44 protein-coding genes (1 of these 44 only partly in view) are annotated in these 57,671 nt (G+C 54.9%); 32 read left to right on the forward strand and 12 right to left on the reverse strand.

Annotated elements, in window-relative coordinates:
* A protein-coding gene (locus tag AC2FAP_RS02225) for a VirK/YbjX family protein (RefSeq protein WP_485452830.1) crosses the window boundary here: on the reverse strand, positions 1-118 show its 5' portion. Its footprint begins 839 nt before the window's first position; only the first 118 of its 957 coding nucleotides appear in the window; the start codon lies at positions 116-118; its stop codon lies beyond the left edge, outside the window.
* 159 nt (positions 119-277) lie between these two features.
* Here AC2FAP_RS02225 and macA point away from each other — a divergent pair, with 159 nt between their 5' ends.
* Entirely contained in the window at positions 278-1,393 is a 1,116-nt protein-coding gene (gene macA / locus AC2FAP_RS02230; RefSeq protein WP_020884838.1) for a macrolide transporter subunit MacA, read from the forward strand.
* The gene (gene macB, locus AC2FAP_RS02235; RefSeq protein WP_020884837.1) at positions 1,390-3,330 is read left to right on the forward strand and encodes a macrolide ABC transporter ATP-binding protein/permease MacB; all 1,941 of its coding nucleotides are present in this window, start codon (positions 1,390-1,392) and stop codon (positions 3,328-3,330) included. The genes macA and macB overlap by 4 nt, the downstream gene beginning before the upstream one ends.
* A gap of 70 nt (positions 3,331-3,400) precedes the next feature.
* Here the strand turns inward: macB and cspD are convergent, their stop codons facing one another.
* Complete coding sequence (cspD, locus tag AC2FAP_RS02240) at positions 3,401-3,622, reverse strand: cold shock-like protein CspD (RefSeq protein ID WP_008499993.1); 222 nt, start codon at positions 3,620-3,622, stop codon at positions 3,401-3,403.
* Between the two features lie 267 nt (positions 3,623-3,889).
* On the opposite strand from cspD, the gene clpS reads away from it, so the two are divergent.
* From clpS to AC2FAP_RS02255, 3 genes are all read left to right on the forward strand, one after another.
* Positions 3,890-4,210 carry an ATP-dependent Clp protease adapter ClpS gene (gene clpS, locus AC2FAP_RS02245; RefSeq protein ID WP_006174393.1) on the forward strand — a complete coding sequence of 107 codons (321 nt, stop codon included), beginning with the start codon at positions 3,890-3,892 and terminating at the stop codon, positions 4,208-4,210.
* A gap of 28 nt (positions 4,211-4,238) precedes the next feature.
* On the forward strand, positions 4,239-6,518 hold the full coding sequence (gene clpA, locus AC2FAP_RS02250; RefSeq protein ID WP_485452831.1) for an ATP-dependent Clp protease ATP-binding subunit ClpA: 2,280 nt from the start codon (positions 4,239-4,241) through the stop codon (positions 6,516-6,518).
* 375 nt (positions 6,519-6,893) lie between these two features.
* Complete coding sequence (locus tag AC2FAP_RS02255; RefSeq protein WP_047955297.1) at positions 6,894-7,340, forward strand: hypothetical protein; 447 nt, start codon at positions 6,894-6,896, stop codon at positions 7,338-7,340.
* Between the two features lie 70 nt (positions 7,341-7,410).
* Here the strand turns inward: AC2FAP_RS02255 and infA are convergent, their stop codons facing one another.
* The 5 genes from infA to trxB all read right to left on the reverse strand — a co-directional run bounded on the left by infA (position 7,411) and on the right by trxB (position 13,235).
* Entirely contained in the window at positions 7,411-7,629 is a 219-nt protein-coding gene (gene infA / locus AC2FAP_RS02260; protein WP_002211347.1) for a translation initiation factor IF-1, read from the reverse strand.
* 284 nt (positions 7,630-7,913) lie between these two features.
* The gene (aat, locus tag AC2FAP_RS02265; RefSeq protein ID WP_014169362.1) at positions 7,914-8,618 is read right to left on the reverse strand and encodes a leucyl/phenylalanyl-tRNA--protein transferase; all 705 of its coding nucleotides are present in this window, start codon (positions 8,616-8,618) and stop codon (positions 7,914-7,916) included.
* A 46-nt stretch (positions 8,619-8,664) separates the two neighbouring features.
* Positions 8,665-10,386: a heme ABC transporter ATP-binding protein/permease CydC gene (cydC, locus tag AC2FAP_RS02270; protein ID WP_050736574.1), complete on the reverse strand. Its 1,722-nt coding sequence runs from the start codon at positions 10,384-10,386 to the stop codon at positions 8,665-8,667.
* Positions 10,386-12,152: a heme ABC transporter permease/ATP-binding protein CydD gene (gene cydD, locus AC2FAP_RS02275; protein WP_020884832.1), complete on the reverse strand. Its 1,767-nt coding sequence runs from the start codon at positions 12,150-12,152 to the stop codon at positions 10,386-10,388. The genes cydC and cydD overlap by 1 nt, the downstream gene beginning before the upstream one ends.
* Before the next feature lie 114 nt (positions 12,153-12,266).
* A complete protein-coding gene (trxB, locus tag AC2FAP_RS02280) occupies positions 12,267-13,235 on the reverse strand; it encodes a thioredoxin-disulfide reductase (protein ID WP_025204565.1) in 969 nt (322 codons plus the stop codon).
* A gap of 544 nt (positions 13,236-13,779) precedes the next feature.
* Here trxB and lrp point away from each other — a divergent pair.
* The 10 genes from lrp to AC2FAP_RS02330 all read left to right on the forward strand — a co-directional run bounded on the left by lrp (position 13,780) and on the right by AC2FAP_RS02330 (position 27,922).
* Entirely contained in the window at positions 13,780-14,274 is a 495-nt protein-coding gene (gene lrp, locus AC2FAP_RS02285; RefSeq protein WP_000228469.1) for a leucine-responsive transcriptional regulator Lrp, read from the forward strand.
* A gap of 135 nt (positions 14,275-14,409) precedes the next feature.
* Positions 14,410-18,228: a DNA translocase FtsK gene (gene ftsK / locus AC2FAP_RS02290; RefSeq protein WP_485452832.1), complete on the forward strand. Its 3,819-nt coding sequence runs from the start codon at positions 14,410-14,412 to the stop codon at positions 18,226-18,228.
* 127 nt (positions 18,229-18,355) lie between these two features.
* Entirely contained in the window at positions 18,356-18,970 is a 615-nt protein-coding gene (gene lolA / locus AC2FAP_RS02295; RefSeq protein WP_014169368.1) for an outer membrane lipoprotein periplasmic chaperone LolA, read from the forward strand.
* Positions 18,971-18,979: 9 nt separating this feature from the next.
* On the forward strand, positions 18,980-20,323 hold the full coding sequence (gene rarA / locus AC2FAP_RS02300) for a replication-associated recombination protein RarA (RefSeq protein ID WP_014169370.1): 1,344 nt from the start codon (positions 18,980-18,982) through the stop codon (positions 20,321-20,323).
* Between the two features lie 92 nt (positions 20,324-20,415).
* Positions 20,416-21,708 (forward strand): serine--tRNA ligase, encoded by a 1,293-nt coding sequence (gene serS, locus AC2FAP_RS02305; RefSeq protein ID WP_008499983.1) that lies wholly within the window; start codon positions 20,416-20,418, stop codon positions 21,706-21,708.
* Positions 21,709-21,919: 211 nt separating this feature from the next.
* Positions 21,920-24,361 carry a dimethylsulfoxide reductase subunit A gene (gene dmsA / locus AC2FAP_RS02310; protein WP_040017048.1) on the forward strand — a complete coding sequence of 814 codons (2,442 nt, stop codon included), beginning with the start codon at positions 21,920-21,922 and terminating at the stop codon, positions 24,359-24,361.
* A gap of 10 nt (positions 24,362-24,371) precedes the next feature.
* Entirely contained in the window at positions 24,372-24,989 is a 618-nt protein-coding gene (locus AC2FAP_RS02315) for a DMSO/selenate family reductase complex B subunit (RefSeq protein ID WP_014169373.1), read from the forward strand.
* A 1-nt stretch (position 24,990) separates the two neighbouring features.
* Positions 24,991-25,854 (forward strand): dimethyl sulfoxide reductase anchor subunit family protein, encoded by an 864-nt coding sequence (locus AC2FAP_RS02320; RefSeq protein WP_014169375.1) that lies wholly within the window; start codon positions 24,991-24,993, stop codon positions 25,852-25,854.
* 274 nt (positions 25,855-26,128) lie between these two features.
* Positions 26,129-27,277: an MFS transporter gene (locus AC2FAP_RS02325; RefSeq protein WP_449541346.1), complete on the forward strand. Its 1,149-nt coding sequence runs from the start codon at positions 26,129-26,131 to the stop codon at positions 27,275-27,277.
* Positions 27,278-27,400: 123 nt separating this feature from the next.
* Complete coding sequence (locus AC2FAP_RS02330) at positions 27,401-27,922, forward strand: anti-virulence regulator CigR family protein (RefSeq protein WP_020884824.1); 522 nt, start codon at positions 27,401-27,403, stop codon at positions 27,920-27,922.
* Positions 27,923-27,956: 34 nt separating this feature from the next.
* Here the strand turns inward: AC2FAP_RS02330 and pflA are convergent, their stop codons facing one another.
* The 4 genes from pflA to ycaO all read right to left on the reverse strand — a co-directional run bounded on the left by pflA (position 27,957) and on the right by ycaO (position 34,261).
* Complete coding sequence (gene pflA, locus AC2FAP_RS02335) at positions 27,957-28,697, reverse strand: pyruvate formate lyase 1-activating protein (RefSeq protein WP_020884823.1); 741 nt, start codon at positions 28,695-28,697, stop codon at positions 27,957-27,959.
* A gap of 204 nt (positions 28,698-28,901) precedes the next feature.
* Positions 28,902-31,184, reverse strand: coding sequence for a formate C-acetyltransferase (gene pflB, locus AC2FAP_RS02340; protein WP_014169380.1), 2,283 nt, complete (start codon positions 31,182-31,184; stop codon positions 28,902-28,904).
* A 51-nt stretch (positions 31,185-31,235) separates the two neighbouring features.
* The gene (gene focA, locus AC2FAP_RS02345) at positions 31,236-32,093 is read right to left on the reverse strand and encodes a formate transporter FocA (RefSeq protein WP_025204555.1); all 858 of its coding nucleotides are present in this window, start codon (positions 32,091-32,093) and stop codon (positions 31,236-31,238) included.
* A gap of 407 nt (positions 32,094-32,500) precedes the next feature.
* On the reverse strand, positions 32,501-34,261 hold the full coding sequence (ycaO, locus tag AC2FAP_RS02350) for a 30S ribosomal protein S12 methylthiotransferase accessory factor YcaO (protein WP_032677795.1): 1,761 nt from the start codon (positions 34,259-34,261) through the stop codon (positions 32,501-32,503).
* Positions 34,262-34,388: 127 nt separating this feature from the next.
* Here ycaO and AC2FAP_RS02355 point away from each other — a divergent pair, with 127 nt between their 5' ends.
* The 13 genes from AC2FAP_RS02355 (at position 34,389) to AC2FAP_RS02415 (ending at position 49,384) form a co-directional block, all read left to right on the forward strand.
* Positions 34,389-35,081, forward strand: coding sequence for a DUF421 domain-containing protein (locus AC2FAP_RS02355; RefSeq protein ID WP_020884820.1), 693 nt, complete (start codon positions 34,389-34,391; stop codon positions 35,079-35,081).
* A 162-nt stretch (positions 35,082-35,243) separates the two neighbouring features.
* Positions 35,244-36,332: a 3-phosphoserine/phosphohydroxythreonine transaminase gene (gene serC / locus AC2FAP_RS02360; RefSeq protein WP_449541345.1), complete on the forward strand. Its 1,089-nt coding sequence runs from the start codon at positions 35,244-35,246 to the stop codon at positions 36,330-36,332.
* Positions 36,333-36,401: 69 nt separating this feature from the next.
* A complete protein-coding gene (aroA, locus tag AC2FAP_RS02365) occupies positions 36,402-37,685 on the forward strand; it encodes a 3-phosphoshikimate 1-carboxyvinyltransferase (protein ID WP_449541344.1) in 1,284 nt (427 codons plus the stop codon).
* Between the two features lie 253 nt (positions 37,686-37,938).
* Positions 37,939-38,622: a (d)CMP kinase gene (gene cmk / locus AC2FAP_RS02370; RefSeq protein WP_014169386.1), complete on the forward strand. Its 684-nt coding sequence runs from the start codon at positions 37,939-37,941 to the stop codon at positions 38,620-38,622.
* A 110-nt stretch (positions 38,623-38,732) separates the two neighbouring features.
* Positions 38,733-40,406 carry a 30S ribosomal protein S1 gene (gene rpsA, locus AC2FAP_RS02375; protein ID WP_014169387.1) on the forward strand — a complete coding sequence of 558 codons (1,674 nt, stop codon included), beginning with the start codon at positions 38,733-38,735 and terminating at the stop codon, positions 40,404-40,406.
* A gap of 171 nt (positions 40,407-40,577) precedes the next feature.
* Positions 40,578-40,865 carry an integration host factor subunit beta gene (ihfB, locus tag AC2FAP_RS02380; RefSeq protein ID WP_008499965.1) on the forward strand — a complete coding sequence of 96 codons (288 nt, stop codon included), beginning with the start codon at positions 40,578-40,580 and terminating at the stop codon, positions 40,863-40,865.
* A 215-nt stretch (positions 40,866-41,080) separates the two neighbouring features.
* A complete protein-coding gene (locus AC2FAP_RS02385) occupies positions 41,081-43,345 on the forward strand; it encodes a ComEC family protein (RefSeq protein WP_485452833.1) in 2,265 nt (754 codons plus the stop codon).
* A 36-nt stretch (positions 43,346-43,381) separates the two neighbouring features.
* Complete coding sequence (gene msbA, locus AC2FAP_RS02390; protein WP_020884816.1) at positions 43,382-45,130, forward strand: lipid A ABC transporter ATP-binding protein/permease MsbA; 1,749 nt, start codon at positions 43,382-43,384, stop codon at positions 45,128-45,130.
* Positions 45,127-46,104, forward strand: coding sequence for a tetraacyldisaccharide 4'-kinase (gene lpxK / locus AC2FAP_RS02395; protein ID WP_182268402.1), 978 nt, complete (start codon positions 45,127-45,129; stop codon positions 46,102-46,104). The genes msbA and lpxK overlap by 4 nt, the downstream gene beginning before the upstream one ends.
* 44 nt (positions 46,105-46,148) lie before the next feature.
* A complete protein-coding gene (locus tag AC2FAP_RS02400) occupies positions 46,149-47,378 on the forward strand; it encodes a winged helix-turn-helix domain-containing protein (protein ID WP_032677802.1) in 1,230 nt (409 codons plus the stop codon).
* Positions 47,379-47,423: 45 nt separating this feature from the next.
* The gene (gene ycaR, locus AC2FAP_RS02405; RefSeq protein WP_006174474.1) at positions 47,424-47,606 is read left to right on the forward strand and encodes a protein YcaR; all 183 of its coding nucleotides are present in this window, start codon (positions 47,424-47,426) and stop codon (positions 47,604-47,606) included.
* Positions 47,603-48,349 (forward strand): 3-deoxy-manno-octulosonate cytidylyltransferase, encoded by a 747-nt coding sequence (gene kdsB, locus AC2FAP_RS02410; RefSeq protein ID WP_014169394.1) that lies wholly within the window; start codon positions 47,603-47,605, stop codon positions 48,347-48,349. The genes ycaR and kdsB overlap by 4 nt, the downstream gene beginning before the upstream one ends.
* Positions 48,350-48,490: 141 nt before the next feature.
* On the forward strand, positions 48,491-49,384 hold the full coding sequence (locus AC2FAP_RS02415) for a YcbJ family phosphotransferase (protein WP_014169395.1): 894 nt from the start codon (positions 48,491-48,493) through the stop codon (positions 49,382-49,384).
* On the opposite strand, the gene elyC is transcribed toward AC2FAP_RS02415, so the two are convergent.
* On the reverse strand, positions 49,361-50,140 hold the full coding sequence (gene elyC, locus AC2FAP_RS02420; RefSeq protein ID WP_020884813.1) for an envelope biogenesis factor ElyC: 780 nt from the start codon (positions 50,138-50,140) through the stop codon (positions 49,361-49,363). The genes AC2FAP_RS02415 and elyC overlap by 24 nt on opposite strands.
* A 124-nt stretch (positions 50,141-50,264) precedes the next feature.
* Here elyC and cmoM point away from each other — a divergent pair, with 124 nt between their 5' ends.
* From cmoM to mukB, 4 genes are read left to right on the forward strand one after another with little or no spacing between them, the layout of a single operon-like run.
* Positions 50,265-51,044: a tRNA uridine 5-oxyacetic acid(34) methyltransferase CmoM gene (gene cmoM, locus AC2FAP_RS02425; RefSeq protein WP_032677804.1), complete on the forward strand. Its 780-nt coding sequence runs from the start codon at positions 50,265-50,267 to the stop codon at positions 51,042-51,044.
* Between the two features lie 3 nt (positions 51,045-51,047).
* Positions 51,048-52,370, forward strand: coding sequence for a chromosome partition protein MukF (gene mukF, locus AC2FAP_RS02430; RefSeq protein WP_014169399.1), 1,323 nt, complete (start codon positions 51,048-51,050; stop codon positions 52,368-52,370).
* Positions 52,351-53,055, forward strand: coding sequence for a chromosome partition protein MukE (mukE, locus tag AC2FAP_RS02435; RefSeq protein ID WP_014169400.1), 705 nt, complete (start codon positions 52,351-52,353; stop codon positions 53,053-53,055). The genes mukF and mukE overlap by 20 nt, the downstream gene beginning before the upstream one ends.
* Positions 53,055-57,506: a chromosome partition protein MukB gene (gene mukB / locus AC2FAP_RS02440; protein ID WP_014169401.1), complete on the forward strand. Its 4,452-nt coding sequence runs from the start codon at positions 53,055-53,057 to the stop codon at positions 57,504-57,506. Before mukE ends, mukB begins: the two co-directional genes overlap by 1 nt.
* The last annotated feature ends 165 nt before the right edge of the window (positions 57,507-57,671 follow it).

The raw sequence follows: 57,671 nt of genomic DNA on the forward strand, positions 1-57,671 counted from the left end.
CGGGGTTTTGCCATGCCAGCCCCGGCGTGATCTTCCCGAAGGCCAGATTATTGAAGAGCTGCCAGCCGGATTTAGGCTGGTGCTGATGAGAAATAAGTGTATCGACGATGGAAGACATGTTAGATCCTGCTTCTGAAGGAAGGGCTCTATTTCAGCAGGCGAAATTTCAATATCTCATCAACAAATTGAGGCGATTTCGGTGCGCGGGGGTTTCGTTGAGGAGTCGTTTAGATAGAATCAACGTTTATAATTGCCAGAACATTTATTTGGAATATTTATGAACCTCAAGGGAAAACGCAGAACGTGGTTTCTGCTGCTGGCGGTAATTGTTATCGGGGGAGGGTTCTGGCTATGGCAGATCCTGAATGCCCCTGTACCACAGTATCAAACACTGATTGTCCGTCCGGGCGAGCTGCAGCAAAACGTGCTGGCGACGGGAAAACTGGATGCCCTGCGCAAGGTTGACGTGGGTGCACAGGTAAGCGGTCAGTTGAAAACGCTGTCGGTTGAGATTGGCGACAAGGTGAAAAAAGGCCAGCTGCTGGGCGTTATCGATCCTGAGCAGGCGCAAAACCAGATCCGTGAGGTGGAAGCCACGCTCATGGAACTGCGTGCCCAGCGTGCACAGGCGCAGGCTGAGCGTAACCTGGCCCAGGTGACGTTAACGCGTCAGCAGGCGCTGGCCAAAACGCAGGCCATCTCGAAACAAGATTTAGACACGGCAGCCACCGAGCTGGCGGTTAAGCAGGCGCAGATCGGGACTATCGATGCGCAGATCAAGCGCAACCAGGCCTCGCTGGATACGGCCAAAACCAACCTCGACTATACGCAGATTGTGGCGCCCATGGCCGGGGAAGTGACTCAAATTACCACGCTGCAGGGGCAAACGGTGATTGCGGCGCAGCAGGCGCCCAACATTCTGACCCTGGCGGACATGAGCACCATGCTGGTGAAAGCCCAGGTCTCAGAGGCGGATGTTATTCATCTGAAGCCGGGGCAGAAAGCCTGGTTTACCGTCCTCGGCGATCCTCAGACGCGCTATGAAGGCGCGCTAAAAGACATTCTGCCGACGCCGGAAAAAGTGAACGATGCCATCTTCTACTATGCGCGCTTCGAGGTACCTAACCCGCAGGGCGTGTTGCGTCTGGATATGACCGCACAGGTGCACATTCAGCTTACCGGCGTGAAAAATGTGCTCACCATTCCTCTCTCTGCGCTGGGTGAATCCACCGGCGAGAGCCGCTATAAAGTGAAAGTGCTGCGCAACGGCGAAACGCGTGAGCGAGAAGTGGTCATTGGTGCGCGTAATGACACCGACGTGGTGGTGGTCAAAGGGCTGGAAGAGGGTGAGGAGGTTGTCACCAGCGAAAGCCTGCCCGGAGCCGCTAAATGACGGCGTTGCTAGAGCTGAATGACATTCGTCGCAGCTATCCGTCGGGTGATGGCCCGGTTGAGGTGCTGAAGGGGATCACCCTGCGCGTCGAAGCGGGCGAGATGGTGGCGATTGTCGGTGCGTCCGGCTCCGGTAAATCGACGCTGATGAATATTCTCGGCTGTCTGGACAGACCCACCAGCGGCACCTATCGGGTGGCCGGAATGGATGTTTCCACGCTGGACGGTGACGCGCTGGCAAAACTGCGGCGGGAACATTTCGGTTTTATCTTCCAGCGTTACCATCTGCTCTCTCACCTGACGGCGGCGCAGAACGTCGAAGTGCCGGCGGTCTATGCCGGCGTCGAGCGGAAAAAACGCCTTGAGCGCGCCCAGATGCTGCTGACGCGTCTGGGGCTGGCGGAGCGGGTGGAGTACCAGCCCTCGCAGCTCTCCGGCGGCCAGCAGCAGCGTGTCAGTATCGCACGCGCGCTGATGAACGGCGGTCAGGTGATCCTCGCAGATGAACCGACCGGGGCGCTCGACAGCCATTCGGGTGAAGAGGTGATGGCGATCCTTCACCAGCTTCGCGATCAGGGGCATACGGTCATCATCGTTACCCACGATCCGCAGGTGGCTGCACAGGCCGAGCGCATCATTGAGATCCGCGACGGAGAGCTGGTCAGCAACCCGCCGGCGCGACACGCCCGGGCGGCGGCGCCGAAAGAAGTCCTGCCGGCGTCAACCGGCTGGGGACAATTTTCCAGCGGGTTTCGTGAGGCGCTGACCATGGCCTGGCTGGCGATGGCCGCCAATAAAATGCGCACCCTGTTGACCATGCTGGGCATCATCATTGGTATCGCCTCGGTGGTGTCGATTGTGGTCGTGGGCGACGCGGCCAAACAGCTGGTGCTGGCGGATATTCGGGCCATCGGGACCAACACCATTGATGTCTATCCCGGCAAAGATTTTGGCGATGACGAGCCGCAGTATCAGCAGGCGCTGAAGTATGACGATCTGGCGGCTATCCAGAAGCAGCCGTGGGTGAATTCGGCCACGCCGGCGGTCTCACAAAACCTCCGTCTGCGGGTAGGCAATGTTGACGTTGCTGCCAGCGCCAACGGCGTCAGCGGCGATTACTTTAACGTCTATGGCATGACCTTCAGCGAAGGTGCCACCTTCAATGCCGAGCAGTTAGCGGGCCGGGCGCAGGTGGTGGTGCTTGACGCCAACTCGCGCCGGCAGCTCTTCCCCAATAAAACCAACGTGGTGGGCGAGGTTATCCTGGTCGGAAACATGCCTGCGACGGTGATTGGCGTGGCGGAAGAGAAACAGTCGATGTTTGGCAGCAGCAAGATCCTGCGCGTCTGGCTGCCCTATACCACTATCTCCGGGCGGATTATGGGGCAGTCCTGGCTGAACTCCATCACCGTTCGCGTGAAGGAGGGCTACGACAGCGCGCAGGCCGAGCAACAGCTGGAACGGCTGCTGACGTTGCGTCACGGGAAGAAAGATTTCTTCACCTGGAATATGGACGGTCTCTTGAAAACGGCGGAAAAGACCACACGTACTCTTCAGCTGTTCCTGACGCTGGTGGCGGTGATCTCACTGGTGGTCGGCGGTATCGGGGTGATGAATATCATGCTGGTATCGGTCACGGAACGTACCCGGGAGATTGGCATCCGCATGGCAGTCGGTGCCAGAGCCAGCGATGTGCTGCAGCAATTTTTGATTGAAGCGGTGCTGGTGTGTCTGGTGGGCGGCGCGATGGGCATTGCGCTGTCGATGATGATCGCGTTTGCTCTGCAGCTTTTTTTACCCGGCTGGGAGATTGGTTTCTCGCCGGTGGCCATTCTTACCGCATTTTTGTGTTCGACTTTTACCGGCATTTTGTTTGGCTGGCTGCCTGCCCGCAATGCGGCGCGTCTGGATCCTGTGGATGCGTTGGCTCGCGAATAGGCTGAAAATAAAAATGCCAGCCGATCGGGCTGGCATTTTGACGGCGGGATGTACACAATAAAACAGAGAGCTATGCGACCGTTTCTGCTTCAATGGGTACGATCAGGCTTGCATGATTGCCTTTTGGTCCCTGGTGTACATCGAACCGGACGGACTGCCCGGCTTTGAGCGTTCTGTAACCATCCATCTGAATGGTGGAATAGTGAGCGAAGATATCCTCGCCGCCGCCTTCGGGGCAGATGAAGCCAAACCCTTTGGCGTTGTTGAACCACTTAACAGTACCCATTTCCATGCTTCGACATCCTTCGTAAATCTTATAAGTTAAGATGGAATGAACCGGTGGTGGAGTGGGGGCTGTTCAAAACCTCGCCATCTCACGCTTGTACAATTTAGAGAAACGAAAGAAGTCGTCAAGCGTTTGGCGCTTGAGATGGGACAATAATCAACCAAAGTTTGAAGCAGTTAACGCTATTGCAACAGTTTGTGACAGACATCGCGGATGACAGTAATAGATGATTGTTATCTAACATCTGAGGTAGATTCAAAGTGGTTATGCAAAATGGGTAAGACCAACGACTGGCTGGATTTTGACCAGCTGGCGGAAGATAAAGTGCGTGACGCGCTAAAACCGCCATCTATGTATAAAGTTATGTTAATGAACGATGATTACACGCCGATGGAATTTGTTATTGACGTGCTACAAAAGTTCTTTTCTTATGATGTAGAACGTGCAACGCAACTGATGCTTACCGTTCATTATCGTGGCAAAGCTATCTGCGGCATCTTTACCGCCGAAGTGGCGGAGACCAAAGTCGCGATGGTGAACGATTATGCGAGGGAGAACGAGCATCCGTTGCTGTGTACGCTGGAAAAGGCCTGATAAGGCATAAAATTTGGGGGAGGTGCCTATGCTCAATCAAGAACTGGAACTCAGTTTAAATATGGCTTTCGCCAGAGCGCGTGAGCACCGACATGAGTTTATGACCGTCGAGCATTTACTGCTCGCACTGCTTAGCAACCCATCTGCCCGCGAAGCGCTGGAAGCCTGCTCCGTGGATCTGGTGGCGCTACGTCAGGAACTCGAAGCCTTCATCGAACAAACCACACCGGTGCTGCCAGCCACTGAAGAAGAGCGCGACACGCAGCCGACGCTCAGCTTCCAGCGCGTGTTGCAGCGTGCGGTATTCCACGTCCAGTCTTCCGGACGTAGCGAAGTGACGGGCGCAAATGTGCTGGTCGCCATCTTCAGCGAGCAGGAGTCACAGGCTGCCTACCTGCTGCGCAAACACGAAGTCAGCCGACTCGACGTGGTTAACTTTATCTCTCACGGAACGCGTAAAGACGAGCCGAACCAGGCATCGGATTCCAGCAATCAGGTCAATAACAATGAAGAGCAAGCAGGCGGGGAGGATCGTATGGAAAACTTCACCACCAATCTCAACCAGCTTGCTCGCGTTGGCGGTATCGACCCGCTGATTGGTCGCGATAAAGAGCTGGAGCGCGCGATCCAGGTATTGTGCCGTCGCCGCAAGAACAACCCGCTGCTGGTGGGTGAATCTGGCGTCGGTAAAACCGCGATTGCCGAGGGTCTCGCCTGGCGTATTGTGCAGGGCGACGTACCGGAAGTGATTGCCGATTGCACCATCTACTCGCTGGATATTGGCTCGCTGCTGGCGGGCACTAAATACCGCGGCGATTTTGAAAAACGCTTTAAGGCGCTTTTGAAACAGCTCGAGCAGGACACCAACAGCATTCTGTTTATCGATGAGATCCATACCATCATCGGTGCCGGTGCGGCCTCGGGTGGCCAGGTGGATGCCGCTAACCTGATCAAACCGCTGCTCTCCAGCGGTAAGATCCGCGTGATTGGTTCCACAACGTATCAGGAGTTCAGCAACATCTTTGAGAAAGATCGTGCCCTGGCGCGTCGCTTCCAGAAAATCGATGTGACTGAACCCTCTGTTGAAGAAACCGTGCAGATCATCAACGGTCTGAAACCGAAGTACGAAGCGCACCACGATGTGCGTTATACCGCCAAAGCGGTGCGTGCGGCGGTGGAGCTGGCGGTGAAATACATCAACGATCGTCATCTGCCGGATAAGGCCATTGACGTGATTGATGAGGCAGGGGCGCGTGCGCGTCTAATGCCAGCCAGCAAGCGTAAGAAAACCGTTAACGTGGCGGATATCGAGACCGTGGTGGCCCGTATCGCGCGTATCCCTGAGAAGAGCGTTTCTCAGAGCGACCGCGACACGCTGCGCACCCTTGGCAATCGCCTGAAAATGCTGGTCTTTGGGCAGGATAAAGCCATTGAGGCGTTAACCGAAGCCATCAAGATGGCCCGTGCTGGACTGGGGCATGAACATAAGCCTGTCGGTTCCTTCCTGTTCGCCGGTCCGACCGGTGTGGGGAAAACCGAGGTAACGGTTCAGCTTTCCAAAGCGCTGGGCATTGAGCTGCTGCGTTTTGATATGTCCGAGTACATGGAGCGTCACACCGTCAGCCGTTTGATTGGTGCGCCTCCGGGCTATGTGGGCTTTGACCAGGGCGGTCTGTTAACCGACGCGGTGATCAAGCATCCGCACGCGGTACTGCTGCTCGATGAAATCGAGAAAGCGCACCCGGACGTGTTCAACATCCTGCTGCAGGTGATGGACAACGGGACGCTGACCGATAACAACGGGCGCAAGGCGGACTTCCGCAACGTAGTGCTGGTAATGACCACCAACGCCGGTGTACGTGAAACGGAGCGTAAATCTATCGGTCTTATCCATCAGGATAACAGCACCGATGCGATGGAAGAGATCAAGAAGATCTTTACGCCGGAGTTCCGTAACCGTCTGGACAACATTATCTGGTTCGATCACCTCTCTACCGAGGTTATCCATCAGGTAGTGGATAAGTTCATCGTCGAGCTGCAGGTTCAGCTGGATCAGAAAGGCGTGTCGCTGGAAGTGAGCCAGGAGGCCCGCAACTGGCTGGCTGAGAAAGGCTACGACCGTGCGATGGGGGCCCGTCCAATGGCGCGTGTGATTCAGGACAACCTGAAGAAACCGCTGGCGAACGAGCTGCTGTTTGGCTTGCTGGTAGACGGCGGTCAGGTGACGGTCGCGCTGGACCAGGAGAAGAATGAGCTGACGTACGATTTCCAGAGTGCGCAGAAGCACAAACCGGAAGCGGCTCACTAATTTCCAGCATTAGTCTTAAAAACCGGGCAATTCACTGCCCGGTTTTTTTATGCCTGCCCGCACCGAAACTTTGCGAGGCGCTTTCCATATTTTCGTCTCACTCATTGCTGTATAAATTCACAGTCCTAGAATGGCGGCGCACCTGCAAAATCAGGTGTCAGGATTGGCGTCCTGAAAGTGTGTGAGCAGCACCATTGCTGCAGGCTTCGTTCGCCCTAAGGAAAAGGGTATAATTCTGCATCTGGCGGGCGAATCGGAAGCTTCTTTTGAAGCGCCAGTAGCACACACACTGGTACGCCAATTCCTTTTCGTCCGCCGCCAGCGAATCTGGCGTTTCCTGCGGTGGTAACTCAACGTGTGTGAAGGTATTACCCAATGAATACAGAAAACTCTTTCTCCCAGCTCTACAGCGAACTCTCCCTCAACCCCGATCTCCCGACCCTGGCCGGGCGCTGCATGCTGCTCACCGAAATTCTGCTGGACTGCAACGCCCACCCGCAAACGCAGCCCGTGTGCCGCTGTTTAGGCGCGTATCTGGAAGAAGTCAAAACCGGACTCACAGAATCAATGCGTGATTTTCAGATAGTGGAATTTGAGGAGGACGCTGAACCACCGCGACAAAAAGCGTGGCTTCTGGAAGATACCGAAACAAAGTGCGACTACTGCCGGGCAGTAAACCACGTGCTGCTGGTGTCCCATTTTGATCGGGATATGCTGCCGCACCTGACGGGATTGCTGCATGAGATGGCGCATTCCATGGCCGGGGATTTAATCACGCCGGCGCAGCCCCGCATGACAATACATCTTCCTGCCCGGCATTAAGCCGTTAAATAAAAAAGGCCGGGGTTAACCCGACCTTTATATATTCATCTGCCATTACAGGCGAAAACAATTAGCGACTACGGAAGACAATGCGGCCTTTGCTCAGGTCGTACGGGGTCAGTTCAACAGTCACTTTGTCGCCCGTTAAAATGCGGATATAGTTTTTGCGCATTTTACCGGAGATGTGCGCAGTTACCACGTGACCGTTTTCCAGCTCTACGCGAAACATGGTGTTAGGCAACGTATCAAGTACGGTACCCTGCATTTCAATATTGTCTTCTTTGGCCATCTAATCCTCTGGGGTATCACTACCAAGTTTTGAACCGGCAAGATAATGCCGAAATTCATCAATTAAGTAAAGAATTGCGCGTTTAAAACGCAGCAAAATAGTTTCGGCGCATTGCCCAAGCGTCACGGTACAACCGAACGGAAAGCGCATTCGTAAAGGGGATACAACAGGATAAACGTCAGGACGTTATCTGAAGCGGAGGACCCAAACGGCGGCGAGGCAACAGGCAGAACCTACTCTGCGGCATAATTATAACACCCTCACAAAAAATATGCGGAAAACATTTAGGCATTGGGCATAAAGAGCGTTCTTGGTACCCAGAAGTCTCGCGGCAGCTTCTCCTGACGGCAAACGTCCAGATGTTCTATGTAGTGACGGCGGGGGATTTCAACCGCGCCGAGCGAGGCAGTATGCTCATTGAGGACCTGGCAATCCATCAGTTTTCCGCCGCGCTGGGCAAACTCCTGGCAGAAGATCAGCAGCGCGGTTTTCGAGGCATTCACGGCACGGGAGAACATCGATTCGCCGCAAAACAGCGTCCCCTGCGCAACGCCATACATCCCGCCGACGAGTTCACCGTCTTGCCAGACTTCAATGGAGTGCGCGAAACCCAGCTCGTGCAGCTGGTGATAGGCGGTAATGATATCGCGGGTGATCCAGGTTCCTTCATGACGGTCTTCGGCACAGCCTTCAATGACCTGACCGAAGGCATGATTCAGGGTGACGCGGTAGGGTGATTTCGCATGGAAACGCTTCATGCTGCGGCTCAGGTGAAACTGCGCCGGCCACAGCACGGCACGGGGATCGGGCGACCACCATAAAATCGGGTCGCCGGGTGAAAACCACGGGAAAATGCCGCGCTGGTAAGCCATCAAAAGCCGCGCAGGACTGAGATCGCCGCCAAGGGCCAGCAGCCCATTAGGTTCACGCAGCGCTCCCTCCGGCGAAGGGAACGCGATGTTATGACGAGAAAGCTGGACCAGGCGCATGACAGCAGAACTCCAATACGCGAGTTAGGATCGGTACAAATATAGTCTACAGACGCTGTTTAAACTGGTAGTAGCGACCCTGTTTCGCCAACAGTTCTGTGTGACTACCTTGCTCAATAATATGTCCGTTGTCCATCACAATTATCTGATCAAAACTCGCCAGCCCGCGCAGGCGGTGGGTGACCATCAGCACGGTTTTTCCGGTCATAACATGGGCCAGTAAATCAAGGATTTGGCTCTCGGTTGTTGCGTCCAGCCCTTCAGTGGGTTCATCAAGCAGCATCAGCGGCGCATCGTGCAGCAACGCGCGTGCAATCGCCAGACGGCGCAACTCGCCGCCGGAGAGCTGACGACCGCCTTCCCCGAGCCAGCCGTTCAGCCCGTCGTTCTCAAGCAGTTTTTGCAGCCCAACCTGCTCCAGCATGGCGCGCAGATCATCGTCGGAGGCCTGAGGTGCCGCGAGCAGCAGGTTATCACGCAGCGTTGCGCTGAAGAGGTGCACGCGCTGCGGAACCACACTCACGGTCTTGCGCAGCGTCTGTTCGCTGAAGTCGGTCAGCGGCGTATCGTTAAACCGAATCTGACCGTGCTGCGGATCCCAGGCGCGGGTCAGCAACTGAAGAAGGGTGGATTTACCGCAACCGGTACGACCGAGGAGCGCAATCCGCTGGCCTGCTTTAACAGACAGCGTGATCCCTTCCAGCGCGTTTTGCGCCTGTTTTTCATAGGCAAAGGTGACGTTATCCAGGGTCAGCGCAACCTGCGTCGGCACGGCGGTCTGAGCGCCGCTGAACGTAACCTCCGGCTCCTGCTCGGCAATCTGAGTGATGCGCAGGGCAGAAGCGATGACCTGCCCAAGATGCTGGAAGGCGCCCGTCACCGGGGCCAGCGCTTCAAACGCGGCCAGGGCGCAGAAAACGAAGAGGGCAATCAGAGGGCCGGGCTGGGTATTCCCGCCTACGCCACCTGAAGCCATCCACAGCATGGCGATGACCGCCACGCCGCCGATTAACATCATCAACGCCTGGGAGAATGCCGTGAGCTCCGACTGGCGGCGCTGGGCTTCATGCCAGTTCAGCTCAGTGCTTTCCATTTGACTGCGATAACGCGTGCTGGCACCAAAAATGGTCAGTTCCGCCTGTCCCTGCAGCCAGGATGTCAGCTGCTGTCGGTAGTCGCCGCGCAGGCGCGTCAGGTTCTCGCCAGTGGATTTACCTGCACGATAAAACAGCGGTGGCAGGATAATCAGCGTCAGCAGCATAATGCCACCCAGCGTGAGCGCAACGGGAACGTCCAGAACCGACAACCCCAGCGTGACCACCACAATCACCACAAACGCCCCCACGATGGGCGAGATGACGCGCAGGTAAAGGTGATCCAGCGTGTCGACATCGGCTACGACACGGTTGAGTAACTCACCCTGACGAAAACGTGCCAGCCCGGCAGGGGAGAGGGGTAGCAGTTTGCTGAAGGTGTAAATGCGCAGGTGCTGTAGCACGCGGAAAGTGGCGTCGTGGCTGACAAGACGCTCAAAATAACGTCCGGCAGTACGCGTGATTGCGGTGCCGCGAACGCCTGCCGCCGGAAGCATATAGTTAAAGCTGTATAAACCCGCGAACCCCGCGACGGCCGAAGCGGACAAGAACCAGCCGGAGAGCGTAAGCAGACCGATGCTGGCAAGCAGGGTAACAATCGCCAGCACAATGCCCAGCAGCAGCATCCATTTATGGCGTTTATAGAGCGCAAGATAGGGAAGCAGAGCACGCATCAGATATCCTCCTGACGGTTTGCCAGCAGGGTGGCAAACGGGCCCTGCGCGGCAACGAGAGAGGCGTAATCGCCTTGCTCAACAATATGACCATTTTCCATGACCCAGATCTGATCCCAGTCAGCAATACCTTCCAGCTGATGGGTGACCATCAGGGTGGTTTGCTGCCGCGAGGCCGCATTCAGGGCATCCATGACGCGTTGCTCACTGTGTGCGTCAAGGCTTGCTGCTGGCTCGTCGAGCAGCATGAGCTGGCATGGGTTAAGCAGCGCGCGGGCAACCGCCACACGCTGGGCCTGACCGACTGACAGGCCGGCAGACTGGTCACCGACAACGGTATCGACACCCTGCGGAAGCTGCGGCAGAAACTCGCTGACCCAGGCGCGGTCGAGCACGGATTGCAGTTCATCGTCACGCGCATCCGGGCGAGCCAGCAGCACATTGTCTCGCAGCGTGGCGGCAGGAAGCTGAGGGTTTTGTCCCACCCAGCTAAGCTGTTTACGCCAGGCAAGCGGATCGAGATCGCGCAGTTCAGTTTGGTTGATCCGCAGCGATCCGGTGTAGGCCATAAAACCCGATAGCGCATTGAGTAGAGAGCTTTTCCCTGAACCGCTGATGCCTACGAGCACCACACGTTTTCCGGCCGGAAGGGTAAAGTTAAGCGGGCCTGCCAGCACGTTGCCTTCAGGCGACAGAATGGAGAAATCACGCGCTTCAAGGGTAACCGGCTCTTTGGCGTTCAGCGTCACGTCACCGCGTTCCGGATGCGCCAGTGGCGTTTCCATAAACGTCTTCAGGCTGTCAGCCGCGCCCACGGCCTGCGCTTTTGCATGATAGAAGGTGCCCAGATCGCGAAGCGGCTGGAAAAATTCGGGGGCCAGTATCAGCGCAAGGAAACCGGCTGAAAGGGTCACCGCCGTGCCGTAGTGGCCAAAATCCAGCGCGCCGAGATACGAGAAGCCAAAGTAGACTGCCACAAGCGCAATCGACAGCGAGGTAAAGAATTCGAGTACGCCGGAGGAGAGAAACGCCAGACGTAACACTTCCATGGTGCGCTGACGGAAATCCTGCGATGCGAGGCGGATATTTTCAGTTTCCGCTTCACCGCGGCCAAAAATGCGCAACGTTTCCATGCCGCGCAGACGGTCAAGGAAATGGCCGCTTAAGCGACCCAGAGCCAGAAAGTTACGTCGGTTAGCATCCGCGGCGCCCATGCCCACCAGCGCCATAAACAGCGGGATCAGCGGGGCTGTGCCCAGCAGGATCAGCGCTGCCATCCAGTTGACCGGGAAAATGGCGATGACAATCAGCAACGGAACGAAGACGGCTAGCGCCATCTGTGGCAGATAGCGCGCATAGTAGTCATGCATATCGTCAATCTGCTCAAGGATCAGCGTCGCCCAGCTTCCCGCGGGTTTACCCTGGATCCACGCCGGACCGGCCTCCTGAAGGCGGTCAAGCACCTGACGGCGGATCTCATAGCGGATATGCTGTCCGGCGTGAAAACCCACGCGCTCACGCAGCCAGACCACCCAGGCACGAAGAACAAAAATCAGGATCAGGACGATAAAGGGTAACAGGAGCGCTTCGCGCGGAATGTTCTCCATGATCATGTGATTAAGAATGCGGGCCAGCAGCCATGCCTGGGCAACAATCAACAGACCACTGACAAACCCCAGAAAACGGGAGATTGTTAGCCAGCGGCGGGAAAGAACGCTTTGCTGTTTCAGCCAGCGTGTTAACTCTTGTTGACGGGTTTTTTCCATTGCGTACTTAGCAGGTGACGTTATTAGAAGTTGGGCAGCGCAATGTTACAACGGAGAGACAATAAAGGCGACTTATCGCCGCCTTTATTTACGTTTGTTACTGACTTGTAAAGATTATTTACCTTGTTCCGCCAGCCCGTCGAGGTAGCGTTCAGCGTCCAGCGCGGCCATACAGCCAGTGCCAGCAGAGGTGATCGCCTGACGGTAGATATGGTCCATCACATCGCCAGCAGCGAATACGCCAGGAATGCTGGTCTGGGTCGCGTTGCCGTGAATACCGGACTGCACTTTGATGTAGCCGTTTTCCAGCTCCAGTTGCCCCTCGAAAATCGCGGTGTTCGGGCTGTGACCGATCGCCACAAACAGACCCGCCACTTCCAGCGTTTCGACGTTATCGGTATTCTGGGTATCACGAATACGCAGACCGGCAACGCCCATCTGATCGCCCGTGACTTCTTCCAGGGTACGGTTGGTGTGCAGCACGATATTGCCACTCGCCACTTTATCCATCAGACGTTTGATCAGGATCTTCTCTGCGCGGAAGGTGTCACGACGGTGGATCAGGTGCACTTCAGAGGCGATGTTCGCCAGATAAAGGGCTTCTTCCACGGCAGTGTTGCCGCCACCGATAACCGCCACTTTCTGGTTGCGATAGAAGAAACCATCGCAGGTTGCGCAGGCGGAGACGCCACGGCCTTTGAATGCTTCTTCAGACGGCAGACCGAGGTAACGGGCAGAAGCGCCGGTCGCGATGATCAGCGCATCACAGGTGTACTCGCCACTGTCGCCCGTCAGACGGAACGGACGGTTCTGCAGGTCAACCTTGTTGATATGATCGAACAGAATTTCGGTTTCGAATTTCGTCGCATGCTCGTGCATACGCTCCATCAGCAGCGGCCCGGTCAGGTCGTTCGGGTCGCCTGGCCAGTTTTCCACTTCCGTGGTGGTGGTCAGCTGACCGCCTTTTTCCATGCCGGTAATCAGAACCGGTTGCAGGTTAGCGCGTGCAGCATAGACCGCCGCGGTATATCCCGCAGGTCCAGAACCAAGAATTAGCAGCTTACTGTGTTTGGCCGTGCCCATGAGATCCCCATTGTTGTTGGCAGACATTTGGCTGGATTGTAGGGAATTTGTTGCCGTAAAAAAAGAGCGCAGCAATTTTGATATCGATATGTGCAATAGCCAGCGACGATGAATTAAGCGCTATAACATCACGCTTTGCGCCGAAATTCGCTCGTTTGTACGGCAATAAAATGAGGATTAATACCCTGCCGTAATGAATATCCGGCATGTTGTACTAAAAATCGATGTTTTGCTTTGACAATCCCCTGCGCTTTTGCGAAAACATTCAAGGAAGAAAAAAAACCGCGTTAACCGCATGCCGCATAGGCATGCACGTAAATGCCATTTTTACCGGGTCAGTGAAATCTACGCATGGCGTGGACAGACGCCATACGTGATATCGGTGACTGCCTTCGGGCAACGGTCTTCTTACCAACAGAACCCGAATCCGCATCGCGTCTAATACATAACCAGGCGATGTGATGACTAACGGGTACAGGCTCTGAACAGTGATGTGCACAGGGTCCAGGCAGGAGTAGGGAAGGAATACAGAGAGACAATAATAATGGTAGATAGCAAGAAGCGCCCTGGCAAAGATCTCGACCGTATCGATCGTAACATTCTTAATGAATTGCAAAAGGATGGGCGTATTTCCAACGTCGAGCTTTCAAAACGTGTGGGACTTTCCCCGACGCCGTGCCTTGAGCGTGTGCGCCGACTGGAAAGACAGGGTTTCATTCAGGGCTATACGGCTCTGTTGAACCCGCATTATCTGGATGCCTCACTTCTGGTATTTGTTGAGATTACTCTGAATCGTGGTGCGCCGGATGTGTTTGAGCAATTTAACGCCGCTGTACAAAAACTTGAAGAAATTCAAGAGTGTCATCTGGTATCCGGTGATTTCGACTACCTGTTGAAAACCCGTGTGCCTGATATGTCCGCCTACCGTAAGCTGCTGGGTGAAACCCTGCTGCGTCTGCCGGGCGTGAATGACACCCGTACCTATGTGGTGATGGAAGAAGTCAAACAGAGCAATCGTCTGGTTATTAAGACGCGCTAACACGGAACAGGTGCAAAATCAGTGTAGTTTGATTACACTCCTGTTAATCCATACAGCAACAGTGCCGGGGATACCCGGCGCTGTTGTCCGTTTTAGCAAACAGGCAGGATATGCCTGATACCTGGAGAGCCTTTCTTGAGCCAGGAATACACTGAAGACAAAGAAGTCACATTATCGAAGCTAAGCAGCGGACGTCGTCTCCTCGAGGCTTTGCTGATTGTTATTGCCCTTTTTGCCGTCTGGCTGATGGCAGCCCTACTCAGTTTCAACCCCTCAGATCCCAGCTGGTCACAAACCGCCTGGCATGAGCCTATCCATAACTTAGGCGGTGTTCCCGGCGCCTGGCTTGCAGATACGCTCTTCTTCATTTTCGGGGTGATGGCCTACACCCTTCCCGTCATTATCATTGGCGGATGCTGGTTTGCCTGGCGCCATCGTCAAAACGATGACTATATCGACTATTTCGCGGTGTCGCTGCGCCTGATTGGCGCACTGGCGCTGATCCTCACCTCGTGTGGGCTGGCGGCTATCAACGCCGATGATATCTGGTATTTCGCCTCTGGCGGGGTGATCGGCAGCCTGTTGAGCTCTGCGCTACAGCCCATGCTTCACAGCAGCGGTGGCACGCTTGCGTTGCTCTGCATCTGGGCGGCAGGACTGACGCTGTTCACCGGCTGGTCGTGGGTGAGCATCGCTGAGAAGATCGGCAGCTTTATCCTCACCCTCCTGACCTTCGCCAGCAACCGTACCCGTCGCGACGATACGTGGGTTGACGAAGATGAATATGAGTACGAAGAGGAAGACGATGCTCCCGTTCAGCGTCGCGAATCTCGTCGTGCCCGCATTATGCGCGGCGCGCTGGCGCGTCGTCAGCGTGTTGCCGAGAAATTTGCCAACCCGCTAGGCCGTAAAACCGATGCGGCGCTCTTCTCCGGCAAACGCATGGATGAAGACGATCAGGTTGAATATCGTGCCGCCGGTGCGGCTGTCGATCCAAACGATGTGCTCTTCTCCGGCAACCGTGCCACGCCGGGAGCGTTTGATGAATACGACCCGCTGTTAAATGGTCACTCCGTGACCGAGCCGGTCGCTGCAGCGGCCGCCGCCACTACGGCTTCACAGGCGTATGCCGCTCCAGCCGATGCGGTGATGCCTTCAGCACCGGTTCCACCGCCCGAATCCGCCATTCAGCAACCTCAGGTGGAATGGCAAACCGCCCCTGGCGTTCATACGCCTGAGCCGGTTATTGCGCCAGAGCCAGAGAGCTATATTCCTGTCCAGCAGGAAGCCTGGCAGCAGCCTTATCAGCCGGAGCCGGCATATGAGCCTCAGGGATATCCGCAGTACGCGCAGCCTGCCGCACAGCCTCATCAGGAGTACGTGCCGCAGCCGGTTGAACCTGAACAGCCATACGTAGCGCCTCAGCCAGAGCCTGACGTGGTGGAAGAGGCGAAACCGTCTCGTCCGCCATTGTACTATTTTGAAGAGGTCGAAGAGCGTCGTGCCCGCGAGCGTGAACAGCTGGCGGCCTGGTATCAGCCTGTGCCTGAACCGGTGCAGGAGCCTGTAACTAAAGCCCCTTCTGTTTCGGTTCCTCCGGTTGATCCAACGCCTGCCGTTGCACCTGTTGCTGAAAGCGTGAAGCAGGCTACAGCGGCAGCCGCTGCCCCGGTCTTTAGCCTCGCCACAGGCGGTGCGCCACGTCCACAGGTGAAAGAGGGCATTGGCCCGCAGTTACCTCGCCCAAACCGTGTTCGCGTGCCAACGCGGCGTGAGCTGGCCTCCTACGGTATCAAGCTCCCTTCTCAGCGTATGGCTGAGGAGAAAGCGCGCGAGAATGAGTATGAAGATGACGTTGATGAAATGCATCAGGATGAACTGGCGCGCCAGTTCGCCGCGCAGCAGCATCAGCGCTATGGCGAAGAATACCAGCATGAAGTGCATCATCCGCAAGACGAAGATGACGCGGCTGAGGCGGAATTAGCGCGCCAGTTCGCGGCCACGCAGCAGCAGCGTTATGCCGGTGAGCAGCCTGCTGGAGCGAATCCGTTCTCGCTGTCGGATTTTGAATTCTCCCCAATAAAAGATCTGGTTGATGATGGCCCGAGCGAGCCGCTGTTCACGCCGAGCGTGATGCCGGACGCTGAACCGACGCGTCCGCAGACTGCGCCAGCGCCGCAGGCGTATGCACAGCCGCAACAACCGGCACCGCAGGCGTATGCACAACCGCAGCAACCGGCACCGCAAGCGTATGCACAGCCGCAGCAACCGGCGCCGCAGGCGTTTGCACAACCGCAACAACCGGCACCGCAGGCGTATGCACAGCCGCAGCAACTGGCGCCGCAGGCTTACGCGCAACCGCAGCAGCCACCACAGCCGCCGCAGTTCCAGCAGCCTCAGGCACAGCCGCAGGAGAGTCTCATTCACCCGCTGCTGATGCGTAACGGCGACAGCCGTCCGTTGCAGCGTCCAAGCACGCCTCTGCCGTCGCTGGATCTGTTAACCCCACCGCCGGCTGAAGTCGAGCCGGTCGATACCTTTGCTCTTGAGCAGATGGCTCGTCTGGTGGAAGCGCGTCTGGCGGACTTCCGTATCAAGGCTGATGTGGTCAACTACTCCCCAGGGCCGGTGATCACTCGCTTCGAACTTAATCTGGCACCAGGCGTAAAAGCCGCGCGTATTTCTAACCTTTCCCGTGACCTGGCGCGGTCTCTGTCGACCGTGGCGGTGCGTGTTGTAGAGGTTATTCCGGGTAAACCTTATGTCGGTCTTGAACTGCCGAATAAGAAACGTCAGACCGTTTACCTGCGCGAAGTCCTGGATAACGCGAAGTTCCGCGATAACCCGTCACCGCTGAGCGTGGTTCTGGGTAAAGATATTGCGGGCGAGCCGGTGGTGGCCGATCTGGCAAAAATGCCTCACCTGCTGGTGGCAGGTACCACCGGCTCCGGTAAATCCGTCGGTGTGAACGCCATGATCCTCAGCATGCTCTATAAAGCGCAGCCGGAAGATGTCCGTTTCATCATGATCGACCCGAAAATGCTGGAACTGTCGGTCTATGAAGGTATCCCGCATCTGCTGACAGAAGTGGTTACCGACATGAAAGACGCGGCCAATGCCCTGCGCTGGAGCGTGAATGAGATGGAGCGTCGCTACAAGCTGATGTCTGCGCTGGGCGTGCGTAACCTTGCCGGTTATAACGAGAAAATCGCCGAAGCGGCACGGATGGGCCGTCCGATTCCGGACCCTTACTGGAAACCGGGCGACAGCATGGATGCCCAACATCCGGTGCTGGAAAAACTGCCTTACATCGTCGTGCTGGTGGATGAATTCGCTGACCTGATGATGACCGTCGGTAAAAAAGTGGAAGAGCTGATTGCACGTCTGGCGCAGAAAGCACGTGCGGCCGGCATCCACCTGGTTCTGGCGACGCAGCGTCCGTCTGTGGACGTCATTACGGGTCTGATCAAAGCGAACATTCCAACCCGTATCGCGTTTACCGTATCGAGCAAAATTGACTCGCGTACTATTCTCGACCAGGGTGGCGCGGAGTCGCTGCTGGGTATGGGGGACATGCTTTACTCTGGCCCGAACTCTACTTCTCCGGTGCGTGTTCACGGCGCATTTGTTCGCGACCAGGAAGTTCACGCCGTGGTGCAGGACTGGAAAGCGCGCGGTCGTCCGCAATATGTTGATGGCATTACCTCCGACAGTGAAAGCGAAGGCGGCGGTGGTGGCCTGGACGGCGGCGAGGAGCTGGATCCGTTATTCGACCAGGCGGTTAACTTCGTCACCGAAAAACGTAAAGCTTCTATCTCGGGTGTGCAGCGTCAGTTCCGCATCGGCTACAACCGCGCAGCGCGCATCATCGAGCAGATGGAAGCGCAGGGCATTGTGAGCGAGCAGGGGCACAACGGTAACCGTGAGGTGCTGGCACCGCCGCCGTTTGATTAACCTTCAGTGATTGCAAAGAAGGGTAAATCAGCCAAAATTAAGCATTTTCTTCTGTCGCCTGCCTTCGGGCAGGTACACAATAGAGGGCAGAACCCCATATCGGGATGACGTATTTTAAGGAATAACAATGAAAAAAATCGCAATCGCCTGTGCATTACTCACCAGTTTTGTCGCCAGCAGCGTCTGGGCTGATGCAGCCAGCGACCTTAAAAGCCGACTGGATAAAGTGAGCAGTTTCCACGCCAGCTTCACGCAAAAAGTGACTGACGGCAGTGGCAATGCGGTGCAGGAAGGTCAGGGGGATTTGTGGGTAAAACGCCCGAATCTGTTTAACTGGCATATGACTCAGCCGGATGAGAGCATCCTGGTTTCTGATGGTAAGACCCTGTGGTTCTACAACCCGTTTGTCGAGCAGGCTACCGCGACCTGGCTGAAAGACGCGACCAGCAATACGCCTTTCATGCTGATTGCGCGTAACCAGTCCAGCGACTGGCAGCAGTACAATATCAAACAGAATGGTGATGAGTTTGTTCTGACGCCGAAAGGCAGCAATGGCAACCTGAAACAGTTCACCATCAACGTGAGCACCAACGGAACCATTAATCAGTTTGGTGCGGTTGAGCAGGACGACCAGCGTAGCAGCTACCAGCTCAAGACCCAGCAAAACGGCGCGGTTGACGCGTCTAAATTCACCTTTACCCCGCCGCAGGGCGTAACGGTGGACGATCAGCGCAACAAGTAAGAGGCATGAGTGAGCAATCTGTCGCTCGATTTTTCTGAGAATGCGTTTCAACCTCTGGCCGCTCGTATGCGGCCAGAAAATTTAGCGCAGTACATCGGCCAGCAACACCTGCTGGCTGCGGGGAAACCCTTGCCGCGTGCCATTGAGGCCGGGCATCTGCACTCCATGATCCTCTGGGGCCCACCCGGTACAGGCAAAACCACGCTCGCGGAGGTTATCGCCCGCTATGCTAACGCGGATGTCGAGCGCATCTCGGCGGTCACGTCCGGCGTGAAGGAGATCCGCGAGGCAATTGAACGTGCGCGGCAAAATCGCAATGCAGGGCGACGTACCATTCTCTTTGTCGACGAAGTTCATCGTTTCAATAAAAGCCAGCAGGATGCTTTCCTGCCGCACATTGAAGACGGCACCATTTTCTTCATCGGTGCCACCACCGAAAACCCGTCGTTTGAACTCAATTCCGCGCTGCTTTCCCGCGCACGTGTTTACCTGCTCAAATCCCTGACCGTGGAGGATATTGAACAGGTTCTCACGCAGGCGATGAACGATAACGCGCGCGGCTACGGCGGGCAGGATATCGTTCTGCCTGACGACACGCGCCGGGCGATCGCTGAACTGGTTAACGGCGACGCCCGCCGGGCACTCAATACGCTGGAAATGATGGCCGATATGGCCGAAGTGGATGCGTCCGGCAAACGGGTACTGAAACCGGCGTTGCTCACCGAAATCGCCGGGGAGCGCAGCGCGCGTTTCGACAATAAAGGCGATCGGTTTTACGATCTGATTTCGGCACTGCATAAGTCGGTGCGCGGCAGCGCGCCCGATGCGGCGCTTTACTGGTATGCCCGCATTATCACCGCCGGTGGCGATCCGCTGTATGTGGCCCGTCGCTGCCTGGCGATTGCCTCTGAAGATGTCGGGAATGCCGACCCGCGCGCCATGCAGGTGGCTATTTCGGCCTGGGACTGCTTTACCCGCGTCGGGCCTGCTGAAGGCGAGCGTGCTATCGCTCAGGCGATTGTTTATCTGGCCTGCGCACCGAAAAGTAACGCTGTCTATACCGCCTTTAAAGCGGCCATGTCCGACGCTCGTGAACGCCCGGATTATGACGTGCCGGTTCATCTGCGCAATGCGCCGACCAAACTGATGAAAGAGATGGGATACGGGCAGGAGTACCGCTACGCCCACGACGAACCCAATGCCTACGCCGCCGGGGAGGAATATTTCCCGCAGGAGATGGCACAAACCCGCTATTATCACCCCACAAACAGAGGTCTTGAAGGCAAGATTGGCGAAAAGCTCGCCTGGCTCGCCGGACAGGATCAAAATAGCCCTATAAAACGCTACCGTTAGTGCGATCGTTGCGGTAATGTTGGCAATGTATCCCTGTGGCCGCAGGCTGTGGTCACATTTTCCTATTTTAATTCGATAAGCACAGGATAAGCATGCTCGATCCCAATCTGCTGCGTAATGAGCCAGACGCAGTCGCTGAAAAACTGGCACGCCGGGGCTTTAAGCTGGATGTAGATAAGCTGCGCGCTCTTGAAGAGCGTCGTAAAGTTCTGCAGGTACAAACTGAAAATCTGCAGGCAGAGCGTAATTCTCGATCGAAATCCATCGGCCAGGCGAAAGCGCGCGGGGAAGACATTGAGCCATTACGCCTGGAAGTGAACAAACTGGGTGAAGAGCTGGATCAGGCGAAAGCGGAGCTGGACGTGCTTCAGGCCGAGATCCGTGATATCGCGCTGGCGATCCCGAACATTCCTGACGATAGCGTACCTGTCGGTAAAGATGAAAACGACAACGTTGAAGTGAAACGCTGGGGCACGCCTCGCGAGTTCGACTTCGAGGTTCGCGATCATGTGACCCTGGGCGAAATGCATGCCGGCCTGGACTTTGCGGCCGCAGTTAAGCTGACCGGTTCTCGCTTCGTTGTGATGAAAGGCCAGATTGCTCATCTGCATCGCGCTCTGGCGCAGTTTATGCTGGATCTGCACACCGAGCAGCACGGCTACAGCGAAACCTACGTCCCGTATCTGGTTAACCACGATACGCTGTACGGTACTGGCCAGCTGCCAAAATTTGCCGGCGATCTGTTCCACACCCGTCCGCTGGACGAGGAAGCTGACAGCAGCAACTACGCGCTGATCCCAACTGCGGAAGTGCCGCTGACTAACCTCGTGCGTGATGAGATCATCGACGAAGACGACCTGCCAATCAAACTGACAGCACACTCTCCGTGCTTCCGTTCTGAAGCGGGTTCTTACGGTCGCGACACCCGTGGTCTGATCCGTATGCACCAGTTCGACAAAGTAGAGATGGTGCAGATTGTCCGCCCGGAAGAGTCGATGGACGCGCTGGAAGAGATGACCGGCCACGCTGAGAAAGTGCTGGAGCTGCTGGGTCTGCCGTACCGTCGTATGGCGCTGTGCACCGGTGATATGGGCTTTGGTGCCTGCAAAACCTTCGACCTGGAAGTCTGGGTTCCTGCGCAGAATACCTACCGTGAAATCTCCTCCTGCTCTAACGTCTGGGATTTCCAGGCGCGTCGTATGCAGGCACGTTGCCGCAGCAAGTCTGACAAGAAAACCCGTCTGGTGCATACCCTGAACGGTTCTGGTCTGGCTGTCGGTCGTACACTGGTTGCCGTGCTGGAAAACTATCAGCAGGCGGACGGTCGTATTGAGATCCCTGAAGTGCTGCGTCCGTACATGAAAGGCCAGCAGTACATCGGTTAATGATTTGACGTGAAACAAAAAAGCGCCTCAGGGCGCTTTTTTTATACCTTAGAATTGATACGACGCAATAACCCCTCCCTCCAAAGTAGTAATACTCCTCCGAATGAAAGTCAGCATAAAAAACCAATAACGAAGTTATTCGTTATATATAAAACTATATAGCGGCTTATGCCGCCTCTCTTTTCTTTGTGAGCAACCAAAGTGAGTCTCTATGAAAATCAAAGCGCCTGAAGCGTTAATGGCTGCCGAGGTCACTCGCCGTGGGTTGATGAAAACCACGGCAATTGGTGGTCTGGCCGTTGCCAGCAGCGCCTTTACGCTCCCTTTTTCTCGTCTGGTGTCGGCGGCGGATGCACTGTCCCCGACCACCCCGGAAAAAGTGGTGTGGAGTGCCTGTACCGTAAACTGCGGTAGCCGTTGTCCACTGCGTATGCATGTGGTGGATGGTGAGATTAAATATGTCGAAACCGATAATACCGGAGACGATAACTACGAGGGGTTACATCAGGTCCGCGCCTGCCTGCGCGGCCGTTCAATGCGTCGTCGCGTTTATAACCCGGACCGCCTGAAGTACCCGATGAAACGCGTTGGCAAGCGTGGAGAAGGGAAGTTCGAGCGCATTAGCTGGGATGAAGCCTACGACATTATCGCGACGAACATGCAGCGTCTGATCAAAGACTACGGCAACGAATCCATCTATCTGAACTATGGCACCGGGACGCTCGGCGGCACGCTGACCCGCTCCTGGCCACCGGGGAAAACGCTGGTGGCCCGTCTGATGAACTGCTGCGGCGGTTATCTGAACCATTATGGCGACTACTCTTCGGCGCAGATTGCCGCCGGTCTGAACTACACCTACGGTGGCTGGGCAGACGGTAACAGCCCGTCTGATATCGAAAACAGTAAGCTGGTGGTGCTGTTCGGCAACAACCCGGGTGAAACGCGCATGAGCGGTGGCGGGGTAACGTACTACCTCGAACAGGCGCGCGCCAAATCGAATGCCCGCATGATTATTATCGACCCGCGCTATACCGACACCGGAGCAGGGCGTGAAGATGAGTGGATCCCGATTCGTCCTGGCACCGATGCTGCGCTGGTCTCCGCGCTGGCGTGGGTGATGATCACTGAAAATCTGGTCGATCAGCCGTTCCTCGATAAATACTGCGTCGGTTATGACGAGAAAACATTGCCAGCCAGCGCGCCGGCTAATGGCCACTATAAGGCCTATATTCTCGGTCAGGGCAGCGACGGTATTGCCAAAACGCCTGAATGGGCGTCCACCATCACGGGAATTCCGGTAGACCGTATTGTTCAACTGGCACGAGAGATTGGCTCGGCTAAACCGGCCTATATTAGTCAGGGCTGGGGTCCACAGCGTCATGCGAACGGTGAAATTGCCACCCGTGCCATTTCGATGCTCGCCATTCTCACGGGTAACGTGGGCATTCATGGCGGTAACACGGGTGCGCGTGAAGGCTCCTATGAAGTGCCGTTTGAACGTATGCCGACGCTGGAAAACCCGGTTCAGACCAGTATCTCCATGTTTATGTGGACTGATGCCATTGAACGCGGCCCGGAAATGACTGCGCTGCGTGACGGCGTGCGGGGTAAGGACAAACTGGATGTCCCGATCAAGATGATCTGGAACTACGCCGGAAACTGTCTCATCAACCAGCACTCTGAAATTAACCGCACCCATGAAATCCTGCAGGATGACAAGAAGTGCGAGATGATTGTGGTGATCGACTGCCACATGACATCTTCGGCAAAATATGCCGATATTATTCTCCCGGACTGCACGGCCTCTGAGCAGATGGATTTCGCGCTGGATGCCTCCTGCGGCAACATGTCCTACGTCATCTTTACCGATCAGGCTATTAAACCTCGCTTTGAGTGCAAAACCATCTATGAGATGACCTCTGAGCTGGCGAAACGTCTTGGCGTTGAGCAGCAATTTACCGAGGGGCGCACGCAGGAAGGGTGGATGCGCCATCTGCATGAACTCTCCCGCAAAGCGATCCCTGACCTTCCGGATTTCGATACCTTCCGTGAGCAGGGGATGTACAAACAGCGTGATCCGGAAGGCCACCACGTGGCGTACAAAGCTTTCCGTGACGATCCGCAGGCCAATCCGCTGACCACGCCATCGGGCAAAATTGAAATTTATTCAGAAGAGCTGGCAAAAATTGCCTCTACCTGGGAGTTGCCGGAAGGGGATGTTATCGATCCGCTGCCGATCTACACGCCGGGCTTTGAAAACTACAACGATCCGCTGACCGCGAAATTCCCGCTGCAGTTGACCGGCTTCCACTACAAAGCGCGTGTTCACTCTACCTATGGCAACGTCGACGTACTGAAAGCTGCCTGCCGTCAGGAGATGTGGATTAACCCGATGGATGCCAAAGCCCGTGGGATCAGCAATGGCGACCGCGTGCGCATCTTTAACGGTCGCGGTGAGGTACACATTGAAGCCAAGGTGACTCCGCGCATGATGCCTGGCGTTGTCGCGCTGGGGGAAGGGGCCTGGTATAGCCCGGATGCGAATCGCATCGACCAGGCAGGCAGTATTAACGTACTGACCACGCAGCGTCCGTCGCCACTGGCGAAGGGCAACCCGTCCCACACGAACCTTGTTCAGGTTGAAAAGGTGTAAGGAGTAACCGATGACAACCCAGTATGGATTTTTTATTGATTCCAGCCGCTGCACCGGGTGCAAAACCTGCGAGCTCGCCTGCAAGGATTACAAAGATTTAACCCCGGACGTCAGCTTCCGCCGTATTTATGAATACGCGGGCGGTGACTGGCAGGAAGACAACGGTGTCTGGCACCAGAACGTGTTTGCCTACTACCTGTCGATTGCCTGCAACCACTGCGAAGACCCGGCCTGTACCAAGGTCTGCCCGAGCGGGGCGATGCACAAGCGTGACGACGGGTTTGTGGTGGTGGATGAAGATGTCTGCATCGGCTGTCGCTACTGCCACATGGCCTGTCCGTACGGTGCCCCGCAGTACAACGCCGCCAAAGGGCATATGACCAAGTGCGACGGCTGCCACACCCGCGTGGCAGACGGCAAAAAGCCAATCTGCGTGGAGTCCTGCCCGCTGCGCGCGCTGGATTTCGGTCCTATCGACGAGTTGCGTAAAAAACATGGTCAGCTGGCGGCCGTCGCACCGCTGCCGTCCGCGCACTTCACGAAGCCGAGCATCGTGATTAAACCTAACGCCAACAGCCGCCCGACAGGGGATACCACCGGCTACCTGGCAAACCCGAAGGAGGTGTGAGATGGGAAGTGGATGGCATGAATGGCCGCTGATGATCTTCACGGTCTTTGGGCAGTGTGTGGCGGGCGGTTTTATTGTCCTCGCGCTGGCGCTGCTGAAAGGGAATCTTACTGCTGAGCAACAACAACGTTTAGTGTTGAGTATGTTTGGCCTGTGGGTGCTGATGGGAATTGGCTTTATTGCCTCTACGCTGCACCTCGGCTCACCAATGCGCGCGTTCAACTCCCTGAACCGGGTGGGGGCGTCGTCACTCAGTAATGAAATCGCCAGCGGGGCGATCTTCTTTGCTGTGGGTGGGCTGGGTTGGCTGCTGGCAGCACTGAAGAAATTGCCGGCAGGGCTGCGCAGCGTGTGGCTGATTGTCACGATGGTGCTGGGCGTGGTGTTTGTGTGGATGATGGTGCGGGTCTATAACACCATCGACACCGTGCCGACCTGGTACAGCATCTGGACGCCGATGAGCTTCTTCCTGACGCTGTTTATTGGTGGGCCGCTTCTTGGCTTCATGCTGCTGCGCGTCGCGGGTGTTGACGGTTGGGCGATGCGTTTGCTGCCTGTCGTTTCACTGCTGGCGCTGGTGGTGAGCGCAGTCGTCACCCTGATGCAGGGCGCGGAGCTGGCAACCATTCACAGCTCTGTTCAGCAGGCGTCTGCCCTGGTGCCGGCATACGGCTCGCTGATGGCCTGGCGCGTGGTACTGCTGGTGGCGGCACTGGTGTGCTGGATTGTGCCTCAGCTTAAGGGGTATCAACCCGCGCTGCCGCTCCTGTCACTGGCTTTTGTGCTGGTCCTCGCAGGTGAACTGATCGGCCGCGGTGTGTTCTACGGTTTGCATATGACCGTAGGTATGGCCGTCGCCAGTTAGCGTTGCCGTGGGTGAGATAAAGCCGGGACGGAGCGCCCGGCTTTTTTTATTTTAATCATGAAATTTTTCGACTGACGTTTTGTTTTCACTTCGGGCATTAATAAATAAAAACAGATACATAATTCATATCTATAGCAGGCGTTGCATTAGCAGGATAAGTTTTTTAAATCGACAGGGAACATATCGTGCGTGGCGGTGAAATCAGTGGATTGACTTTGTTTTTGCCAGTGGCATGATGCGCACGAAATCTGAACTTCCTCACGGTTTTTAATCCATGACCATCTATACCCGGCCAGTGCTTTTATTGCTCTGTGGCCTGCTTCTGCTGACCCTGGCGATCGCAGTGTTAAATACACTCGTCCCGCTGTGGCTCGCCCATGAAAACTTACCGACCTGGCAGGTGGGTATGGTCAGCTCGTCCTTTTTTACTGGCAACCTGCTGGGTACGCTGGTTACAGGAAGCCTGATTAAACGCTTTGGTTTTAACCGCAGCTATTATCTGGCCTCGCTGCTCTTCGCTGTCGGATGTGCCGGGCTGGGCCTGATGGTCGGCTTCTGGAGCTGGATGGTATGGCGCTTTATCGCCGGAGTGGGTTGCGCGATGATTTGGGTGGTGGTTGAAAGCGCGCTGATGTGCAGCGGCACGTCACGTAACCGCGGACGCCTGCTGGCAGCCTATATGATGGTTTATTACATCGGTACCGTGCTTGGTCAACTGATGGTGAGCAAACTGCCAACCGACCTGATGAGCGTTTTGCCGTGGGTGACGGGAATGGTGCTGGCAGCAATCCTGCCGCTGCTCTTTACGCGCATTGTGAACCAGAACAGCGAACACCTGGAAGCAACCCACGTCTGGCCAATGCTGAGACTGCGTCAGGCGCGCCTTGGCGTTAACGGCTGTATTATCTCCGGAATTGTGCTTGGTTCACTGTATGGCCTGATGCCGCTTTATCTGAACCATCAGGGCGTCAGCGATTCCGGGATCGGTTTCTGGATGGCGGTGATGGTGAGTGCGGGGATTGTCGGTCAGTGGCCGATTGGACGCCTGGCCGATCGCTTTGGTCGCCTGCTGGTGCTGCGTGTTCAGGTTTTTGTGGTGATCATGGGCTGTCTCGCCATGCTCAGCAATGCGGCGATGGCGCCTGCGCTGTTTATTCTGGGTGCCGCAGGTTTTACGCTCTATCCGGTCGCGATGGCCTGGGCCTGTGAGAAAGTTGAACACCACCAGTTAGTGGCAATGAACCAGGCGTTGTTACTGAGCTATACCATCGGCAGCCTGCTGGGACCGACCTTTACCGCGATGCTGATGCAGAATTACTCCGACAATTTGCTGTTTATTATGATCGCCAGCGTATCGTTTATTTATCTCTTAATGCTGCTGCGCAAAGTGGGAGAACACCCGACGCCTGTGGCGCATGCCTGATTAATAAAAAGCCAGTCGATGACTGGCTTTTTTGTCCCCATCACATATAAGACTTTTACGTATTGTTTGTTTATTGCACCAGGCGATAATTCAGGTGAGTTATATCACTAAAAGGCAACAATCATGTCTACTCGTCGTTTTACCACTACCGCTCTGGCAGTAGTGTTGTCTTTAACGTTTGCTGCAGCTCCGGTCATGGCTAACCCGGGTAACGGGAATGGCAGTGGTCACGGGAACAGTGGCGGACAAGGTAATGGCGGCAGTCACGGCAATTCCGGTAGTCATGGCAACGGAAATTCCGGTACCCACGGTAATAAACAAAATAACGGTCAGGAAAATCCAGGTAAATCGAATAAAAGCGTCAGTGACGATGTCGACGCCCGTGTGAGCTTCGATCATGCCCGTCACCTGGCACTCAATTACGGCTTAACAGGTTATGAGTCACTGCCTCCGGGTATTGCGAAAAACCTCGCACGCGGTAAACCGCTCCCTCCGGGCATTGCGAAGAAAACCGTGCCGGCCTCTATGCTGGGCCAGCTTCCTTCCTATCCTGGTTATGAATGGCGTGTCGTCGGTGACGATCTGGTCTTAATTGCGCTGAGTACTGCGGTTGTGACCACCATTATTAATGGCGTCTTCAGATAATATAAAAAAGGCCCGGTTCTCACCGGGCCTTTTCTTAATACATTACCTTGTGGCCGTACTGTTCAAGAATACCTTTCACGCGTTCCATCGTCTCTTTCTTCGGCGGCTTAACGCCATCGAGTTTATATTCTTCGCCCATGGCGACCCACTTGTGTTTACCCAGTTCGTGGTAGGGCAGAAGCTCAATTTTCTCAACGTTGCCCATATCGCGGGTAAATTCTCCCAGCCGATGCGCGGAATCGTCATCATCTGACCAGCCAGGTACAACAACATAGCGGATCCAGGTTTTGATGCCTTTCCCGGAGATGTATTTGGCGAACTCCAGCGTACGGTGGTTGGAAACACCCACCAGATTCTGGTGGATCTCATCGTTCATCTGTTTGAGATCGAGCATCACCAGGTCGGTGACGTCGAGCAGTTCATCAATGACCGGATCGTAGCGGCGGACAAAACCGTTTGTATCGAGACAGGTATGAATGCCTTCTTTGCGACAGGCGCGGAACCAGTCGCGCACGAATTCGGCCTGCAGAATGGCTTCACCGCCGGAAGCGGTTACGCCGCCGCCGGATGCGTTCATAAAGTGACGATAGGTCACCACCTCTTTCATCAGTTCTTCGACGGTCACTTCTTTGCCGCCGTGCGTATCCCAGGTGTCACGGTTATGGCAGTAAAGGCAGCGCATCAGGCAGCCCTGGAAAAAGGTGATAAAGCGGATACCCGGGCCATCGACAGTGCCACAGGATTCAAAGGAGTGAATGCGACCAATAATTGACATTGCGGTGATATCTCCAGCATCGGCCCGTCCGGGGCCTGTGTATGCACAGCTCAAAACCGGCTGTGTTTAAGTCTGTTTTGGCTGTTATCCATAGAGTATAGATAGCGGACAAAAGAGACTGTGATGGAGAGAGTGTTAAAAAGGCCCCACGTATGTGGAGCCTTTATTGTACGCCTTTTAACGCGTGATTTCAGTCAATTCCACTTACATGGACTGAGTGAAAGTACGGGTGATAACGTCCTGCTGCTGTTCTTTCGTCAGGGAGTTAAAACGTACTGCGTAGCCGGATACACGGATGGTCAGCTGAGGATATTTCTCAGGGTGTTCCATCGCATCAAGCAGCATTTCACGGTTCATTACGTTCACGTTCAGGTGCTGACCACCTTCAATGGACGCTTCGTGGTGGAAGTAACCATCCATCAGACCCGCGAGGTTAGTTTTACGTACTTCGTCGTCTTTACCCAGCGCATTTGGCACGATAGAGAAGGTGTAAGAGATACCATCTTTCGCGTAAGCAAACGGCAGTTTAGCGACGGAGGTCAGAGAGGCAACAGCACCTTTCTGGTCACGACCGTGCATTGGGTTAGCACCAGGACCGAATGGCGCACCCGCGCGACGACCGTCCGGAGTGTTACCGGTTTTCTTACCATACACAACGTTAGACGTGATGGTCAGAACAGACTGAGTCGGGATAGCGTTACGGTAAGTGGTCAGTTTCTGAATTTTCTTCATGAAACGTTCAACCAGGTCAACCGCCATGTCATCAACGCGAGAGTCGTTGTTACCAAACTGCGGATATTCGCCTTCGATTTCGAAGTCAACAGCCAGACCGTCTTCGTCACGAATTGGTTTAACTTTCGCATATTTGATTGCAGACAGGGAGTCAGCCGCAACGGACAGACCTGCGATACCACACGCCATGGTGCGGATAACGTCACGGTCGTGCAGCGCCATCAGAGAGGCTTCGTAGCTGTACTTGTCGTGCATGTAGTGGATAACGTTCAGGGCAGTGACGTACTGTTTAGCCAGCCAGTCCATGAAGTGATCCATACGCTCCATGACTTCATCGAAGTTCAGAACGTCGCCTTTGATTGGTTCAGACTTAGGACCAACCTGCATTTTCAGTTTTTCATCAACGCCGCCGTTGATTGCGTACAGCATGGTTTTCGCCAGGTTTGCACGCGCACCGAAGAACTGCATTTGTTTACCAACAACCATTGGGCTTACGCAGCATGCGATAGCGTAGTCATCGTTGTTGAAGTCCGGACGCATCAGGTCATCGTTCTCGTACTGCAGAGAAGAGGTGTCGATGGACACTTTAGCGGCGAATTTCTTGAAGTTCAGAGGCAGTTTTTCAGACCACAGAACGGTGATGTTCGGCTCCGGAGAAGGACCCATGGTGTACAGGGTGTTCAGGAAGCGGAAGCTGTTTTTGGTAACCAGAGTACGGCCATCAACACCCATACCACCGATAGATTCCGTTGCCCAGATTGGGTCACCAGAGAACAGCTCATCGTATTCAGGGGTACGCAGGAAGCGAACCATACGCAGTTTCATGACCAGGTGGTCAATCATTTCCTGAGCGTCTTGCTCGGTGATTTTGCCCGCTTTCATATCACGTTCGATGTAAGCATCCAGGAAGGTGGATACACGACCGAAGGACATTGCTGCACCGTTCTGAGACTTAACTGCGGCCAGGTAGCCGAAGTAGGTCCACTGGATAGCTTCCTGAGCGTTGGTTGCAGGACCAGAGATATCGCAGCCATATTTAGCCGCCATTTCTTTGATCTGACCCAGCGCGCGATGCTGTTCAGCGATTTCTTCACGCAGACGGATAGTCGCTTCCAGGTTTACACCGTTTTCCAGATCAGACTGCAGGGAAACAAACTGCGCGTATTTGTCTTTCATCAGGAAGTCGATACCGTACAGCGCAACGCGACGGTAGTCACCGATGATACGGCCACGGCCATAGGCATCTGGCAGACCAGTCAGAACGCCAGATTTACGGCAGTTCAGAATGTCTTTGGTGTAAACATCGAATACACCCTGGTTGTGGGTTTTGCGGTATTCGGTGAAGATTTTTTTCAGCATTGGGTCCAGCTCGCGGTTATACGCTTTGCAGGAACCTTCAACCATTTTGATACCACCGAACGGGATGATCGCACGTTTCAGTGGTGCTTCAGTCTGCAGACCAACGATTTTCTCAAGGGCTTTGTTAATGTAGCCAGCATCGTGAGAAGTGATGGTAGAAGCAACGGAGGTGTCAAAATCAACTGGCGCGTGAGTGCGGTTTTCCAGTTTTACGCCTTCCATTACGCTGTCCCACAGCTTGGTGGTCGCGTCAGTTGCACCAGCCAGGAAGGATTCGTCACCTTCATACGGGGTATAGTTTTTCTGAATGAAGTCACGTACGTTTACTTCATTCTGCCAGTCACCTTTCGCAAAACCTTCCCAGGCTGTGGCTAACTTTTCATTAAGCTCGGACATGTAACACCTACCTTCTTAAGTGGATTTTTTATTTACTGCCTGAGATAACCATCAATGATGGTCGTCGCCACGCAGGTAAATGACCCAGTATGTCAACCCAACTAACAGACCCCCACCGATAATGTTCCCGATAGTGACAGGGATCAGGTTATCAGTAATGAAATTCATAATAGTCAGGTGAGAGAAACTTTCCGGGGTTGAACCAACAGCAGTCCAGAACTCCGGGCTTGCAAAGTTGCGGATTACAATTCCCATTGGGATCATAAACATGTTCGCAATACTGTGCTCGAAGCCGCTGGCAACAAACATCGCAACCGGCAGAACCATAATCATGGCTTTATCCATCAGGCTACGACCCGAGTAGCTCATCCAGACAGCCAGGCAGACCATCAGGTTAGCGAGGATGCCGAGAGCAACGGCTTCGATAAATGTGTGGTGCATTTTGTGGTCTGCGGTCTGCAGGACGTTGAGTCCCCAGCCACCGTTGGCGGTCATATACTCGCCAGAGAGCCACATCAACAGAACAAAGAGCAGACAGCCAATCAGGTTGCCAACATAGACATTAAGCCAGTTGCGCGCCAGTTGACCCCAGGTAATTCTTCCGCTGGCTTTTGCCACGACAATCAACACTGTAGAAGTGAAGAGGTCGGCGCCGCAGATGACGCAAAGAATCAGTCCCAGTGAGAAGCAAATACCGCCAATCAGTTTCGCCATGCCGAAAGGCATCGCGGCAGTACCGGTGGTGGCAGTGATGTAGAAGACAAACGCGATAGAGATGAACACACCAGCCGTGATCGCCAGATAGAACGTCTTCATCGGGTGTTTCGTTGCTTTATAGACACCCGCTTCTTCGGCAACTTTGGCCATAGCAGCTGGGAGTAAAAGATCAAAAGGGTTGTCAGCTTTCACACTAACTCTCTCTTTATTAAGTCGGCGACGAGATACTAACAAAGCATTATAGAAGAGAAATTGATATAGATCATATCTCGCCTGGCTTATAGGCCCGCAATGTGTATGGATTTACAGCAAAAGCGGAGTAAGTATTTGATTATCCGTATAAAAATAAATTTTAAAAGTTATGAAAAGAGTTGAATTATTTCTTTCGGCCCCCTCTGCAACAGTTAATTAATATGGAGTAATTACCATAAAAAGTAACAGTAAAGCCCAGGTAAATATTATTATATTTACCCATATTTAACTTTATTATTACAATCAACAGTCATTGCCGAAAAAAATAAAAAAACGGGGCAATGAAATTGCCCCGTAATATAGCCCAGACGATTGAATACGCCTACAGCTGATAATGTTATATGCGCTTATTTTGACCAGTAAGCGGATTTCGCCTTCTGCAATTTTTCATACGCTTTCAGCAGAGACTGATGTGCCGGAAAGGCTTTCAGGTCGCTATCCACAGCCTGAAGACCGTAGAACGGCGCTTCACCGCTCAGTGCTGCGCTGGCGGCTTCAACGGCGTCAGCACCGTACATGCGAACAAACGCATTCAGGTATTGCAGCGGCTGACGATCTTCTTCCTGCGCGAGAAGCAGCAGGGTTTGCAGGCAGCGATAGTAGTTAGTGCGTTCGGCAGAGAAGACAGACTGGTTAAATTCCATAGTCCACTCGGTCCAGGCCAGGGCCTGATCCAGATCGCCACCAGCCAGTGCCAGCATTGCTTTCAGCTCACCAATACGCAGGGTATACCAGCCGTTATCTTTACCGGTCGCCAGACCCAGCAGCTCGCGTACGCGGGTGAAGTCATCATGGCCTTCCTCGTCCAGTTGCGCGATCAGGTTCAGGTAATCTTCTTTTTCCCATTCGCTGCCCGGCAAGGCCAGCAGGGTTTCACGCAGGTGCGCGCCCATGCTGTTGTTCGCCAGCCACAGATCTTCTGCCGGATAGATGTCGGACATGCCCGGCACCAGAATGCGGCAGGCGTACACGCCAAGGTGTTCGTAGTCAGCGATGTAGACTTCTTTATCTTCCGCCTTAAAGATAGCCATCAGCGTGGCGAACTCTTCTTCGGTGGTACCTGCAAAGCTCCAGTCGACGAACGGATAGTCCGCGTCCTGCTTAAACAGATCCCAGGAGATCAAACCGCTGGAGTCGATGAAGTGGGTTTCAAGGTTGGTGTGCTCGGCCACTTCTTCATCGTCAAAGGTCGGTGGCGTAAACACGTCCAGATCTTTCAGGCCACGGCCCTGCAGTAACTCGGTGACGGTACGCTCCAGCGCCACGCCAAAGTCAGGGTGCGCGCCGAAAGAGGCGAAGCAGGTTCCGTTTTCAGGGTTAAACAGCACCACACAGATAACCGGGTATTTACCGCCCAGTGAGCCGTCATAGGCAAAGATTGGGAAACCTTCCGCTTCCAGCCTGGCGATGGATTCCACCACGCCCGGGTAGCGCGCCAGCACGTCAGCCGGAATTTCAGGCAGGCTGATGGATTCGGCAATGATGCGGTTTTTAATGTGGCGTTCGAAGACTTCAGACAGCCCCTGTACGCGCGCTTCATTACGGGTATTACCGGCAGACATACCGTTGGACACATACAAGTTGCCAACGATGTTCATCGGGATATAGACGGTCTGCTCATCAGACTGACGCGTGAACGGCAGGGCGCAGATACCACGATCCTCATTGCCGGACTGCAGATCGATCAGCATGCTGGCGGTCAGTTCGTTTTCCGGATCGTAGAACGCACGCAGACGCGCGTCGAGAATGCCTTCCGGCAGCGCGTCGTCTTCAGGCAGCGGGAACCATTTTTCGTTCGGATAGTGCACGAACGGGCCGTTGGCGATGGTTTCACCCAGCCAGAAATCGGCGAAGAAATAGTTGGTCGACAGACGTTCAAAATACTCACCCAGCGCAGAGGCCAGTGCCGCTTTTTTTGTCGCGCCTTTACCGTTGGTAAAGCACAGGGCACACTCTTTATCGCGAATATGCACGGACCAGACATGAGGCACCGGGTTGAGCCAGGAGGCTTCTTCGATATTAAAGCCCAGGTCGGTCAGTTTCTGCTGGAAGCGAGCGATGGAATCTTCCAGAGCGGCGTCTTTGCCGGGGATAAACGTTTGAGTCATGGCGTTCACTTTTATCGTACGTAAAGCGCGCAATGATACGGGTTTTGCGTGACAGGTGCTATCTTCGGCGAAAATAAAAGACTCGACTATGCTTACAGACAGTAACTTACTGTTAAGGCATAGAAAAATGAAAGCATTTGATCTCCAGCGGATGGCGTTTGATAAAGTTCCTCCCGAATTTTTGGGCGAAGTGGCCCTGCGCAGCCTGTATACCTTTGTATTGGTCTTCCTGTTTCTCAAAATCACCGGGCGGCGTGGTGTCCGGCAGATGTCCCTCTTTGAGGTGCTGATTATTCTGACGCTGGGTTCAGCGGCGGGGGATGTCGCCTTTTACGACGATGTGCCGATGGTGCCGGTCTTTATCGTTTTTGTCTCACTGGCGCTACTTTACCGGCTTGTCATGTGGCTGATGTCGAAAAGTGAAAAGCTGGAAGATCTTCTCGAAGGGAAGCCGGTGGTTATTGTCGAGAACGGGCGGCTGGCCTGGGAAAATGTACAGAGTGCCAACATGACCGAGTTCGAGTTTTTTATGGAACTGCGTCTGAATAGCGTTGAACAACTCGGGCAGGTGCGGCTGGCAATCATGGAAACGAACGGACAAATCAGCGTCTATTACTATGCTGACGACGAGGTGAAGCCGGGGCTCTGTATTCTGCCGGATATGCTTATTGAGCGTTTCACCACCGTGCCTGAGTCAGGCGAATATGCCTGTATAAGATGTAGCCATGTTGTGGCGATGCAGCCGGGCGATCATCAATTATGTCCCCGCTGTACAAATCCGGAATGGACGAAGGTTAGCCGGGCCAAACGCCTTACCTGACAGCCATATTGTCGGTTTTGCCGCAGTGAGATGGCAGATTGTATTGTGTGACGCGGGACACATTTCACCGGTCATAAGTTTTAGACATTGCGGCGCGTGTCACTGAATGATAAAACCGATATCCACAGTTATAACTTATTGCTTTTAGCGTGGTGAGGGGAAATGGCTCAAGTCTTTAATTTCAGTTCAGGTCCGGCGATGTTGCCGGCAGACGTGCTTAAACAGGCTCAACAGGAACTTTGTGACTGGAACGGTCTGGGTACGTCGGTGATGGAAATCAGCCACCGTGGTAAAGAGTTTATTCAGGTGGCGGAAGAGGCAGAAAAGGATTTTCGCGATCTGCTGAACATTCCCTCAAACTACAAAGTTTTGTTCTGCCACGGCGGTGGCCGCGGTCAGTTTGCTGGCGTCCCGCTGAATATCCTCGGCGACAAAACCACGGCAGACTACGTTGATGCGGGTTACTGGGCGGCAAGTGCGGTTAAAGAAGCCAAAAAGTACTGCTCGGCAAATGTTATCGACGCCAAAATTACCGTTGATGGCCTGCGTGCCGTGAAGCCGATGAGCGAGTGGCAGCTCTCTGATAACGCTGCGTATCTGCACTATTGCCCAAACGAAACCATCGACGGGATTGCCATCGACGAGACCCCGAACTTCGGTAAAGACGTCGTGGTTGCAGCCGATTTCTCCTCTACCATTTTGTCCGCGCCAATTGACGTCAGCCGCTACGGTGTTATCTATGCGGGTGCGCAGAAAAATATCGGCCCGGCGGGTTTGACGATCGTCATCGTGCGCGAAGATTTGCTGGGTAAAGCCCATCAGTCTTGCCCGTCTATTCTGGATTATACGGTCCTCAACGATAACGACTCCATGTTCAACACCCCCCCTACGTTTGCCTGGTACCTCTCTGGCCTGGTCTTTAAATGGCTCAAGCAAAACGGCGGCGTGGCGCAGATGGACAAAATCAATCAGCAGAAAGCCGACCTGCTGTATGGCGTGATCGATAAGAGCGATTTCTACCGTAACGATGTCGCGAAAGCTAACCGTTCTCGTATGAATGTGCCGTTCCAGCTGGCGGACAGCAACCTGGATAAAGTCTTCCTTGAAGCGTCCTTCGCTGCAGGCCTGCATGCGCTGAAAGGCCACCGTGTTGTAGGCGGTATGCGTGCCTCTATCTATAACGCGATGCCGCTGGAAGGGGTTAAAACCCTGACCGATTTCATGATCGACTTCGAACGTCGCCACGGTTAATTACGCTGTTTTTCACCCCCGTAGCCCTGCTGCGGGGTTTTTATTATGTTGAGTTGAGAGTTAAGTTTCATGGAATCCCTGACGTTACAACCTATCGCGCGGGTAGATGGCACCATTAATCTGCCTGGTTCAAAAAGTGTCTCGAACCGCGCTCTGCTGCTGGCAGCTCTGGCAAACGGCACCACCGTCCTCACAAACCTGCTGGACAGCGATGACGTGCGCCATATGCTCAATGCGCTGAAAGCGTTGGGAGTTCATTACACGCTGTCTGACGACCGCACCCGCTGTGAAGTGACCGGCAACGGCGGCGCGTTACGCTCGGCTGAAGAGCGTGAACTGTTTCTGGGTAATGCGGGGACGGCGATGCGCCCGCTGGCGGCGGCCCTGTGCCTGGGCAGCAACAATATTGTGCTGACCGGTGAGCCGCGCATGAAAGAGCGTCCCATTGGCCATCTGGTGCATGCCCTTCGTCAGGGCGGCGCGCAGATTGAGTATCTGGAGCAGGAAAATTACCCGCCTCTGCGTCTGCGCGGTGGTTTCAATGGCGGTAACGTCGACGTGGATGGCAGCGTCTCCAGCCAGTTCCTGACGGCTCTGCTGATGACTGCGCCGCTGGCACCACAGGATACGGTCATCACCATCAAAGGCGACCTGGTCTCTAAACCGTACATTGATATTACGCTGCACCTGATGAAAACCTTCGGGGTTGAGGTGGAAAACCGCGCTTATCAGCAATTCGTGGTTCGCGGTGCGCAGCAGTACCAGTCTCCGGGTCATTACCTTGTGGAAGGTGATGCTTCGTCTGCCTCCTATTTCCTGGCGGCAGGGGCGATTAAGGGCGGTACGGTGAAAGTGACCGGCATTGGCCGTAACAGCGTTCAGGGCGATATCCGTTTTGCTGACGTGCTGGAAAGAATGGGCGCCACGATTACCTGGGGCGATGATTTCATCTCCTGCACCCATGGCGAGCTGAACGCTATCGATATGGACATGAACCATATCCCGGATGCGGCGATGACCATTGCCACGGCGGCGCTCTTCGCAAAAGGCACCACGACGCTGCGTAACATTTACAACTGGCGCGTAAAAGAGACTGACCGTCTGTTCGCGATGGCGACCGAACTGCGTAAAGTGGGCGCCGAAGTGGAGGAGGGCGAAGACTACATCCGCGTCACGCCTCCGGCAAAACTGCAATTTGCGGAAATCGGCACCTATAACGATCACCGCATGGCAATGTGCTTCTCGCTGGTGGCGCTCTCCGATACGCCGGTGACCATTCTCGACCCGAAATGTACGGCGAAAACCTTCCCGGACTACTTCGAGCAATTGGCGCGTATCAGTACCCCTGCCTGATTTGCCTTCGCGCCAGCCTCTGTGCTGGCGCGCTTACACCGTTCCCACTCATTGACGTGATGATCTACACTTCTGAAGATGTGCGCCTGCCGCCTGCAAGCAACGCGAACGATGTAGAAGTATCATTGCGCAATAATTCTTCATCTAAATACCTGTAATTCGCGTTTTTGCACACAACGTTAACGATTGTGGGCATTGGCGCGTATAATGCGCGGCGTTTACGTTAACGGTATGCCTGTTTAAGGAGATAAAGATGACGGCAATTGCCCCGGTCATAACCATTGATGGCCCAAGCGGTGCAGGAAAGGGCACCTTGTGCAAGGCAATGGCGGAAGCATTGCAATGGCATCTGCTGGACTCTGGTGCTATTTACCGCGTGTTAGCGCTTGCGGCGCTGCATCACCATGTTGATGTGGCCTCCGAAGACGCGCTGGTTCCGCTGGCTACCCATCTTGATGTTCGCTTTATCTCAACCAACGGAAATCTGGAAGTGATTCTCGAAGGTGAAGATGTCAGCGGTGAAATTCGGACTCAGGACGTGGCGAATGCCGCTTCACAGGTTGCCGCTTTCCCGCGTGTGCGTGAAGCACTGCTGCGCCGTCAACGCGCCTTCCGTGAACTGCCTGGCCTGATCGCTGACGGGCGTGACATGGGAACCGTTGTCTTCCCTGATGCGCCGGTGAAAATTTTCCTCGACGCCTCCTCGGAAGAACGGGCTCAACGCCGCATGCTTCAGTTGCAGGAAAAGGGGTTTAGTGTTAACTTTGATCGCCTTTTGTCCGAGATAAAAGAGCGCGATGACCGCGATCGTAACCGCGCCGTCGCCCCACTTGTTCCTGCAGAAGATGCATTAGTTCTGGATTCAACCAGTTTAACTATTGAGCAAGTGATTGAAAAAGCGCTACAATATGCGCGCCAAAAACTGGCACTCGCGTAATTGCGACCGATTTAGCAGTACCCCCGCTGCAATGGATTGACGGCGGGTATGTGAAACAACCCCATCCGGCACGGAGCCAGGTGGACGTTATATTAACCTGAAGATTAAACATGACTGAATCTTTTGCTCAACTATTTGAAGAATCCTTAAAAACAATCGAAACCCGTCCGGGTTCCATCGTTCGTGGTGTTGTTGTTGCTATCGACAAAGACGTAGTACTGGTTGACGCCGGTCTGAAATCTGAGTCCGCCATTCCGGCAGAGCAGTTCAAAAACGCCCAGGGCGAGCTGGAAATCCAGGTTGGTGACGAAGTTGACGTTGCTCTGGATGCAGTAGAAGACGGCTTCGGCGAAACCCTGCTTTCCCGTGAAAAAGCTAAACGTCACGAAGCTTGGATCACGCTGGAAAAAGCTTATGAAGAAGCTGAAACTGTGGTCGGTGTTATCAACGGCAAAGTTAAAGGTGGCTTCACTGTTGAGCTGAATGGTATTCGTGCGTTCCTGCCAGGTTCTCTGGTAGACGTTCGTCCAGTCCGTGACACCCTGCACCTCGAAGGCAAAGAGCTTGAGTTCAAAGTAATCAAGCTGGACCAGAAGCGTAACAACGTTGTTGTATCCCGTCGTGCCGTTATCGAATCCGAAAACAGCGCAGAACGCGATCAGCTGCTGGAAAACCTGCAGGAAGGCATGGAAGTCAAAGGTATCGTTAAGAACCTCACTGACTACGGCGCATTCGTTGACCTGGGCGGCGTTGATGGCCTGCTGCACATCACCGACATGGCGTGGAAACGCGTTAAGCACCCAAGCGAAATCGTGAACGTGGGCGACGAAATCACTGTTAAAGTGCTGAAGTTCGACCGCGAGCGTACTCGTGTATCCCTCGGCCTGAAACAGCTGGGCGAAGATCCATGGGTAGCTATCGCTAAGCGTTACCCAGAAGGTACTAAACTGACTGGTCGCGTTACCAACCTGACTGACTACGGCTGCTTCGTTGAAATCGAAGAAGGCGTTGAAGGCCTGGTGCACGTTTCCGAAATGGACTGGACCAACAAAAACATCCACCCATCCAAAGTTGTTAACGTTGGTGATGTAGTGGAAGTTATGGTTCTGGATATCGACGAAGAACGTCGTCGTATCTCCCTGGGCCTGAAACAGTGCAAAAACAACCCATGGCAGCAGTTCGCGGAAACCCACAACAAGGGTGACCGTGTTGAAGGTAAAATCAAGTCTATCACTGACTTCGGTATCTTCATCGGCCTGGACGGCGGCATCGATGGCCTGGTTCACCTGTCTGACATCTCCTGGAACGTTGCAGGCGAAGAAGCAGTTCGTGAATACAAAAAAGGCGACGAAATCGCTGCAGTTGTTCTGCAGGTTGACGCAGAGCGTGAACGTATCTCCCTGGGCGTTAAACAGCTCGCAGAAGATCCGTTCAACAACTGGGTTGCACTGAACAAGAAAGGCGCAATCGTAAACGGTAAAGTCACTGCAGTTGACGCTAAAGGCGCAACCGTAGAACTGGCTGACGGCGTTGAAGGTTACCTGCGCGCTTCTGAAGCTTCACGTGACCGCGTTGAAGATGCCACTCTGGTTCTGAACGTTGGTGACGACGTTGAAGCTAAGTTCACCGGTGTTGACCGTAAGAACCGTGCAATCAGCCTGTCTGTTCGTGCTAAAGACGAAGCTGATGAGAAAGATGCAATCGCCACTGTTAACAAACAGGAAGATGCAAACTTCTCTAACAACGCAATGGCTGAAGCTTTCAAAGCAGCTAAAGGCGAGTAATATCAGGTTGTCCGCATCATTTTGAGCTGTAACGCATTTACAGCGAGAAGGATGAGGAGCAAACTTGACAGATTAGAGGATTCGTCCTGTAATCAATAACAAAGGGCGGCTACGGCCGCCCTTGTTTAATGAGCTGTTCAGCTAATTGGTTTGAAAGGAACCGGAGGAATCATGACCAAGTCAGAATTGATTGAAAGACTTGCCAGTCAGCAACCGCATATCCCTGCGAAAGCAGTGGAGGATGCCGTAAAAGAGATGCTGGAGCATATGGCCTCCACTCTTGCCCAGGGCGAGCGCATTGAAATCCGCGGTTTCGGTAGTTTTTCTCTGCACTATCGTGCTCCACGTACCGGGCGTAACCCGAAAACTGGCGATAAAGTCGAACTGGAAGGTAAGTACGTTCCACACTTTAAGCCGGGTAAAGAACTGCGCGATCGCGCCAACATTTACGGCAACTGAGTTTAGCCATCAGCGCTAAACTGGGTTCGAAAGAAAGCACCTGCGGGTGCTTTTTTTGTGCCTGCCGCTTTTATTCTGAAGATGCCGCGCAATTTTCCTTTTGTTTTCTGCAAACGGATAAAAATGCTTCAGCGCCCGCTGTAAACCGCGTTTCTTCTGGCTGACGACTCACCCTGCCTGCTTCCATACTGTCCCCCTCAAACAGGGAGGTAGTAATGGGCATTCCCGCGATAAGTCTTTGCGCCATTCTGGCGATCATGCCGTTACTCTGGTTACCCGTCCTGCCTGAACGTCAAACCGTGTGGGTAATGATAGCCTGTGGGATAGCGCTGGCCGCCCAGCGAAACAACGTCCTGAAGTATATGGGGATTATGGTGTTATTTTGTGCCTGGGGTCTTCTTGCTGCGCAGGAAAGCGTCTGGCCGATGCAACATTTAACGACGGGAGCAGTGCAGGCAGAGATAGAAATTACGGCCACTGATGGTGCAACAATGCATCAGGGCAACATTCTGCGTGTCGATGGTCAACGCTGGTGGGCATCCACGGGCGTGACGCTGTATGGCAATTACCTGCCGCAAAAGGTGTGTGCCGGTCAGCGCTGGGCCATGACGCTCAGGCTCCGGCCTGTGCATGGCGAGCTAAACGACGGGGGATATGATCCCCAGCGAAGCGCCTTTGCCCGACACCAGACGCTCAGCGGACGTTTCACGCAGGCGAAAATCGTCGATGAAAACTGCAGCTTGCGTGCTCAGTACCTGATGTCACTGCAACAGCGACTTTCTGCTTTTCACTGGGGCGCGGTTATGCTTGGGCTGGGGATGGGAGAACGTCTGGAGGTGCCCCGGGAAATTAAAGATCTGATGCGCGACACCGGCACGTTGCACCTGATGGCAATTTCGGGTCTGCATATTGCGCTGGCCGCATCCATCGTCTGGTTACTTGCGCGTGGGCTTCAGTTTTTGATGCCGGGCCACTGGATCCACTGGCAGATTCCTCTCCTGGCCGGGTTGCTCTTTGCCGCTTTCTACGCCTGGCTTACCGGGCTGCAACCGCCCGCATTGCGAACGGTTATAGCACTTGCCGTGCTGGCGGCATTGCGCATTGGCGCCCGTCAGTGGTCTCCCTGGCAGGTGTGGTGTTGCTGTATCGCGACAATCCTGATAAGCGATCCCTTAGCCGTGCTTTCTCAAAGTCTGGCCCTTTCAGCGTTTGCCGTCGCCGCGCTGATTTTCTGGTTTCAGTGGCTGCCTCTTCCTCGCGGGCACCGGATTCGCTGGTTACAGCCTCTGCTGAATCTGCTTTATCTGCAAACCGGCATGTTGCTTCTGCTCATGCCATTACAGGTGCTGATTTTTCATGGGTTTAGCCTCTCCTCCCTGGTGGCTAATCTCTTTGCCGTCCCCCTGGTCACTTTTGTCTGCGTACCGCTGATCCTGTCCGGCATGTTGCTTCATCTGTTGCCGCTGACGGCGCTGGAAAGTGCCCTCTGGCTTGCAGCCGATAAATCCCTGGGAGGGTTGTTCTGGATGCTGATGCGTCTGCCGGATGGCTGGCAGAATGTAGATGAACGATGGCAATACCTGACGTTATTGCCCTGGCTTGCCATTATCGGCTGGCGCTTTCATGCCTGGAAATCCGTTCCTGCCGTTTGTCTGGCAGGGAGTGTCTTACTGGCATTTCCACTCTGGCGAACGGTGAGAAGTGAGGGCTGGACACTGCATATGCTGGATGTGGGGCAGGGACTGGCAATGGTCATTGAACGCCACGGTAAAGCCCTTCTTTATGATACCGGGCTCGCCTGGCCGGGTGGTGATAGCGCCCGGCAGTTAATCATTCCGTGGCTACGCTGGCACCATTTGCAACCAGAAGGCGTCATCCTCAGTCATGAGCATCTCGACCATGCGGGCGGCCTGGCGACGCTGCAAAAAACATGGCCCACGTTATGGATAAGAAGCCCGTTAGATCGGGCGGAACATCGGCCTTGTTTTCGCGGGCAGAGATGGATATGGGAGGGGTTAACCTTCACCGTCCACTGGCCACCTGCGGGCTATTCCGAAAGGGGGAACAATCGCTCCTGCGTGGTAAAAATCGACGATGGTGAGCAGAGTGCATTGCTTACGGGGGATATTGAAGCGCCAGCGGAACAGACTATGCTTAGCCATTACTGGCGTCATCTGGCGTCCACTGTGATACAGGTACCCCATCATGGCAGCAATACGTCTTCATCATTGCCACTGGTGCAGCGGGTAGAGGGGAGGATCGCGCTCGATTCTGCGGCCCGCTATAACGCATGGCATTTTCCGTCGGCAAAAGTTATCAGACGTTATCGAAAAGAGGGCTATATCTGGCACGATACCCCCCATTCTGGACAAATATCGGTGACATTCTCGCAACATCGATGGCAAATACAGCGCGTACGTGATGAATATTTACCGCGTTGGTATCATCAGTGGTTTGGCGCGCCCGTAGATAACGGGTAGAATATGCGGCTATTTCAACAGATGCTGGTTTTTTGAATGCATAACGACAAAGATCTCTCCACGTGGCAAACCTTCCGCCGACTCTGGCCGATGATTGCACCTTTTAAAGCAGGCTTGATCGTGGCGGGTGTAGCGTTAGTCCTCAACGCAGCCAGCGATACGTTTATGTTATCGCTTCTCAAACCGTTACTGGATGACGGTTTTGGTAAAACAGATCGCTCAGTGCTGATATGGATGCCACTGGTGGTTATTGGACTGATGATCTTACGCGGTATCACCAGCTACATTTCGAGCTACTGTATCTCCTGGGTTTCCGGGAAAGTTGTTATGACCATGCGCCGTCGGCTGTTTGGCCACATGATGGGCATGCCAGTAGCGTTTTTTGATAAGCAGTCTACCGGTACCTTGCTCTCACGTATTACCTACGACTCCGAGCAGGTGGCATCATCGTCGTCCAACGCGCTGATTACCGTGGTGCGTGAGGGTGCATCGATTATCGGTCTGTTCATCATGATGTTCTATTACAGCTGGCAGCTGTCACTGATCCTTATCGTGCTGGCACCGGTTGTCTCTATTGCTATTCGCGTCGTTTCAAAGCGTTTTCGCAACATCAGTAAGAATATGCAGAACACGATGGGTCAGGTTACGACCAGCGCTGAGCAGATGCTGAAAGGGCATAAAGAGGTGTTGATTTTCGGCGGGCAGGAAGTCGAAACCAAACGCTTTGATAAAGTCAGCAACAAAATGCGTCTGCAGGGGATGAAAATGGTTTCGGCCTCTTCAATTTCTGACCCTATCATCCAGTTGATCGCTTCTCTGGCGCTGGCCTTTGTTCTGTATGCGGCCAGCTTCCCGAGCGTGATGGAGACGCTGACGGCAGGTACCATCACCGTGGTCTTCTCATCGATGATTGCCCTGATGCGTCCGCTGAAATCACTGACGAACGTCAACGCTCAGTTCCAGCGCGGGATGGCTGCCTGCCAGACCCTGTTCAGCATTCTGGATACCGAACAGGAGAAAGATGAAGGTAAGCGCGAGATTGAACGCGCCCACGGCGATGTTGAATTCCGCAATGTGACTTTCACCTATCCTGGCCGCGAAACGCCGGCTTTGCGTAATATCAACCTGTCCATTCCCGCGGGTAAAACCGTTGCGCTGGTAGGCCGCTCTGGCTCAGGTAAATCCACCATCGCCAGCCTGATCACCCGTTTCTATGATATCGACGAGGGTGAAATCCTGTTGGATGGCCATGACCTGCGGGAGTATACCCTGCAGTCCCTGCGTAACCAGGTGGCGCTGGTCTCCCAGAATGTGCATCTCTTCAACGATACTGTGGCAAATAACATTGCCTATGCGCGTACAGAAGAGTACAGCCGTGCGGAGATTGAAAAGGCCGCTCGTATGGCCTATGCGATGGACTTTATCAACAAGATGGATAACGGTCTGGATACCATTATCGGTGAGAACGGTGTACTGCTCTCCGGTGGCCAGCGCCAGCGTATCGCCATTGCTCGTGCGCTGTTGCGTGATAGCCCGATTCTGATTCTGGATGAAGCAACCTCTGCGCTGGATACGGAATCTGAACGTGCCATTCAGTCGGCGCTGGATGAGCTGCAAAAGAACCGTACGTCGCTGGTGATTGCGCACCGTCTGTCGACTATCGAGCAGGCTGACGAAATCGTTGTTGTTGAAGATGGCGTGATTGTCGAACGTGGAAGCCACTCTGATTTGCTGGCGCACCGCGGCGTTTACGCCCAACTGCATAAGATGCAATTTGGCGAATGATTGCACGCATCTGGTCCGGTGAATCACCGCTGTGGCTGCTGCTTCTGCCGCTTTCCTGGCTTTATGGCCTGGTGAGCGGCGTCATTCGTCTGCTTTACCGTCTGGGGTTGAAGCAAGCATGGCGCGCGCCGGTGCCGGTTGTCGTGGTGGGTAACCTGACGGCTGGCGGCAACGGTAAAACACCGGTGGTGATCTGGCTGGTGGAGCAACTGCAAAAACGCGGTATACGCCCAGGCGTGGTATCGCGTGGATATGGCGGAAAAGCGGCGCAGTATCCCCTGTTGTTGACCGCGGAAACTACGACAGCTGAAGCGGGTGATGAGCCAGTATTGATATACCAGCGTACAGGTGCACCTGTTGCGGTTTCCCCGGTACGCAGTGATGCCGTTCAGGCACTTCTTGCCGAACACACGGTAGACATTATTATTACTGACGATGGTCTGCAGCATTACGCGCTGGCGCGTGATAAAGAGATTGTGGTCATTGACGGGGTTCGCCGGTTCGGTAACGGCTGGTGGCTACCCGCCGGACCAATGCGCGAACGTGCTTCGCGTCTCAGGTCCGTTGATGCGGTGATTGTTAACGGTGGAGAGGCCAAACCGGGTGAGATCCCTATGCATCTTAGGCCGGGAATGGCGGTGAATCTGTTGACCGGAGAGCGCCGTGCTGTCTCGTTGTTACCCGCGCTGGTGGCCATGGCGGGTATCGGTCATCCTCCGCGTTTCTTCGCGACGCTGGAACAGTGTGGTGCCCGGCTTGAAAAACGCGTTCCGCTGGCCGATCATCAGGCGCTGGTGCCAGATCAGGTCGCGGCCCTGACAGCTCCGGGGCAGACGCTAATCATGACTGAAAAAGATGCGGTGAAATGCCGTGCCTTTGCGAAGGATAACTGGTGGTATCTGCCGGTTGACGCTGAACTCAGCGGTGAGCAACCGGAACAATTGCTCAAGGAACTGATTGCGTTAGTGCAGTAATGGCTTACGCGGTTCTTGTGGCGCTTTGACTGACAGGAAAACGCATGTCTTTACCGCAACTCTCGCTTTCAGCCGCACGTCATTTGCACCTTGCCGCGCAGGGGCTGCTCAAAAAGCCCCGCCGCCGCGCGCAGCCCGCCGATATTCTCTCTACCGTTCAGCGCATGTCGCTCCTTCAAATTGACACCATTAATATCGTGGCCCGTAGCCCTTACCTTGTGCTGTTTAGTCGGCTGGGGAATTATCCGCCTCAGTGGCTGGATGACGCCCTCAGTAAGGGGGACTTAATGGAGTACTGGGCGCACGAGGCTTGTTTCCTGCCGCGCAGCGATTTTGCCCTGGTTCGCCATCGCATGCTGGCCCCCGAAAAGATGGGCTGGAAATACCGCCAGGAATGGATGCAGGAGCACGCGACTGAAATAGCACAGCTTATCGAGCATATTCAGCAAAACGGTCCTGTACGTTCCGCCGATTTTGAACATCCGAGAAAAGGGACCAGCGGCTGGTGGGAGTGGAAGCCGCACAAACGCCACCTTGAAGGACTGTTTACGTCCGGCAAAGTCATGGTGATTGAACGGCGTAATTTTCAGCGCGTGTATGACCTGACGCACCGCGTGATGCCCCACTGGGACGATGAGCGTGACTTACTCACCCAGGAGGCAGCGGAAGCCATCATGCTGGAGAACAGCGCCCGCAGTCTGGGCATTTTCCGGCCGCAGTGGCTGGCGGATTACTATCGCCTTCGCCAGCCGGCCCTGAAACCGCTGCTGGAAATGTGGCAGCGTGAACATCGTGTTATCCCCGTCACGGTAGAAACCCTCGGGGACATGTGGCTGCATTCGGATCTCCTCCCGCTTTTACCCCAGGCTCTGGACAGTAAGCTTCAGGCAACCCACAGCGCGGTGTTATCGCCTTTCGATCCGGTCGTGTGGGACAGAAAACGGGCCGAACAGCTGTTTAATTTCAGCTATCGGCTTGAGTGTTACACCCCCGCGCCAAAGCGTCAGTACGGCTACTTTGTGTTGCCTCTGCTGCACAAAGGGCAACTGGTCGGTCGAATGGATGCCAAAATGCACCGCAAAACCGGCACGCTGGAGATTATCGCGCTCTATCTTGAAGAGGGGATCAAGACCACAGCGGCGCTGGAAAAAGGATTAACCTCCGCCATTAGCGAATTCGCACGCTGGCAGGGGGCCCACGACGTGGCGCTGGGTCGGGTGCCTGACGGGTTGTTTAGCACCTGTCGACGTGGCTGGGAAACAGACACTCCCTGAAAAAGGAATGTGTTAAGCTTTAGCGATTACCCATACGGAGGAACTATGGATCACCGTTTACTTGAAATTATTGCCTGCCCGGTGTGCAACGGCAAACTTTACTACAGCCAGGACAAACAAGAGCTGATTTGTAAGCTGGACAGTCTGGCATTCCCGCTGCGCGACGGTATTCCGGTATTGCTGGAAAACGAAGCCCGCTCCCTGGTGGCAGAAGAGAGCAAACCATGAGTTTTGTTGTCATTATTCCTGCGCGTTATGCATCAACCCGTCTGCCGGGTAAACCGCTGGTGGATATCAACGGCAAACCGATGATTGTGCATGTCCTTGAACGTGCGCGTGAGTCCGGTGCTGAGCGCGTTATCGTGGCAACCGATCATCCGGACGTTGCCCGTGCGGTTGAGGCGGCTGGCGGAGAAGTGTGCATGACCCGCGCCGATCACCAGTCCGGCACAGAGCGGCTGGCAGAAGTGGTTGAGAAATGCGGTTTCAGTGATGATACGGTCATTGTTAACGTACAGGGCGACGAGCCGATGATCCCGGCGGTCATTATTCGCCAGGTGGCGGAAAACCTGGCGCAGCGCCAGGTCGGTATGGCTACGCTCGCGGTACCTGTGCTCCACGCTGAAGAGGCGTTTAATCCGAACGCGGTGAAAGTGGTGATGGATGCCGAGGGCTATGCGCTCTACTTCTCTCGCGCCACTATTCCCTGGGATCGTGATCGTTTTGCGGTTTCAAAAGAGACCATTGGTGATTCATTCCTGCGTCATCTGGGGATCTACGGCTACCGCGCTGGCTTTATTCGTCGTTATGTCACCTGGGCACCCAGCCCGCTGGAGCATATCGAAATGCTGGAGCAGCTCCGCGTGCTCTGGTACGGGGAAAAAATTCACGTTGCCGTTGCGCAGGAAGTGCCAGGTACGGGTGTTGACACCCCGGAAGATCTTGAGCGCGTCCGCGCCGAATTGCGTTAATAGCGCCCGCATCCCTCCTTACGGGGGGATGTTCTCTCCCGGTTATTTTCCCTTTCTTTTCCATAATTGATCTCTGTCGGGTGACATCTTCTGTCCGCGCGCTCATTATAAAAGCAGTAGTCTTAATGGGGGTAATCTCATATGGAACAGCTGCGTGCTGAACTGAGCCATCTGCTGGGTGAGAAATTAAGCAGGGTTGAGTGTGTGAACGAAAAAGCAGATACCGCACTCTGGTCGTTATATGACAGCCAGGGAAACCCAATGCCGCTGATGGCCCGAAGTTTTACCTCGCCGGGCGTTGCCAGGCAGCTGGCCTGGAAAATGTCGATGCTTGCGCGACAAGGGACCGTCCGCATGCCGACGGTGTATGGCGTGATGACGCATGAAGAACACCCCGGCCCCGATGTCCTGCTGATTGAGCGGTTACGTGGCGTGCCTGTGGAAGCGCCTGCTCGTTCACCGGAACGCTGGGAACAGCTGAAAGATCAGATTGTCGAGGCGCTACTGGGTTGGCACAGACAAGACAGCGGTGGGCTCGTCGGGCCGGTAGACAGCACCCAGGAAAACCTGTGGCCACTGTGGTACCGCCAGCGGGTCGAAGTGTTGTGGGGCACCCTTAACCAGTTTAATAACACCGGTTTGACCATGCAGGACAAACGTATTTTGTTCCGCACCCGGGAGTGTTTGCCCGCGCTGTTTGACGGCTTTAACGACAACTGCGTGCTGGTTCACGGCAATTTTACCCTGCGCAGCATGCTGAAAGACCCTCGCAGCGACCAGCTTCTGGCAATGGTAGGGCCAGGGATCATGCTCTGGGCACCGCGCGAGTACGAGTTGTTCAGGCTCAGCGACAGCGGGGCCGCAGAGGGGTTACTCTGGCATTATCTCCAGCGCGCGCCGGTTGCAGAAGCGTTTCTCTGGCGCCGCTGGCTCTATCTGCTCTGGGATGAAGTGGCGCAACTGGTCAATACTGGCCGTTTTAATCGCGCCAACTTCGATCTCGCCACAAAATCACTCCTGCCCTGGCTCGCCTGACGCGCCTTTTAGCCATTGCCAGAGGCGTCCAAGCGTTTCGTAACCGACACGATCGCTGTGCATCAGCCATACCGGGGACGGGATCGCCCGTTCCCACGGATTAAGCGGCGCGTCGATGGCCATCTGGTTAGCCGGCGCGGGGAGGGGATGCAGGCCAACTCTTTCGAAGAAAATCATCGCCCGCGGCAGGTGCGAGGCGGACGTAACCAGCAGGAACGGGGCATCGCCAATCGCCTGCTTCACGGCGGCAGCTTCTTCTTCGGTGTCTTTTGGGCTGTCCAGCGTGATGATAGCGGAACGCGGTACACCCAGCGATTCAGCCACTCTGGCTCCGGCTTCGGCCGTGCTGACCGGGTTTGTTTTTGCCGCCGCACCGGTAAAGATCATTTTCGATCCCGGATTCGCCAGCCACAGGCGAATGCCTTCGTTCAGTCGAGGCAGGCTGTTGTTAATCAGGTTTGAACTGGGCGCCCAGTTCGGATCCCAGGTGTAACCGCCACCCAGCACCACGATATACTTTACCTCCTGATGACCCTGCCATGTCGGGTACCTGTTTTCGACAGGGCGTAACAGGCTATCCGCGACCGGTTGCAGACTCAGCAGCAGGAGGACCAGCCAGCCGACGGTAATAAGCGTTTTGCCACTCTTCTGAAAGCGACTAAACCACACCAGCGCCAGCCCTAGCGCAATAATGATAAGCAGCAGTGGAAGGGGAAGCATCATCCCCCCAATGTATTTCTTCAGGGTAAAAAGCATCCTTTTTGGTTCCTTTTTTAACCATATAGCAGGTGATTACTCGTGATATTACACCAGAGAGGTTCATTCTCCGCGCGGGTGTGACAAAATAGCGGTTTTGCAGTTAGCGAGTGGAACTCTCCCAATGCGGGATCGCAATTTTGATGACATCGCGGAAAAGTTTTCGCGCAACATTTATGGCACCACGAAAGGGCAGTTGCGTCAGACGATCCTCTGGCAGGATCTGGACAACATCCTGGCCTCGTTTGAGGGGCAAACGTTGCGCGTGCTGGACGCTGGCGGCGGTGAAGGGCAGACGGCGATCAAAATGGCCCAGCGCGGTCATCACGTAACGCTTTGCGATCTTTCTGCTGAAATGATCGCGCGTGCGACGCGTGCCGCAGAAGAGAAAGGTGTGAGCGACAACATGCATTTTATACAATGCGCCGCTCAGGACATCGCACAGCATTTGGAAACCCAGGTTGATCTGATATTGTTTCATGCAGTGCTGGAGTGGGTTGCCGATCCGCAAAGCGTGTTACGCACCCTGTGGTCGATGTTGCGCCCGGGCGGTACGCTGTCACTGATGTTCTACAATGCTAACGGCTTCCTGATGCACAACATGGTTGCGGGTAACTTCGACTATGTTCAGGTCGGGATGCCAAAAAAGAAAAAACGCACGCTTTCCCCGGATTATCCGCGTGATCCGCAGCAGGTGTATGGCTGGCTGGAAGAGATTGGCTGGCAGATAACCGGGAAAACGGGCGTCAGGGTGTTTCATGATTATCTGCGTGAAAAACACAAACAGCGTGACTGTTTTGACACCTTAACAGAATTAGAAACGCGGTATTGCCGTCAGGAACCTTTTGTCAGTCTTGGCCGCTATATTCACGTCACCGCGCACAAGCCGCAGATGCAAGGATAACCTATGAGTGAATTTTCCCAGACAGTCCCCGAACTGGTTGCCTGGGCCAGGAAAAACGATTTCTCCATCTCGCTGCCGGTAGACAGACTCTCCTTCCTGCTGGCGGTTGCCACGCTGAACGGCGAACGGCTGGATGGCGAAATGAGCGAGGGTGAACTGGTGGATGCGTTCCGCCATGTCAGTGATGCGTTTGAGCAAACCAGCGAAACCATTAGCGTGCGTGCCAACAACGCAATCAACGATATGGTGCGTCAACGTCTGCTGAACCGCTTTACCAGCGAGCAGGCGGAAGGAAACGCCATCTATCGTCTGACGCCACTGGGTATCGGCATCACCGATTACTACATCCGCCAGCGTGAATTTTCCACGCTGCGTCTTTCCATGCAGCTCTCGATTGTGGCGGGTGAGCTTAAGCGTGCCGCCGATGCAGCGGATGAAAACGGTGACGAATTCCACTGGCACCGTAACGTCTATGCGCCGCTGAAATATTCGGTGGCAGAGATTTTCGACAGCATCGATCTGACCCAGCGTCTGATGGATGAACAGCAGCAACAGGTAAAAGACGATATCGCACAGTTGCTGAATAAAGACTGGCGTGCGGCCATCTCCAGCTGTGAAATGTTGCTGTCGGAAACCTCGGGTACGCTGCGTGAACTGCAGGATACGCTGGAAGCGGCAGGGGATAAGCTTCAGGCGAACCTCCTGCGCATCCAGGATGCGACCATGGCCCATGACGATCTGCATTTTATTGACCGTCTGGTGTTCGATCTGCAGAGCAAACTTGATCGTATTATCAGCTGGGGTCAGCAGTCGATTGACCTGTGGATCGGTTATGACCGTCACGTGCATAAATTTATCCGTACCGCGATCGATATGGATAAAAACCGCGTCTTTGCTCAGCGTCTGCGCCAGTCGGTACAGACCTATTTCGATGCGCCATGGGCACTGACCTACGCCAGTGCCGATCGTCTGCTGGATATGCGTGACGAAGAGATGGCCCTGCGCGATGAAGAAGTGACCGGTGAACTGCCACCGGATCTGGAATATGAAGAGTTCAACGAAATTCGTGAGCAACTTGCGGCGATGATCGAAGAACAGCTCGCTGTCTACAAAACCAGACAAGTGCCGCTGGATCTTGGGCTCGTGGTGCGCGACTATCTGGCGCAATATCCTCGCGCGCGCCACTTCGACATCGCCCGCATCGTGGTAGACCAGGCCGTGCGTCTGGGCGTCGCGCAAGCAGATTTCACCGGGCTGCCGCCGAAGTGGCAGCCGATTAACGATTACGGAGCCAAGGTACAGGCGCATGTCATTGACAAATATTGAACAAGTGATGCCAGTTAAGCTGGCACAGGCGCTGGCGAATCCGTTGTTTCCGGCGCTGGACAGCCAACTGCGTGCCGGTCGTCACATTGGCTTAGACGAGCTGGACAATCACGCCTTTTTGATGGACTTCCAGGAGTACCTGGAGGAGTTTTACGCCCGCTATAACGTGGAGCTTATCCGCGCACCGGAAGGGTTTTTCTACCTGCGTCCACGTTCCACAACCCTGATTCCGCGTTCCGTGCTCTCTGAGCTGGATATGATGGTCGGCAAAATTCTTTGCTACCTCTATCTCAGCCCGGAGCGTCTGGCAAATGAAGGCATCTTCACCCAGCAGGAGCTTTACGACGAGCTGCTGGCGCTGGCGGATGAGAGCAAGCTGCTTAAGCTGGTGAACAACCGCTCCACCGGCTCGGATCTTGACCGCCAGAAATTGCAGGAAAAAGTTCGCTCTTCCCTTAACCGTCTGCGTCGTCTGGGCATGGTCTGGTTTATGGGCCATGACAGCAGCAAATTCCGCATTACGGAATCTGTCTTCCGCTTCGGCGCCGATGTGCGTGCGGGCGACGATGCGCGTGAAGCGCAGCTTCGCATGATCCGCGACGGTGAAGCGATGCCGGTGGAAAACCATTTGCAGCTCGACGATGAGCATGAAGAGAATCTGCCGGATAGCGGGGAGGAAGAGTAATGATTGAACGCGGTAAATTTCGCTCACTAACGCTGATTAACTGGAACGGCTTCTTTGCCCGGACGTTCGATCTGGATGAGCTGGTTACGACGCTCTCCGGTGGTAACGGTGCGGGTAAATCCACCACCATGGCGGCGTTTGTTACGGCACTGATCCCCGATCTGACGCTGCTCCATTTCCGTAACACCACCGAAGCGGGGGCGACCAGCGGCTCTCGCGATAAAGGCCTGCACGGCAAACTCAAAGCAGGCGTCTGTTATTCGGTACTGGACGTCATTAACTCCCGACATCAGCGTGTGGTGGTGGGGGTACGTCTGCAGCAGGTCGCAGGCCGTGACCGTAAAGTGGACATTAAACCGTTTGCCATCCAGGGTCTGCCAACCTCCATGCAGCCCACAGCGCTGCTGACGGAAACCCTGAATGAGCGCCAGGCGCGCGTGCTGACGCTGCAGGAGCTGAAAGATAAGCTCGAAACCATCGAAGGCGTGCAGTTCAAGCAGTTCAACTCCATTACGGATTACCACTCCCTGATGTTCGATCTGGGCGTTGTGGCGCGTCGTCTGCGCAGCGCGTCTGACCGTAGCAAATACTACCGTTTGATCGAAGCATCGCTGTACGGTGGTATCTCCAGCGCCATTACCCGCTCCCTGCGCGACTACCTGTTGCCGGAAAACAGCGGCGTGCGTAAGGCCTTCCAGGATATGGAAGCCGCGCTGCGTGAAAACCGCATGACGCTCGAAGCCATTCGCGTGACGCAGTCTGACCGTGACCTGTTTAAGCACCTGATTAGCGAGGCCACCAACTACGTGGCGGCGGACTATATGCGTCACGCCAATGAACGTCGTGTCCATCTCGATCAGGCGTTAGAGTACCGCCGCGAGCTGTTTACCTCCCGTAAACAGCTGGTGGCTGAGCAGTATAAGCACGTCGAAATGGCGCGTGAACTGGGCGAGCACAACGGTGCCGAAGGCGATCTGGAAGCCGATTACCAGGCTGCCAGCGATCACCTGAACCTGGTGCAGACCGCCCTGCGTCAGCAGGAGAAGATCGAGCGCTATGAAGCGGATCTCGATGAGCTGCAAATTCGTCTCGAAGAGCAAAATGAAGTGGTGGCGGAAGCTGCCGACATGCAGGAAGAGAACGAAGCACGTGCCGAGGCCGCCGAGCTGGAAGTGGATGAGCTGAAAAATCAGCTGGCCGATTACCAGCAGGCGCTGGACGTGCAGCAGACGCGTGCAATTCAGTATACCCAGGCACTTCAGGCGTTACAGCGTGCAAAAGAGCTGTGTCATCTGCCTGACCTCACCCCGGAAAGCGCTGACCAGTGGCTGGATACCTTCCAGGCCAAAGAGCAGGAAGCGACCGAGAAACTGCTCTCGCTTGAACAGAAGATGAGCGTCGCGCAAACGGCGCACAGTCAGTTTGAGCAAGCGTACCAGCTGGTTGTGGCAATTAACGGACCGCTTGCGCGTAACGAAGCGTGGGAAGTTGCCCGTGAACTGCTGCGCGACGGTGTGAACCAACGCCATCTGGCCGAGCAGGTTCAGCCGCTGCGTATGCGCCTGAACGAACTGGAACAGCGTCTTCGCGAACAGCAGGAAGCCGAGCGTATGCTGGCGGAGTTCTGTAAGCGCCAGGGCAAAAATTACGATTTCGACGATCTTGAAGCTCTGCATCAGGAGCTCGAAGCGCGTATTGCTGCGCTTTCCGATTCCGTATCCAACGCCAGTGAACAGCGCATGACGCTGCGCCAGGAGATGGAACAGCTGCAGTCCCGTTCTAAGGTGCTGCTGCAGCGTGCACCAGTCTGGCTGGCTGCCCAAAGCAGCCTGAACCAGCTCAGTGAACAGTGCGGCGAACAGTTTGAGTCCAGCCAGGACGTGACCGAATATCTGCAACAGCTGCTGGAGCGCGAGCGCGAGGCGATTGTTGAGCGCGATGAAGTCGGCGCCCGTAAACGTGAGATCGATGAAGAGATTGAGCGCTTAAGCCAGCCTGGTGGTTCGGAAGACTCACGTCTGAACGCCCTGGCTGAACGTTTTGGCGGCGTGCTGTTGTCCGAAATCTATGACGATGTCGGTCTGGACGATGCGCCGTACTTCTCAGCCCTGTATGGCCCATCACGTAATGCGATTGTGGTCCCGGATCTGTCGCTGATTGCTGACCAGCTGGCAGGGCTGGAAGACTGCCCGGAAGACCTCTATTTAATCGAAGGGGACCCGCAGTCGTTCGATGACAGCGTATTCAGCGTCGATGAGCTGGAAAAAGCGGTTGTCGTCAAAATCGCCGATCGTCAGTGGCGTTATTCTCGCTTCCCTGAGCTTCCGCTGTTTGGTCGCGCAGCGCGTGAAAACCGGATTGAAAGTCTGCACGCCGAGCGTGAGACGCTGTCTGAACGTTTTGCGACCCTGTCGTTTGACGTGCAGAAAACCCAGCGTCTTCATCAGGCGTTCAGCCGCTTTATCGGCAGCCATCTGGGCGTGGCGTTTGAAGCTGACCCGGAAGCCGAAATTCGCAAGCTCAACACTCGTCGCGGCGAGCTTGAGCGTGCGATCTCAAACCATGAAAATGACAACCAGCAAAGCCGCGTTCAGTTCGAACAGGCGAAAGAGGGCGTTGCGGCCCTTAACCGCATCCTGCCTCGCCTGAATCTGCTGGCAGATGACACGCTGGCTGACCGCGTGGATGAGATTCAGGAACGTCTGGATGAAGCTCAGGAAGCGGCACGTTTTGTTCAGCAGTACGGTAATCAGCTGGCGAAGCTCGAACCAATGGTCTCCGTGTTGCAGAGCGATCCGGAGCAGTTCGAGCAGTTAAAAGAAGATTACGCCTGGTCGCAGCAGGTGCAGCGCGAAGCGCGCCAGCAGGCGTTTGCCCTGACGGAAGTGGTGCAGCGCCGGGCCCACTTCGGCTACTCCGATTCCGCGGAGATGCTGAGCGGTAACAGCGATCTCAATGAGAAGCTGCGTCAGCGCCTTGAACAGGCTGAAGCGGAACGTACTCGCGCCCGTGACGCGATGCGTAGCCACTCGGCACAGCTGAACCAGTACAATCAGGTCCTGGCCTCGCTGAAAAGCTCCTTCGACACCAAGAAAGAGCTGTTAAACGATCTTCAGAAAGAATTGCAGGACATTGGCGTCCGTGCTGACAGCGGAGCAGAAGAGCGGGCGCGTATCCGCCGTGATGAACTGCATGCGCAGCTCAGTAATAACCGCGCACGTCGTAATCAGCTGGAAAAAGCGCTGACCTTCTGTGAAGCGGAAATGGATAACCTGACTCGTCGCCTGCGCAAGCTGGAGCGTGATTATCACGAAATGCGTGAGCAGGTCGTGACCGCGAAGGCGGGCTGGTGCGCCGTCATGCGGATGGTGAAAGACAATAACGTTGAACGCCGTCTGCATCGTCGCGAGCTGGCCTATCTCTCTGCGGATGAACTGCGCTCTATGTCGGATAAGGCGCTGGGTGCCTTGCGTCTGGCGGTGGCGGATAACGAACACCTGCGCGATGTGCTGCGTATGTCCGAAGATCCGAAACGCCCTGAGCGTAAGATCCAGTTCTTCGTGGCCGTTTATCAGCACCTGCGTGAGCGTATTCGTCAGGACATCATTCGTACCGACGATCCGGTCGAAGCCATTGAGCAGATGGAAATCGAACTGGGCCGCCTGACGGAAGAGTTGACCTCCCGCGAGCAGAAGCTGGCTATCAGTTCCCGCAGTGTGGCGAATATCATCCGTAAAACCATCCAGCGCGAGCAGAACCGAATTCGCCAGCTGAACCAGGGCTTGCAGAGCGTATCGTTTGGTCAGGTAAACAGTGTGCGTCTGAACGTGAACGTGCGTGAAGCGCACTCGACGCTGCTGGAAGTGTTGTCTGAACAGCACGAACAGCATCAGGATCTGTTCAACAGCAACCGTCTGACCTTCTCCGAAGCGCTGGCGAAACTGTATCAGCGCCTTAATCCGCAGATTGACATGGGGCAACGCACGCCACAAACCATTGGTGAAGAGCTCCTGGATTACCGTAACTACCTGGAAATGGAAGTGGAGGTTAACCGTGGTTCAGACGGCTGGCTCCGTGCGGAGTCTGGTGCACTCTCTACCGGTGAAGCGATCGGTACCGGGATGTCGATTCTGGTGATGGTGGTCCAGAGCTGGGAAGATGAAGCGCGTCGTCTGCGCGGCAAAGATATCTCCCCATGTCGACTGCTGTTCCTGGATGAAGCGGCGCGTCTTGACGCCCGCTCAATTGCCACGTTGTTTGAACTCTGTGAGCGTCTTGATATGCAGCTCATTATCGCAGCGCCGGAGAACATCAGTCCTGAGAAAGGCACCACGTATAAACTGGTGCGTAAGGTATTCCAGAATACCGAACACGTTCACGTGGTCGGGTTACGCGGTTTTGCCCCACAGCCGCCAGAATCCTTACCGGAAACAACGGCAGACGCGTCCTGAGGCGTTTTCTAACCGTGAGCGGCGCACCAGCGCCGCTTTTTTTTCGCTTAACTTGTGTTTAAGGCTGCGTTATCTTTAAACTTCTTTACATAAGGTAAGGCAACAGGTTTGCCGTCACCCTATAATAAAAGAAAGCCCCAACGTGATGGGCATGTCGTGAAAACA

It is taken from the genome of Enterobacter cloacae complex sp. 394I7, from assembly GCF_057320345.1.

Bases quoted from the DNA above. Each gene is read 5' to 3' on its own strand.
- clpS (WP_006174393.1), top strand. From the start codon at position 3,890: ATGGGTAAGACCAACGACTGGCTGGATTTTGACCAGCTGGCGGAAGAT.
- serC (WP_449541345.1), top strand. From the start codon at position 35,244: ATGGCTCAAGTCTTTAATTTCAGTTCAGGTCCGGCGATGTTGCCGGCA.
- mukE (WP_014169400.1), top strand. From the start codon at position 52,351: ATGTCATTGACAAATATTGAACAAGTGATGCCAGTTAAGCTGGCACAG.
- lpxK (WP_182268402.1), top strand. From the start codon at position 45,127: ATGATTGCACGCATCTGGTCCGGTGAATCACCGCTGTGGCTGCTGCTT.
- AC2FAP_RS02315 (WP_014169373.1), top strand. From the start codon at position 24,372: ATGACAACCCAGTATGGATTTTTTATTGATTCCAGCCGCTGCACCGGG.
- pflB (WP_014169380.1), bottom strand. From the start codon at position 31,184: ATGTCCGAGCTTAATGAAAAGTTAGCCACAGCCTGGGAAGGTTTTGCG.
- aat (WP_014169362.1), bottom strand. From the start codon at position 8,618: ATGCGCCTGGTCCAGCTTTCTCGTCATAACATCGCGTTCCCTTCGCCG.
- AC2FAP_RS02320 (WP_014169375.1), top strand. From the start codon at position 24,991: ATGGGAAGTGGATGGCATGAATGGCCGCTGATGATCTTCACGGTCTTT.
- cmk (WP_014169386.1), top strand. From the start codon at position 37,939: ATGACGGCAATTGCCCCGGTCATAACCATTGATGGCCCAAGCGGTGCA.
- AC2FAP_RS02355 (WP_020884820.1), top strand. From the start codon at position 34,389: ATGAAAGCATTTGATCTCCAGCGGATGGCGTTTGATAAAGTTCCTCCC.
- msbA (WP_020884816.1), top strand. From the start codon at position 43,382: ATGCATAACGACAAAGATCTCTCCACGTGGCAAACCTTCCGCCGACTC.
- infA (WP_002211347.1), bottom strand. From the start codon at position 7,629: ATGGCCAAAGAAGACAATATTGAAATGCAGGGTACCGTACTTGATACG.
- ycaO (WP_032677795.1), bottom strand. From the start codon at position 34,261: ATGACTCAAACGTTTATCCCCGGCAAAGACGCCGCTCTGGAAGATTCC.
- AC2FAP_RS02385 (WP_485452833.1), top strand. From the start codon at position 41,081: ATGGGCATTCCCGCGATAAGTCTTTGCGCCATTCTGGCGATCATGCCG.
- AC2FAP_RS02325 (WP_449541346.1), top strand. From the start codon at position 26,129: ATGACCATCTATACCCGGCCAGTGCTTTTATTGCTCTGTGGCCTGCTT.
- dmsA (WP_040017048.1), top strand. From the start codon at position 21,920: ATGAAAATCAAAGCGCCTGAAGCGTTAATGGCTGCCGAGGTCACTCGC.
- ycaR (WP_006174474.1), top strand. From the start codon at position 47,424: ATGGATCACCGTTTACTTGAAATTATTGCCTGCCCGGTGTGCAACGGC.
- aroA (WP_449541344.1), top strand. From the start codon at position 36,402: ATGGAATCCCTGACGTTACAACCTATCGCGCGGGTAGATGGCACCATT.
- ihfB (WP_008499965.1), top strand. From the start codon at position 40,578: ATGACCAAGTCAGAATTGATTGAAAGACTTGCCAGTCAGCAACCGCAT.
- cydD (WP_020884832.1), bottom strand. From the start codon at position 12,152: ATGGAAAAAACCCGTCAACAAGAGTTAACACGCTGGCTGAAACAGCAA.
- pflA (WP_020884823.1), bottom strand. From the start codon at position 28,697: ATGTCAATTATTGGTCGCATTCACTCCTTTGAATCCTGTGGCACTGTC.
- AC2FAP_RS02400 (WP_032677802.1), top strand. From the start codon at position 46,149: ATGTCTTTACCGCAACTCTCGCTTTCAGCCGCACGTCATTTGCACCTT.
- AC2FAP_RS02330 (WP_020884824.1), top strand. From the start codon at position 27,401: ATGTCTACTCGTCGTTTTACCACTACCGCTCTGGCAGTAGTGTTGTCT.
- kdsB (WP_014169394.1), top strand. From the start codon at position 47,603: ATGAGTTTTGTTGTCATTATTCCTGCGCGTTATGCATCAACCCGTCTG.
- rpsA (WP_014169387.1), top strand. From the start codon at position 38,733: ATGACTGAATCTTTTGCTCAACTATTTGAAGAATCCTTAAAAACAATC.
- mukB (WP_014169401.1), top strand. From the start codon at position 53,055: ATGATTGAACGCGGTAAATTTCGCTCACTAACGCTGATTAACTGGAAC.
- macB (WP_020884837.1), top strand. From the start codon at position 1,390: ATGACGGCGTTGCTAGAGCTGAATGACATTCGTCGCAGCTATCCGTCG.
- cspD (WP_008499993.1), bottom strand. From the start codon at position 3,622: ATGGAAATGGGTACTGTTAAGTGGTTCAACAACGCCAAAGGGTTTGGC.
- cydC (WP_050736574.1), bottom strand. From the start codon at position 10,386: ATGCGTGCTCTGCTTCCCTATCTTGCGCTCTATAAACGCCATAAATGG.
- lrp (WP_000228469.1), top strand. From the start codon at position 13,780: ATGGTAGATAGCAAGAAGCGCCCTGGCAAAGATCTCGACCGTATCGAT.
- elyC (WP_020884813.1), bottom strand. From the start codon at position 50,140: ATGCTTTTTACCCTGAAGAAATACATTGGGGGGATGATGCTTCCCCTT.
- mukF (WP_014169399.1), top strand. From the start codon at position 51,048: ATGAGTGAATTTTCCCAGACAGTCCCCGAACTGGTTGCCTGGGCCAGG.
- serS (WP_008499983.1), top strand. From the start codon at position 20,416: ATGCTCGATCCCAATCTGCTGCGTAATGAGCCAGACGCAGTCGCTGAA.
- AC2FAP_RS02415 (WP_014169395.1), top strand. From the start codon at position 48,491: ATGGAACAGCTGCGTGCTGAACTGAGCCATCTGCTGGGTGAGAAATTA.
- AC2FAP_RS02255 (WP_047955297.1), top strand. From the start codon at position 6,894: ATGAATACAGAAAACTCTTTCTCCCAGCTCTACAGCGAACTCTCCCTC.
- cmoM (WP_032677804.1), top strand. From the start codon at position 50,265: ATGCGGGATCGCAATTTTGATGACATCGCGGAAAAGTTTTCGCGCAAC.
- clpA (WP_485452831.1), top strand. From the start codon at position 4,239: ATGCTCAATCAAGAACTGGAACTCAGTTTAAATATGGCTTTCGCCAGA.
- lolA (WP_014169368.1), top strand. From the start codon at position 18,356: ATGAAAAAAATCGCAATCGCCTGTGCATTACTCACCAGTTTTGTCGCC.
- trxB (WP_025204565.1), bottom strand. From the start codon at position 13,235: ATGGGCACGGCCAAACACAGTAAGCTGCTAATTCTTGGTTCTGGACCT.
- macA (WP_020884838.1), top strand. From the start codon at position 278: ATGAACCTCAAGGGAAAACGCAGAACGTGGTTTCTGCTGCTGGCGGTA.